Origin of the sequence: Aeromonas sp. 600886 (genome assembly GCF_049174935.1) — a bacterium.
Classification (GTDB): Bacteria; Pseudomonadota; Gammaproteobacteria; order Enterobacterales; family Aeromonadaceae; genus Aeromonas; species Aeromonas veronii_A.
The window spans coordinates 230687-272632 of sequence record NZ_JAAKUB010000002.1 but is presented as its reverse complement, the minus strand read 5'-3'; the positions used below and the strand labels follow the sequence as shown (position 1 = coordinate 272632).

At 59.6% G+C, this 41946-nt stretch carries 35 protein-coding genes, 1 tRNA gene and 2 rRNA genes (1 of these 38 running past the window's edge); 26 read left to right on the top strand and 12 right to left on the bottom strand.

Translation table 11 applies throughout. The features are described 5' to 3' along the window. The 4 genes from G5179_RS03115 to G5179_RS03100 all read left to right on the top strand — a co-directional run. Positions 1 to 142 (top strand): 23S ribosomal RNA (locus tag G5179_RS03115); the annotation flags it as partial. 81 nt (positions 143 to 223) lie between these two features. After that, a 5S ribosomal RNA gene (gene rrf / locus G5179_RS03110) occupies positions 224 to 338 on the top strand. Between the two features lie 97 nt (positions 339 to 435). Then, a tRNA-Asp gene (locus tag G5179_RS03105) sits at positions 436 to 512 on the top strand. A gap of 563 nt (positions 513 to 1075) precedes the next feature. After that, the gene (locus G5179_RS03100) at positions 1076 to 3028 is read left to right on the top strand and encodes a ligand-gated channel protein (RefSeq protein WP_216949988.1); all 1953 of its coding nucleotides are present in this window, start codon (positions 1076 to 1078) and stop codon (positions 3026 to 3028) included. Positions 3029 to 3095: 67 nt separating this feature from the next. Here the strand turns inward: G5179_RS03100 and G5179_RS03095 are convergent, their stop codons facing one another. The 3 genes from G5179_RS03095 to G5179_RS03085 all read right to left on the bottom strand — a co-directional run bounded on the left by G5179_RS03095 (position 3096) and on the right by G5179_RS03085 (position 6745). Further along, a complete protein-coding gene (locus G5179_RS03095; protein WP_421257847.1) occupies positions 3096 to 4484 on the bottom strand; it encodes a diguanylate cyclase domain-containing protein in 1389 nt (462 codons plus the stop codon). Positions 4485 to 4624: 140 nt separating this feature from the next. Beyond that, positions 4625 to 5989, bottom strand: coding sequence for an ATP-binding protein (locus G5179_RS03090; protein WP_371878966.1), 1365 nt, complete (start codon positions 5987 to 5989; stop codon positions 4625 to 4627). Between the two features lie 33 nt (positions 5990 to 6022). Then, on the bottom strand, positions 6023 to 6745 hold the full coding sequence (locus G5179_RS03085) for a response regulator (RefSeq protein ID WP_005342708.1): 723 nt from the start codon (positions 6743 to 6745) through the stop codon (positions 6023 to 6025). A 199-nt stretch (positions 6746 to 6944) separates the two neighbouring features. Between G5179_RS03085 and G5179_RS03080 the strand changes: the two genes are divergently transcribed. Further along, the gene (locus G5179_RS03080) at positions 6945 to 7292 is read left to right on the top strand and encodes a hypothetical protein (RefSeq protein WP_100652356.1); all 348 of its coding nucleotides are present in this window, start codon (positions 6945 to 6947) and stop codon (positions 7290 to 7292) included. A 167-nt stretch (positions 7293 to 7459) separates the two neighbouring features. Here the strand turns inward: G5179_RS03080 and G5179_RS03075 are convergent, their stop codons facing one another. Together G5179_RS03075 and G5179_RS03070 are read right to left on the bottom strand one after the other, a co-directional pair. After that, a complete protein-coding gene (locus tag G5179_RS03075; protein WP_421257846.1) occupies positions 7460 to 7879 on the bottom strand; it encodes a hypothetical protein in 420 nt (139 codons plus the stop codon). Positions 7880 to 7978: 99 nt separating this feature from the next. Then, positions 7979 to 8893 (bottom strand): LysR family transcriptional regulator, encoded by a 915-nt coding sequence (locus G5179_RS03070; protein ID WP_213390526.1) that lies wholly within the window; start codon positions 8891 to 8893, stop codon positions 7979 to 7981. A 258-nt stretch (positions 8894 to 9151) separates the two neighbouring features. Between G5179_RS03070 and G5179_RS03065 the strand changes: the two genes are divergently transcribed. The 8 genes from G5179_RS03065 (at position 9152) to G5179_RS03030 (ending at position 22047) form a co-directional block, all read left to right on the top strand. Beyond that, positions 9152 to 9484: a hypothetical protein gene (locus G5179_RS03065; protein WP_013723379.1), complete on the top strand. Its 333-nt coding sequence runs from the start codon at positions 9152 to 9154 to the stop codon at positions 9482 to 9484. A 30-nt stretch (positions 9485 to 9514) separates the two neighbouring features. Beyond that, positions 9515 to 10201, top strand: a complete 687-nt coding sequence (locus tag G5179_RS03060; RefSeq protein WP_216952676.1) for a pirin family protein — start codon at positions 9515 to 9517, stop codon at positions 10199 to 10201. A gap of 39 nt (positions 10202 to 10240) precedes the next feature. Then, positions 10241 to 10633, top strand: coding sequence for a DoxX family protein (locus G5179_RS03055; RefSeq protein ID WP_005342720.1), 393 nt, complete (start codon positions 10241 to 10243; stop codon positions 10631 to 10633). A 258-nt stretch (positions 10634 to 10891) separates the two neighbouring features. Next, positions 10892 to 14245: an exodeoxyribonuclease V subunit gamma gene (recC, locus tag G5179_RS03050; RefSeq protein WP_421257845.1), complete on the top strand. Its 3354-nt coding sequence runs from the start codon at positions 10892 to 10894 to the stop codon at positions 14243 to 14245. Further along, positions 14245 to 17853, top strand: coding sequence for an exodeoxyribonuclease V subunit beta (gene recB / locus G5179_RS03045; protein WP_421257844.1), 3609 nt, complete (start codon positions 14245 to 14247; stop codon positions 17851 to 17853). The genes recC and recB overlap by 1 nt, the downstream gene beginning before the upstream one ends. Then, positions 17850 to 19910 carry an exodeoxyribonuclease V subunit alpha gene (recD, locus tag G5179_RS03040; RefSeq protein WP_421257843.1) on the top strand — a complete coding sequence of 687 codons (2061 nt, stop codon included), beginning with the start codon at positions 17850 to 17852 and terminating at the stop codon, positions 19908 to 19910. Before recB ends, recD begins: the two co-directional genes overlap by 4 nt. A gap of 36 nt (positions 19911 to 19946) precedes the next feature. Beyond that, positions 19947 to 21425 carry a dGTPase gene (dgt, locus tag G5179_RS03035; protein ID WP_421257842.1) on the top strand — a complete coding sequence of 493 codons (1479 nt, stop codon included), beginning with the start codon at positions 19947 to 19949 and terminating at the stop codon, positions 21423 to 21425. Between the two features lies 1 nt (position 21426). Beyond that, positions 21427 to 22047 (top strand): hypothetical protein, encoded by a 621-nt coding sequence (locus G5179_RS03030; protein WP_421257841.1) that lies wholly within the window; start codon positions 21427 to 21429, stop codon positions 22045 to 22047. Between the two features lie 348 nt (positions 22048 to 22395). Here the strand turns inward: G5179_RS03030 and G5179_RS03025 are convergent, their stop codons facing one another. Continuing rightward, positions 22396 to 22794: a VOC family protein gene (locus tag G5179_RS03025; protein ID WP_227341566.1), complete on the bottom strand. Its 399-nt coding sequence runs from the start codon at positions 22792 to 22794 to the stop codon at positions 22396 to 22398. Between the two features lie 75 nt (positions 22795 to 22869). Here G5179_RS03025 and G5179_RS03020 point away from each other — a divergent pair, with 75 nt between their 5' ends. Next, positions 22870 to 23802 (top strand): AraC family transcriptional regulator, encoded by a 933-nt coding sequence (locus G5179_RS03020; RefSeq protein WP_421257840.1) that lies wholly within the window; start codon positions 22870 to 22872, stop codon positions 23800 to 23802. Between the two features lie 190 nt (positions 23803 to 23992). Continuing rightward, entirely contained in the window at positions 23993 to 24991 is a 999-nt protein-coding gene (locus G5179_RS03015) for a sensor domain-containing diguanylate cyclase (RefSeq protein WP_216979683.1), read from the top strand. 75 nt (positions 24992 to 25066) lie between these two features. Here the strand turns inward: G5179_RS03015 and G5179_RS03010 are convergent, their stop codons facing one another. Further along, a complete protein-coding gene (locus tag G5179_RS03010; RefSeq protein WP_421257839.1) occupies positions 25067 to 25693 on the bottom strand; it encodes a porin family protein in 627 nt (208 codons plus the stop codon). A 1276-nt stretch (positions 25694 to 26969) separates the two neighbouring features. Here G5179_RS03010 and G5179_RS03005 point away from each other — a divergent pair. Continuing rightward, entirely contained in the window at positions 26970 to 27734 is a 765-nt protein-coding gene (locus tag G5179_RS03005; protein ID WP_005336490.1) for a helix-turn-helix domain-containing protein, read from the top strand. A 150-nt stretch (positions 27735 to 27884) separates the two neighbouring features. Here G5179_RS03005 and G5179_RS03000 read toward each other — a convergent pair whose 3' ends face one another. After that, the gene (locus G5179_RS03000; RefSeq protein ID WP_088868366.1) at positions 27885 to 28649 is read right to left on the bottom strand and encodes a UTRA domain-containing protein; all 765 of its coding nucleotides are present in this window, start codon (positions 28647 to 28649) and stop codon (positions 27885 to 27887) included. Positions 28650 to 28913: 264 nt separating this feature from the next. Here G5179_RS03000 and G5179_RS02995 point away from each other — a divergent pair, with 264 nt between their 5' ends. The 6 genes from G5179_RS02995 to G5179_RS02970 are packed head-to-tail and all read left to right on the top strand — an operon-like array spanning position 28914 to position 34193. Beyond that, a complete protein-coding gene (locus tag G5179_RS02995) occupies positions 28914 to 29975 on the top strand; it encodes an ABC transporter substrate-binding protein (RefSeq protein ID WP_031227932.1) in 1062 nt (353 codons plus the stop codon). A 9-nt stretch (positions 29976 to 29984) separates the two neighbouring features. Further along, the gene (locus tag G5179_RS02990; protein WP_421257838.1) at positions 29985 to 30818 is read left to right on the top strand and encodes an alkaline phosphatase family protein; all 834 of its coding nucleotides are present in this window, start codon (positions 29985 to 29987) and stop codon (positions 30816 to 30818) included. Then, complete coding sequence (locus G5179_RS02985; RefSeq protein WP_421257837.1) at positions 30818 to 31717, top strand: ABC transporter permease; 900 nt, start codon at positions 30818 to 30820, stop codon at positions 31715 to 31717. Before G5179_RS02990 ends, G5179_RS02985 begins: the two co-directional genes overlap by 1 nt. Further along, positions 31710 to 32486, top strand: a complete 777-nt coding sequence (locus G5179_RS02980) for an ABC transporter permease (RefSeq protein ID WP_421257836.1) — start codon at positions 31710 to 31712, stop codon at positions 32484 to 32486. The genes G5179_RS02985 and G5179_RS02980 overlap by 8 nt, the downstream gene beginning before the upstream one ends. A gap of 6 nt (positions 32487 to 32492) precedes the next feature. After that, positions 32493 to 33500 (top strand): ABC transporter ATP-binding protein, encoded by a 1008-nt coding sequence (locus tag G5179_RS02975; RefSeq protein ID WP_421257835.1) that lies wholly within the window; start codon positions 32493 to 32495, stop codon positions 33498 to 33500. A gap of 39 nt (positions 33501 to 33539) precedes the next feature. Further along, complete coding sequence (locus G5179_RS02970; RefSeq protein ID WP_421257834.1) at positions 33540 to 34193, top strand: HAD family hydrolase; 654 nt, start codon at positions 33540 to 33542, stop codon at positions 34191 to 34193. 98 nt (positions 34194 to 34291) lie between these two features. Here G5179_RS02970 and G5179_RS02965 read toward each other — a convergent pair whose 3' ends face one another. Next, a complete protein-coding gene (locus G5179_RS02965; RefSeq protein ID WP_421254510.1) occupies positions 34292 to 35932 on the bottom strand; it encodes a sensor domain-containing diguanylate cyclase in 1641 nt (546 codons plus the stop codon). An 83-nt stretch (positions 35933 to 36015) separates the two neighbouring features. Here G5179_RS02965 and G5179_RS02960 point away from each other — a divergent pair, with 83 nt between their 5' ends. Beyond that, on the top strand, positions 36016 to 36456 hold the full coding sequence (locus G5179_RS02960) for a DUF2214 family protein (RefSeq protein ID WP_421257833.1): 441 nt from the start codon (positions 36016 to 36018) through the stop codon (positions 36454 to 36456). Between the two features lie 72 nt (positions 36457 to 36528). Then, positions 36529 to 37428: a DMT family transporter gene (locus G5179_RS02955; RefSeq protein WP_128816751.1), complete on the top strand. Its 900-nt coding sequence runs from the start codon at positions 36529 to 36531 to the stop codon at positions 37426 to 37428. A 66-nt stretch (positions 37429 to 37494) separates the two neighbouring features. Here the strand turns inward: G5179_RS02955 and G5179_RS02950 are convergent, their stop codons facing one another. The 3 genes from G5179_RS02950 to G5179_RS02940 form a co-directional block, all read right to left on the bottom strand. After that, positions 37495 to 38121, bottom strand: coding sequence for a glutathione S-transferase family protein (locus G5179_RS02950; protein WP_069554153.1), 627 nt, complete (start codon positions 38119 to 38121; stop codon positions 37495 to 37497). Positions 38122 to 38228: 107 nt separating this feature from the next. After that, positions 38229 to 39497: an O-acetylhomoserine aminocarboxypropyltransferase/cysteine synthase family protein gene (locus G5179_RS02945; protein ID WP_139463665.1), complete on the bottom strand. Its 1269-nt coding sequence runs from the start codon at positions 39495 to 39497 to the stop codon at positions 38229 to 38231. A 150-nt stretch (positions 39498 to 39647) separates the two neighbouring features. Next, a complete protein-coding gene (locus G5179_RS02940; protein WP_005336463.1) occupies positions 39648 to 39824 on the bottom strand; it encodes a hypothetical protein in 177 nt (58 codons plus the stop codon). 100 nt (positions 39825 to 39924) lie between these two features. On the opposite strand from G5179_RS02940, the gene sgrR reads away from it, so the two are divergent. Both sgrR and G5179_RS02930 read left to right on the top strand, forming a co-directional pair. After that, on the top strand, positions 39925 to 41643 hold the full coding sequence (gene sgrR, locus G5179_RS02935; RefSeq protein WP_421257832.1) for an HTH-type transcriptional regulator SgrR: 1719 nt from the start codon (positions 39925 to 39927) through the stop codon (positions 41641 to 41643). A gap of 48 nt (positions 41644 to 41691) precedes the next feature. Beyond that, positions 41692 to 41946, top strand: partial view of an acyl-CoA thioesterase gene (locus tag G5179_RS02930; RefSeq protein WP_005336457.1) — the 5' portion only. Its footprint extends 141 nt past the window's final position; only the first 255 of its 396 coding nucleotides appear in the window; it begins with the start codon at positions 41692 to 41694; the stop codon falls past the right edge of the window.

Genomic DNA, 41946 nt, shown 5'->3' with positions numbered 1-41946 from the left:
GAAGCGAGCCCTGAGATGAGTCATCCCTGACCCCTTGAGGGTCCTAAAGGGCCGTTGGAGACCACAACGTTGATAGGTGGGGTGTGTAAGCGCGGTGACGTGTTGAGCTAACCCATACTAATTACCCGTGAGGCTTAACCATACAACACCCAAGAAGTGTTCTAAGGCTTGTAGCAAATACGAACGAATTACTTATGTCAGCTTTCTCAGATTGAAGATTTTGCCTGGCGGCCATAGCGCCGTGGAACCACCTGATCCCATGCCGAACTCAGAAGTGAAACGCGGTAGCGCCGATGGTAGTGTGGCATTCGCCATGCGAGAGTAGGACACTGCCAGGCACCCAATTAAACGGTGATGTGAAGAATCACGTCACTGGCTGCGAGGATGACACCTCATAAGAAGCGGCAAATGATTTAGCGCAAGCTAACCGAATGCGGAGCGGTAGTTCAGTCGGTTAGAATACCGGCCTGTCACGCCGGGGGTCGCGGGTTCGAGTCCCGTCCGCTCCGCCACTAATTTGAAAGGCCTTCCCATCTGGGAAGGCCTTTTTGCTATGGGCGTTTTTGCCCAGTGATCCACAGTTTTGCACACCAGAACCAACACAAAGCCCAGTCTGACGACTGGGTTTTGATGTTTTAGCCTGCTGGTGAGCTGCCGACATCCCACCGCGATGGCAATACCTTCCCCCTGTTGGCGTTCTTGCTACTGTTTCCAGCTCTGTATCGCATCACACCCCACCTTGGCCATAGTGCATGACGATTAAATCAGGCCATCTTGCAACGGTACGTCATCGCTTCCACTTGTTTGTGTAATCCCTTTTTTGCTTATGGATTTATTCCATTAAAACAGTCTCTTATCAAGAATGAGCGATTCTGCTGCAGGAATACCACATGAATCAAATGATAATGATTATTGTTTGAATGATTCTGGCGAGGTCGTTACAATGCGGGCTGATTAATAAAGTGCTTTTCAAATGAGCCTTTTCTAATGCTGCGTCTGGCCGGATGCTATGGCGTTGTAATGAGTGAAGTAAGGGAATACGTCACCTTCCTACTAATAATGTTCAGGCTAAAACATGACAACAGTGAAACCGAACAAGCTTGCCTTGCTGATCTGCTCCCTTCTTGCGACCCAGGCCTATGCTGCCGAACAAGAGGTGATGGTCGTCACCGCTTCCGGCTTCCAGCAGAAGATTGAAGACTCAGCTGCCTCCATCTCCGTGATTACCCGTGAGCAGCTGGAGAAACGGGCATATCGCGATGTGACCGATGCCCTGAAGGATGTTCCCGGTGTTGTGGTGACCGGCGGTGGCAGCAGCAGTGATATCAGCATTCGTGGTATGGGTTCGAAATACACCCTGATGCTGGTTGATGGCAAGAAGGTGGATAGCCGTGGCACTCGCCCGAACAGCGATGGTCCGGGTATCGAGCAGGGCTGGCTGCCGCCACTGCAGGCGATTGAGCGCATTGAGGTCGTCCGTGGCCCTATGTCATCCCGTTATGGTTCCGATGCCATGGGGGGCGTGATTAACGTCATTACCCGCAAGACCACCGGTCTGGCTTGGCAGGGCTCGGTTCACGCTGATTCGACCTTCCAGGAGAACAAGGATGCCGGCAATAGCTTCCAGACCGATGCCTATACCGCAGGTTCACTGATCGATGGCGTGTTGGGGCTGCGTTTCCACGGTCAGCTTGCTCATCGTGGTGAAGACAAATTTACCCAGGGTTTTGCCGAGCAAGAGACTCGCAGTGGCACGGCGGTGCTCAGCTTCAAGCCTGATGACCATAACCGCTTCGATCTGGAAGCCAGTCGTAGTCTGCAGGATCGGGATCGCACGGCCGGCAATTCGCTGGCTGCCAAGGCGAAAGATAGCCTTAACCGATACGAGCGCACCAACTATGCGCTGACCCATGATGGTCAGTATGATTTCGGCTCTTCCAGCAGCTATCTGCAGCAGGAGACCAACACCAATCCCGGCCGCCAGATGGAGCTCACCAACACCATCGCCGATACCCACACCCAGTTCATTCTGGGGGATCACTACCTGAGCGTCGGTGGGCAGTATCGTTATGAGGATCTGCACGATCAGGGCAATACCCTGAAAGTGGCCAACCCTGCCGAGCAGCTGACCCGCTGGAGCTGGGCGATGTTTGTCGAGGATGAGTGGTCACTCACTGACAGCTTTGCCCTGACCGGTGGCGCCCGCATGGATCGGGACCAGAACTACGGTTCTCACTGGAGCCCGCGCCTCTACGGCGTTTGGCATCTGGATGATAGCTGGACCCTGAAAGGAGGCGTATCGACCGGTTACCGCTCTCCTGACTTGCGAATGTCGGCGGCCAACTGGGGTCAGGTCACCGGTGGTGGCAGCCTGGATGGTATGCTGGTCGGTAACCCGGACCTCAAACCCGAGACTAGCGTGAGTGAAGAGATCGGCCTGCTGTGGAACGGTCATCAGGGCTTCAACGCCGGGGTTACCCTGTTCAACACCGACTTCAAGAACAAGATCTCCGAAGTGCGTCGCTGCACCAGCAAGAGTGATCCCGCCTGTACCCTCAATGGTCACAGTTATGACTTCATCAGTGATCGGGTCAACGTCGACAAGGCGAACATGCGCGGTGTCGAGGGGATGATGGATTGGGCCATCAATGAGGATTGGTCGGTCAGCTCCAGCTACACCTTTACCCAGTCCGAGCAGAAGAGTGGTCCACTGGCGGGTCATGCCCTCAACCAGATGCCCCGTCACATGTTCAACGGCAGTGTTGACTGGCAAACCACCGAGGATCTCAGCCTCTGGTCACGGGTAAACTTCCGTGGCGAGACCTCCGAGTACCTGAGCCGGGTCAAGATGGCGGAGGGGACTCCTTCCTACACCTTCTTTGACATGGGCTTGGTCTACAAGGCCAACAAGCATCTGGATCTGACCGCCGGGGTCTATAACCTGTTCGACAAGACGGTGGATTACAGCAGCTATGGCACTGTACTGGATGGTCGCCGCTACAACCTGGGCGTGACCTACAACTTCTGATAGGGAACCTGTCATGCGGCCGCCATCTTCCGATGGTGGCCGTTTTTATTGCGCGTCCGTCAGGGGGCTATGCCTGATAGGAGGCGGCTTGCCAGGTATTGCGCCCCCGTCCCTTGGCCTGATACATGAGGGCATCAGCCTGCCGTAGTAGCTGGTCGGCATCAGCCTCTCTCTCTGCGGCTACCCAGACTGCCCCGGTGCTGATGGATAGTGTCACTGCACTATTGTCGGTGTACAGAGTTTGTTGATTGCACTCCTGACAGAGGCGTTTGGCCCACTGCTCTGTCTCTGCCAGCGTGGCCAGCGGCAGCAGCAGGCAAAACTCCTCGCCGCCGATGCGGGCCAGCAGAGCCTCTTCGGGCAACAGGTTGGTCACAGTCGTGGCCAGCTTTTCCAGCAACAGATCCCCGATGCCATGACCAAAGCGGTCATTGGTCTCCTTGAAGTGATCCACATCGAACAGCAGCAGAGCACAGGGCTCCCCGCTTGCCAGCTGTTGCTCCATGGCAGGTATGAATGCCCGTCGGTTGAGCAGGCCGGTCAGGGGGTCGGTACTGGCTTGTTTCTCCAGTCTGGCGTTGGCGCGGCTCAACTCGGTGGTGCGGCTGGCAACGGCGCGGCGCAATTGCACTATGTAGGCCACCATGATCAATGCCCCAGCAAGCAGTAGCCAGGGACCGAGATGGATGGGGTAGACGGTTTCGACATGCATCCACTTGCGGATGATCCGCTCCCGATCGCTCTCTTTGAGCTTGGCGAACCCCTCTTCCAGCCGGTTTAACAGGGCAAGGTCGCCCTTTCTCACTGCAAAGCGGATCTGGTCAGTATAGAGGTGGCGCACCGGAATAAAGCGGGTGGGATCGTCCGAGGTATAGATGTAGAAGTTGGCGACCTGCAGATCGGCGATAAAGGCCTTAATGTCGCCCCGAAAGGCCGCCGCCAGCAGGGTGTCATTGTCGTCGAAGGTCTGCAGTCTGGTGCCGGGGAAGTAGCGTCTGGCGTAATACTCCTCGTAGCCACCGGCTACCACACCGACCGTTTCATGGAGCAGGTAGTAGTGGACATCGGTGCCGCGCAGTTCGCTCGAGAAGAAGAGTTGGGAGTCGAGCTGGGCGAGAGGCCGGCCATAGTCGAACAGTTTGTCCCGCTCCGGTGACCAGAGCAGTCCGGCGTGAACATCCGCTTTCCCCTCATGGAGCAGGTCGAGAGAGCCTTGCCAGTCGACCAGCCTGAACTCGATCTTCTGGCCGGTGACCTTGGCATATTCACGCCACAAATCGATCAGCAGGCCATCCGGCTGGCCCGACTCATTGATATAGGAGAAGGGCTGCCAGGCTTTGGAGTTGGTAATGATGATCGGCTCTTCCGGGGCTTTGGCCCAGGCAGGCAGGGCAAGGGCGAGCAGCAGGAGCCCCCATCCGATACTGACTATGACTCCTGTCCTGGAAGAGGCCATCCTTGCTCCAATCCGTTGCCGTATACCGTCCCGTGGTCACCGATTATCACCACCTTTCTGATCGAAGAACAAGCGCTCAAATGATGAAGTTTGCATGATGTAAACGGCGCCATGACAAGGTCGGCGGATAGAGTGACTACTTACAGCGGCAGGCTGATCCGCGCCTCCAGTCCCCCCTGTGGCCGATTGAGCAGGGTCAGTTCGCCGCCGTGCTGATGCACCAGGGTACGGGCAATGGAGAGCCCCAACCCGACACTGCCGGACTCGGTATTGCGCGCTTCATCGAGCCGCACAAAGGGTTTGAATACATCCTCCAGCCGCGCAGGATCGATTCCCGGCCCGTTGTCACAGACCCGGATCAACAGCTCCTCCTTGCGTCGCTCCAGCGACACTTCGGCGCTGCCGGCATATTTGATGGCGTTGCCGATCAGGTTCTGCAGCACCCGGCGCAGGGTGTTGGCCCGGCAGGCGTAGACCTCTTTGCCCTCCGCCAGGCAGGTGACCGGCTGGCCGGTATCAGCGTAGTCATCGCACAGGCTGACCAACAGGCTGACCAGATCCAGCTCGCGGGTAGCCTCCTGCTGTCCCTCCTCGCGGGCAAAGCTGAGGGTCGCCGCCAGCATCTGCTCCATCTGTTGCAGGGTCTGCTGGATCCGCTCCTTGTCCTCGCTATCGGCCAGAAATTCGGTACGCAGCCGCAGGCTGGTGATGGGGGTGCGCAGATCGTGGGAGATGGCCGCCAGCATTCGGGTTCTGTCCTGCACGAAGCGGTCGAGCCGGGTGTGCATCCGGTTGAAGGCCTGAATCGATTCGCGGATCTCGGTCGGCCCCTCCTCTTTCAAGGGCTCGATATCCTCGCCCCGTCCGAGCCGATCTGCGTTGCCTGCCAGCTGCTTGAGCGGGCGAGTGGCACGGCGAAACAGCAGCACCATCAGCCCGATCACCAGACTGGCGACCAGCATAAGATTGAGGGTGGTTTGCCACGACCAGCTGCCCGCCTCCTTGTCGACCAGTGAGCTGAACTGCAGCCAACCTCCCTGCGGCAGTTCGATGGAGCCATAGAGCCGCATGTCGCGTGATGGGGGCGGTGGCCCCTTGCGATCCCGCATCATGCGGGCGTGATGCTCCCAGGCTTTGCTGCGCTGGGCATCCTCTTTCAGCTCGGCGCTGATCTCTATGGTGAGACCCTGCGGGTAGCCGAGCCGAGAGCGCACCAGCTGCTCGAAGCGGGGGCTGCGATTATCCGGTTGCAGTGGTTCGTCTGAGAGGCGCAGCAGCAGGGTTTCGCTGCGGCTCGCCTTGAGGATCTCGTCATAGAGAGATGGGGGTGATAGAGAGAGCAGCCTGACCACCGAGATGATCCGCTGCATGGCGTTGCGGCTGTTGACGAAGCCAAGCGCCTCCTCCCGATCCGAGCGGTAGATCTGGATGCTGAGCAGCTGGATCAGGATCAGCCCTGCCAGCGCCACCAGAATGATCTGGCCTGTCAGCCCCTTGGGCCATATTTTTGCCCACAGTCGTTTCAAAAAGGTCACCGCTTATGCCTGCGTCACGTCGGCGGAGAACATATAGCCGCCACCCCAGATGGTCTTGATCAGCTCCGGATTCTTGGGATCCCGCTCCAGCTTGCGGCGCAGTCGGCTCACCAGAGTATCGATGGCGCGATCGAAGGCTACCGCCTCGCGGCCACGGGCCAGATCTAGCAGTTGATCCCGGCTCAGCACTCGCTGCGGCCGTTCGAGAAACACCTTGAGCAGATCGAACTCGGCGGTGGAGAGGCTCAGGCCCACCCCATCCTCATCGACCAGCTCCCGGCGATTGACGTCGAGCAACCAGCGATCGAAGCGCAGATCCCGGGTCAGGGTTTCGGCGGCGGGTTGGGTCTCGGCCTGGGTGCGGCGCATCACCGCTTTGATGCGCGCCAGCAGCTCGCGCGGGTTGAAGGGCTTGGCCAGATAGTCATCGGCGCCCATCTCCAGCCCTATGATGCGGTCGGTCTCTTCCCCCATGGCAGTGAGCATGATGATGGGCAGGTTCGATTTGACCCGCAGCTCGCGGCAGAGGGTCAGACCATCTTCACCCGGCATCATCAGATCCAGCACCAGCAGGTCGAACTCCCGCTCCTCCAGCAGCCGTTTCATCTCCTTGCCATCTCGGGCGCAGCTGACTCGCAGGCCGTGCTGTTCGAGAAAGCGTTTCAACAGATCGCGGATCTCGCTGTGGTCGTCGACCACCAGAATGTGGGTGTTGCCCTGGTTCATGAATACCTCCCCTGCTTGGCGTTGGCACGAGTATACGAAAATACGCTGCACGGTTTGTGTCAAAGTGTGCCAGATCCGCACGATGCCACACTCTGCTACAAAAAAGGGCGATGCTGGCAAAGTTCAGACACCGACAGGGTGTTTACTTGAGGGCAAGGCAAGAGCGCCGAACCAGAATCATCCCTACAGGAGATAGACCATGAAAAAGCTGACCAAAACCCTGCTGACCGCCACCCTGATCCTTGGCCTGCCGCTGGGCGCCTATGCGGCCAGTGAAGCGGCCCCCACCGGCCAGCCCGGTGCCATGGTGGATTGCCCGATGGACGGCGGCATGATGGGTGGCAAACACCACGGTGGCCGCCACGACAAGATGGCCCGCATGCAGAACATGACCCCGGAGCAGATCCAGGCCAACCTGCAGCAACGTTATGATCGCATCGAGGATCCTGCCAAGAAGGCGGAGTTCATCAAGAAGCTCAACGAGCGTGCTGCCGGTATGACCAAGCACGCCGAAGCGATGAAGCAGTTCGCCGAAGCGAACCAGTAACAGCGCCAGCTGTTATCAACCCAAGGGTGGCCGAGGCCACCCTTTTTGCGCTTACTGCGTTGAGCAGCAGATTGGTTGAACGCTGGTGATTGTCAATAAAAGAGGGGAGCCTGATGCTCCCCCCTCTTGCTATCTGTGTCGGTGCGAGTGTGCACGGATGAGCGAACTTAGCCCTGAGCCTTGTCGGTCAGGTCTACTTTCTTGACGGTTTCGCCTTCGAACTTGATGACCACGTTTTTCTTGGCGGCGTCGGTATCTTTCAGCAGGTTTTTGGTGGTTTCTGCCAGCAGCGGAGAGGCCTTGTTCAGGGCATCCAGATCATAGGTCCACACTTCCAGACCGGATTCAGTCTTGGTGGTGGCAGGAGAGCCCAGCTTATCTTTGACTGCCTGCTTGTTGGAGCCGCCTTCCTTGATATCCAGTGCCTTTTTGATGGCTTCGTTGGATGCGCTGTCCATGGCACCGGATACGGCAGTGCTGGCCGCATCCTTGACGCTGCTGGTGACGCTGTCGGTCAGCGAGTCCATCAGGCCGGCATTGGCAAACAGGGGCAGGGTGGTGAGGGCAACCAGCAAACTCTTTTTCATTTTCTACAGCTTCCATGGGTTCAATGAGGCGGCTATGAAATCAGCAAAGATATTGGGCGTCAAGTGAGGCATGCAATTAACATTTCTGTTAACTGGATCTCATTTCTCACCAGTTGCAAATAGTTTTGGTATCTCCCGCACCAGCCAGCTTTTGGCCTTGCCCATGGTGTCTCGCCGCCAGGCCAGTACGACCTGCAGCTGATGGCGATATTCGGGGCTGATCACCTTGAGCCGTCCGGCTCGGATGTCCTCCTCAATCCAGCTCTGTGGCATGGTACCGACGCCGATCCCTGCCAGCAGGGCATCCCGTTTCTCCGTCATGGTGCTGACAGTGAGGCGCGGCTGCTTGTCGAGCAGGCGGTAGGTGAGCACCGGCTTGCGCAGGGCGGTATCGGCGACGGCGATGGCGCGGTAGCGGCGCAGGGTCTCGTCGGCCAAGGGTTCGGGCTCCTGATGTAGCGGGTGAGCGGGATGTGCGACGTAGAGCATCACCTCGTCCTTGATCACCTGATGCTTGATGCCGGTCATCATGATGTCGGGGTTGATGGAGGAGATAAGCAGGTCGGCGCGACCATCTTCCAGACACTCCCAGCTACCCGCCAGCACCTCGGCCCGCAGCCGCAGTCGGGTATCGGTCTGCTCGGCCAGCTTCTCCACCAAGGGGTAGAGGGCCTGCACCGGGACCAGTGCATCGACGGCGACTGTGATGTCGGTCTCCCAGCCACGGGCCAGCGCCCGGGTCTCTCCCACCAGATGCTCGGCTGCCTCCAGCAGTACCCGGCCGCGCTCCAGCAGCATGCGCCCCGCCGGTGTGAACTTGGTGCGGTGGCCGCTGCGGTCAAACAGCATGGCATCCAGTTCATCCTCCAGCTTCTGCACTGTGTAGCTCAATGCCGAGGGGACCTTGCCCAGCTCGTCGGCCGCCGCCGCAAAGCTGCCGCGGCGGTCGATGGCGTCCAGCACCCGGATTGCCTCCAGGGTCAGCGCCCGCTCCTTGTTCGATTCCTTGGCCATTCCTCACCTTCAATTTTTTTGAATATGTTTGCCAGTTTATCTCGCTAACAAGTTAGGTCATGTCACTTTAATATTCAATCAACGCTTAGGCAGGAACGTCGAGCGGCCAAATATGCGGGTAGTTCCGTACTGTGACACACCAAATAGGTCTGTCTGACGTCGGTGAAAGAACAACACACTATTTGAATGACCTCTTGCATGGATGCATTGATTCTGGCCGAAAAGGCCTTGGCAATGACATATAAAACAAGAGAGTGAATGAACATGAAAAACGTAATCAAGATGCTGGCCGTTGCAGGCCTGATGACCACTGGTTTCGCCCAGGCTTCCGTACCGGCTGACTTCAATGCCATGCCCGGCGTGCTGTTTGTGAACTGGAACGCCACTGCCGCAATGGATGGCAAAGCCAATCCTATGCTGGAAGTGCGTGACGAGTCTGGCGATCTGCTGGCATCAGTCCACGCCAACCTGACAGGCACCCAGCAGGTGCGGATCCCGAGCCGTACCCAGGGCAACCTGACCGTCAGCCTGGCTGACCAGAGCAGCGAATACCGTATTCCGTTCGGTATCGGTAGCGGCAAACAGCGTTAATCAACCGTCCCGGTAGATGAGGAGCACACCATGATGCAATTGAGAGCCGCAGAAGCGCGGGGCAAGGCCAACTTTGGCTGGCTGGACGCGCGCCACAGTTTCTCCTTCGGTCACTACTATGACCCGGAGTGGATGGGACACTCGGTACTGCGGGTGATCAATCAGGATCTGGTTGCGCCGGGTGGCGGATTCGCCACCCACCCTCACGCCAATATGGAGATCCTCACCTGCGTGCTGCAAGGCACCATAGAGCACAAGGACAGCCTCGGCCATGCCGAGCAGATCCCGGCAGGGGATTTCCAGCTGATGAGTGCAGGTAGCGGGATCCGCCACAGCGAGTACAACCCCTCGCAGACGGAACCCCTCTCCCTGTTGCAGATCTGGATCGAGCCGAACGAGTTCGGCACGCCACCCGGGTATCAGCAGAAGAAGATCGAGTCCAGACCGGGCATGACGCTGGTAGCGTCACCGGATGGCGAGGCGGGATCGCTGCGGATCCGCCAACAGGCCCGCGTATGGCGGCTGGAACTGGCCCCGGGCGAGACGCTCGAATGGGCACTGGCTGGCCGACACGGTTACCTGCAGATGATTTCAGGTACGCTTGCCGCCAACGGTCTGGCTGCCCGACCCGGCGACGGGGTACTCAGTCGTGATGAATACCGGTGGGAGCTGGTTGCGACCAGTGCCAGCCAAGCCCTGTTATTTGACCTACCCTGAAGCAGTCAGCGGTGATGTGACACAAACGAGGAATATGAAATGGACAAGATGAAAGATGTAGCGCTGCTGGCGGGTCGTGTACTGCTGGCGCTGATGTTCGTAATGGCGGGCTGGAGCAAGATCGGCGGCTATGCCGGTACTCAGGGCTATATGGAAGCGATGGGTGTGCCGGGCTTTATGTTGCCGCTGGTGATCCTGCTTGAGCTGGGTGGTGGCCTTGCCGTCGTGCTGGGTCTCTTTACCCGCAGCCTCTCCGTGCTGCTGGCCGGTTTCACCCTGATGGCTGCCTTTATTTTCCATTATCAGCCTGCAGAACAGATGCAGATGCTGATGTTTATGAAGAACGTCTCCGTTGCCGGTGGTTTCCTGGCGCTGGCGGCGGCCGGAGCAGGGGCTTTCAGTCTGGATGCCCGTCTCGGCAAAAACTGGTAATGCCCTGAAGAGTCAAGTTTTCCAATGCTTTTTGGCCGGTGCAACTGCACCGGCTTTTTTCTGTCTGCGTTTTCCGGATAGGTGAGGCGGCGCGTCAAATCTGCGGCGCCCCTCATGGTTCGGCGGTTTACCCGCCTGCTGGCCACAAGAGCCTTTTGCATCTTCCCCCTCGATCCCCGACAATTCTCACTCTTGTGAAGTGACGGAAATGGCTCGCCTTTTCCCTCGCCCCCTCTCATCCACAGGCGGGAATTGCTCATGTTTACCCTCTACCACTCCAATCAGCTGGATCTGCTCAAAGAACTGCTGGTGAGCCGCATCCGGCAGGCCCCTCTCTCTCACCCCTTCGATCGGGAGCAGATCCTGGTGCAGAGCCCGGGCATGGCCCAGTGGCTCAAGCTGGAGCTGGCCAAAGCGTTCGGCATCGCTGCCAATATCGACTTTCCGCTGCCCGCCAGCTTTATCTGGGAGATGTTCACCCGGGTGCTGGCGGATGTGCCGCGTCAGAGTCCCTACAACAAGGGTTCCATGAGCTGGCAGCTGATGACCATTCTGCCCGCCTTGCTGGAGCGCCCCGCCTTTGCCCCGCTCGCCGCCTATCTGGGCGGGGGAGATGAGGTGGATCCTGCCCAGGATCCCGAGCAGGTGCGGTTGTGGCAGCTCTGCCAGAAGGTGGCGGATCTGTTTGACCAGTATCTGGTCTACCGGCCGGACTGGATCGCCCGCTGGGAAGAGGGGGAAGGATTGAGTCAGGAGCTGGCCGGGGTGAGCGGTCAGGACTGGCAGCCGGAGCTGTGGCGCGAGCTGGTGGCTCGCACCCTGGCGCTCTCTCCGAGCGGTTACCACCGTGCCAACCTCTACGAGGAGTTTATCCACGAGCTGGCGCGTACCGCCGATCTGCCGGGCAAGCTGCCGCAGCGGGTCTTCGTGTTTGGCATCTCGGCTCTGCCGCCGCGCTATGTGGAGGCGCTGCTGGCCCTCGGTAGCCGACCGGAGGTGGAGGTACATCTGTTCGTCACCAACCCCTGCCGCTACTACTGGGGGGATCTGCTGGATCGCAAGACCTTGGCGCGCCTCGAAAACAAGCTCAAACCCGGCACCGATATCGAGACATTGCAGGGCCCCGCCAACCCGCTGCTCGCCTCCATGGGCAAGCTGGGGCGCGACTACCTGCACCAGCTGATGGAGCTGGAGGTGCCGCAAATCGAGGCCTTCGTCGATATCGACGAGGTGGATGGCAAAGGCAATGTCAGCCTGCTGCGCGCCATCCAGAAGGATGTGCTGGAGCTGGCCGAACGGGGCGCCGGTCAGTTCGATCTCGACAGCAGCCACCACAAGAGCCCGATCGATCCGGCGGATGGATCCTTGCAGATCCACGCCTGCCATGGCCCGATGCGCGAACTCGAGGTGCTGCACGACCGGCTGCTGGCGCTGTTCGAGCAGGACCCGACCCTCACCCCGAAAGATGTGGTGGTGATGATGCCGGATGTGAACAGCTACGGCCCTTATATTCAGGCGGTGTTTGGTGCTCGGGGCCAGATCCCGTTTGCGGTCTCGGATCGGGCGGCGAGTCAGGAGAGCCCCCTGCTGCAAAGCTTCCTCGCCCTGCTCAGGCTGCCCAATGCCCGCTTCGGGGCAGGGGAGCTGCTCGCCATTCTCGAGGTGCCCGCCGTGCTGCGCCGTTTCGAATTGGATGACGACGAGTTCAACCAGCTGCGGGTCTGGGTGCAGGAGACCGGCATCCGCTGGGGGTTGGATGACGGTTACCCAGTCCGTTTCGATCTGCCGCCCATGTCCGGCAACAGCTGGCTGTTCGGCCTGCGCCGCATGCTGCTCGGTTTTGCCATGGGCGACGGTGAGCCGGTGGCGGGCATTCTGCCTTACGCCGATATCGAGGGTCAGCAGGGGCTGGCACTTGGCAAGCTCGCCTGGTTTGTCGACTCGCTGGCCGAGTTTTTGCCCCGCCTGCAACAGGCGCAGCCGCTGGCCGAGTGGAACGCCTGCCTGCTGGCGCTGCTGGAGCGCTTCTATCTGGCCGACGAGGATGAAGAGCGTCAACTCCAGCTGATTCGCAGCCAGCTGGTCGAGTGGCAGACCCGGCTCGGCGAGGCCCGTTTCGAGCAGCCCATTACCGCCGACTTGTTGCAGGATTACCTCGGCAGCGTGCTGGGGGAGTCCCGCTCCAGCCAGCGCTTCCTCGCCGGTCAGGTCAACTTCTGCACCCTGATGCCGATGCGCTCCATCCCCTTCAAGCAGGTCTGTCTGCTCGGCATGAACGATGGCGTCTACCCGCGCACCCTGGCCCCCATGGGGTTCGACCTGATGGCGGTAGCGTCGCGGCGTGGGGATCGCTCCCGTCGCGATGATGACCGCTACCTCTTCCTCGAGGCGCTGCTCAGCGCCCAGCAGGGGCTCTATATCAGCTATCAGGGCTTCAGCGCGCAGGACAACAGCGACAAGGTGCCGTCGGTGCTGCTGGCGGAGCTGATCGACTATGTGCGGCAGGGCTTTGTGCTGGCGGGGGATGAGGATCTCGATGACGAAACCTCCGGCAAGCGGCTGCTCAACCACCTGATGGTGGCGCACCCGCTCACCCCCTACAGCCGCAACTACTTCTATCCGGAGCCTGGTTCACGCCTCTTTACCTATGCCGCCGACTGGTTGCCCGCCCTCAATCCGGTGCGCGGCGCGGCCAACTTCCAGAGCGGCGAGCTGCCTTTGCCCCCCGAATGGGGCAAGGAGCAGGGGCTGGAGCTGGCGGAGCTGCTGCGCTTCTATCGCCAGCCCACCAAATATTTCCTCAACCGTCGCCTCAAGGTGTGGTTTGAGCTGAACGAAGCCAACATCGAGGACAGCGAGCCGTTCGAGCTGGATAGCCTGCAACATTATCAGCTGAAAGATCTGCTGCTCGATGCCCATCTGGCGGAAGGTGAAAGTACCGAGCGTCGCGAACGGTTGCAGCTCACCGGCCTGTTGCCGCAAGGGTGGTTTGGCAGCCTGCTGCTGGACGATCTGGATGCCGAGATGGGCAAGCTGGCGGACCGGCTGCGCCCTTGGGTTGCGGCCAATGAGGCAGAGAAACAGGCGGTGGAGATCGATATCTCCCTCACTCAGGGTCAGCTGCAAGGGTGGATCGACACCCAGAAGGGGCGTTTGCTGGTGGTCAAAGCCGGCAGCTTCAACGGCAAGGATCTGCTGCTGGGCTGGATCCAGCACCTCTGCCTCTCATTGAGCGGCGCCCCCGGCGACACCCTGCTGTTCGATGCCAAACAGAGTCTGCGACTGCCTGTACTCGCTGCCGATGAGGCGCGCCCCAAGCTGGCGGCGCTGGTGGCGTGCTGGGCGCAGGGGATGAAGCGGCCGCTGCCGTTTTTCCCCAACACCGCCTGGGATTGGCTCAAGGCGATCGAGAAGGATCCCGACAAGCCGGAGGCGGCCGACAAGGCGGCTCTCACCCGTTTCAACGGCGGCTGGATGATCAACGGGGAGGGGCAAGACGTTTACGTCGCCCGCTGCTTCCCCGAACTCGATGACGAGGTGCTGGGGCAGTTGCAGGCGCTGGCCCGCGAACACCTGACCCCGCTGCTCAAGACCCTGGAGGAGCTGACATAATGGCTAACCCGCTCAATACCCTGCGTTTTCCCCTCCATGGTGAACGACTGATTGAAGCCTCTGCCGGTACCGGCAAGACCTACACCATCGCCGGCCTCTACCTGCGCCTGCTGCTGGGCCATGGCCCGCTCATTGAAGAGGGAGAAGACGCCGGTCAGCCGAGTGCACACGAGCGGCCGCTTTCAGTGACCGAAATTCTGGTGGTGACCTTTACCGAGGCGGCCACCGCCGAGCTGCGCGGGCGGATCCGCGGTCGCATTCACGAGGCGCGGCTCGCCTTTATGCGCGGTGAAAGCAAGGACGCCCTGCTGAGCCAGCTGCTGGCGGAGGTGGAGGATCACGAGCTGGCGGCCCGCCGCCTGCTGGCCGCCGAGCGCCAGATGGACGAGGCGGCGGTCTTCACCATCCACGGCTTCTGCCAGCGGATGCTGAAACAGAACGCCTTCGAGTCGGGTGCCCTCTTTGAAACCGAATTTCTCACCGATGACAGCCAGCTTCGGCTGCAGGCGGTGAGCGACTACTGGCGATCCGAGTTCTATCCGGTGGACAAGCCCCTCGCCAGCGCCGTGCGCGCGCTCTGGCCGAGCCCCGCCGCCCTGCTGCGGGAGATGGGCAGCTGGCTCGACAACAGCGAGCTGGAGATCCACCCCGCGCTGGGGGATGAGACCCTCGCCGCTCGCCATCAGGCGGCCATGAGTCGCATCGCTGCGGTGAAGCGCGAGTGGCTGGCGCAGACGGACGAGATCCGCCGCCAGACCGACGGCCAGATCAGCCGCTACACCGGCAAGAACTACGAAGGGTGGCTTGCCAAGATAGCCGACTGGGCGCAAGACGAGGCCAGTGGCTACGCCATTCCCAAGGAGCTGGAGCGCTTTGGCCAGACGGTGCTGGAGGAGAACCTCAAGAAGGGGGGCGCGGTGCCGACCCTGCCGCTGTTCAGTCAGATAGACCAGCTGCTGGCGAGCCGTCCCGGTATTCGGGATCTGATCCTGCAACGGGCGGCCAAAGTGGTGCGCAGCCGGATGCAGGCCAGCAAGCGCCAAGCCCATCAGCTCTCGTTCGATGACCTGCTCAAAGATCTCGACGGGGCGCTCGGCTCCAGCCTTGGCGAGCGGCTCTGCGAGCGCATTCGCGCCACCTATCGGGTGGCGATGATCGACGAATTTCAGGATACCGATCCCCAGCAGTACCGCATCTTCCATCGCCTCTACGGCGGCCACACAGACACGGCGCTGTTGATGATCGGTGACCCCAAGCAGGCCATCTACGGCTTTCGCGGCGCCGACATCTTTACCTACATTCAGGCGCGGCGAAATGTGAGCGCCCACTACACCCTCGGGCGCAACTGGCGCTCCAGCAGTGCGCTGGTGGGGGCGGTCAACGGCCTGTTCGAGCGGGCGAAAGATCCCTTTATCTACGAGGCGGATATCCCCTTCCTGCCGGTGGAGGCGCAGGGCAAGAGCAAGGCGCTGCTGCTCGATGGCACCACCGCGCCCGTGCTCCAGTGCTGGCAGTTGACCGGCCAGCCCACCTTCAACCGGGGGGATTACCAGAGCAAGATGGCCCGCGCCACCGCCGCCGAGATCCACCGCCTGCTGACCCTGGCTCGCGAGGGCAAGGCATTGATAGGTGACAAGGCGGTGAAGGCCGGGGATATCGCCGTGCTGGTGCGCACCGGCGCCGAGGGCAAGCTGGTGCAGCAGGAATTGGCGCGGCTCGCCATCGCCTCCGTCTATCTGTCGAACCGCGAGAGCGTGCTGGAGCAGAAGGAGGCGCGGGAGATCCTGCTGATTTTGCACGCCTGCCAGAACCCGAGCGAAGAGCGTAGCCTGCGGGCGGCGCTCGCCACCGGCCTGTTTGATCTCGATGCCAAGGCGCTCGATGGGCTGGCCAGCGACGAGCGGGCGTGGGAGAGCGCGGTGCAGGAGTTTATGGAGTACCGCAAGATCTGGCACCGCCGCGGCGTGCTGGCGATGCTGCGGGCCCTGCTGCACCGGCGCAATCTCGCCTCTTCGCTTTTGGCGAGCCCCTATGGCGAGCGGCGGCTGACCAACTTCCTCCATCTTGGCGAGCTGCTGCAACAGGTGAGCAGCGAGCTGGACGGGGAATATGCCCTGCTGCGCTGGCTGGGGGAGGCGGTGAGCCGCCCCAACGGGCAGGATGCGGAGCAGGTACTGCGCCTCGAATCCGAGCGGAAATTGGTGCAGATCGTCACCATCCACAAATCCAAGGGGCTGGAGTACCCGCTGGTATTCCTGCCCTTTATCTGCAGCCATAGAACCGCCGAGACCCCGCTCTATCACGAGGCGGACGAGGCGGGCAATCGCACCATTCTCGATCTGACCGGCGCCGACTCGTCGCTCGCCGAAGCGGACAGGGAACGGCTTGCCGAAGACCTGCGGCTGCTCTATGTGGCGCTGACCCGGGGCGTCTACGCCACCTGGCTGGGGCTGGCGCCGGTGCGGGCGGGAGCGGGCAAGTCGGAGAAGACCGACCTGCACCACACCGCCATCGGCTACCTGCTGCAAAAGGGCGAGGAGGGGGATGCCGAAACCCTGGCGACCGCGCTGACCGAGCTGGCACAGGCGCTGCCCGGGGTGGCTGTCGGTGAGCCCTCGCTCACCCGTCCGGCCCCGCTGCCGCCAGAGGAGGAGCAGTTGGGCGAGCCGCAGGTGCGCCACTTTAGCGGTTCCCTTGAGCGGGACTGGTGGATCAGCTCCTACTCCGGGCTGGCGGCGCAGGGTCACGGTCACAGTAAGGGCGTACTCGCCAATCCCGGCTTCGATGACGAGGTCGTCACCGAGGCGGCTGCATTGGCTTCCGAGCAACCGGACGAGGCACCCCAGCCCTCCATCTTCACCTTCCCGAAAGGGGCGCGCCCCGGCACCTTGCTGCACAGCCTGTTCGAGACCATCGATTTTCAGAGCGCTGCGGGTGAGCCGCTAGCAGAGCATATCGCCAGCTTGTTGCTGCAAGATGGTTTCGACGAAAGCTGGGCCCCGGTGCTGCAACAGCAGGTGGAGGCGGTGCTGGATACTCCGCTCGATACCGGCTTTGGTGATCCGGTACGGCTGCGGGATCTGGCCCCCGAGCGCAAACAGGTGGAGCTGGAGTTCTTCCTGCCCATGGGACGGGTGACGGCACCGGCGCTGACTGCGCTCTGCCAGCAGCACGACCCGCTGTCGCGGGGCAACAAGCCGCTGAGCTTTGCCACCGTGCAGGGGATGCTCAAGGGCTTTATCGACTTGGTGTTCGAGTGGCAGGGGCGCTGGTATCTGCTCGACTACAAATCGAATCACCTCGGCATGAGTCCTGCCGATTACAGCCGTCCGGCGCTGGAGCGGGCGATGGCCGAGCACCGCTACGACCTGCAATACCAGCTCTACTCGCTGGCGCTGCACCGGCTGCTCACCCTGCGCCTGCCGGGCTACGACTTCGAGCAGCACTTTGGCGGCGTTTTCTATCTTTTCCTGCGCGGCATGCCGCAGGGGGGTATTTTCCATACCCGCCCGAGCCGTGAACTGGTGCTGGGGCTGGATAAGTTGTTTCGCGAAGGCAGTGAGCTGCCAGCAGCGGGATCCCAAGCATTTAACGAGGTAGAGGCATGAGCGGCACCATGATCAGCACCGCAGCCAGCGTAATGATGGTTGAACGGTTGAAAACACTGGCGCTGGCTGGCCGCATCCGCCAGCTGGATCTGCAATTTGCCAGGCTGGTGGCCGACCTTGGCGGCAGCCCCGAGCTGGTGCTGGGGGCTGCGCTCGCCTGCTTCGAGCTGGGGCGCGGCCATGTTTGTCTGCCCCTTGAGATGTTGGCGAGTGGAGCTTTACGGCCGTTCGGGTTGGATCCCCAGCAGAGCCGGGATCTGCTGGGGGATCTGGCTGATCCTTCCCGCTGGCCCGCCCTGTTTGCGGCAAGCCCGCTCGTGGGTACGGAGCAGGATGAGGGGCCAGCCCCGCGCTGGCCGCTGCGGCTGTGGCACGGGCGGCTCTACCTCACCCGCTACCACGATTTTGAACTGGGGGTGGCCCGCCATCTGCGCGCCTTGAGTGAACGTGCCGAATGGCCGGAGATAGCCCCAGCCCTGTCGCGGCTGTTTGCCCGCGACTATGGGTTGGTGTTCGGTGCCCTGCTCAAGGCCCGCCTCGCCCCCGACTTCTCGGCCCGCCACTTTATCGAAAAGTATCTGGATCTTGTGTTCCCGAACGAAGTGAATTGGCCCGCCATCGAGGTGCTGCTGGCCAGCGCCCAGGCGGCGAGCGATTTGAGCAAGCTGGATGTGCTGGTGCCCGAGGCGCTCTGCTGCAACGGCCAGAAGCTGGCGGCGGCCACCGCGGCGGCGCGTCCCTTTGCGGTAATCTCCGGCGGCCCCGGCACCGGCAAGACCACCACGGTCGCCAAACTGCTCGCCATTCTGGTGGAGACCGGCCTGCAAGCAGGCAAGGCCCCGGCGATCCGGCTGGTGGCCCCCACCGGCAAGGCGGCGGCGCGCCTCACCGAGAGTATCGGTTCTGCCCTGCAGGCCCTCGATCTGCCCCCCGAGTGGGTCGAAGCGATCCCCACCGAGGCGGGCACCCTGCACCGGCTGCTCGGGGTCATTCCGGGGCGCAGCCAGTTCCGCCACCACGCGGGCAACCCGCTGCACCTCGACTTGCTGGTGGTGGATGAGGCCTCCATGGTCGATCTGCCGATGATGGCGCGGCTGCTCGATGCACTGCCGAGCCACGCCCGCCTGATCCTGCTCGGTGACAAGGATCAGCTCGCCTCGGTGGAGGCGGGGGCCGTGCTCGGCGATATCTGCAGCTTTATCGAACAGGGCATCAGCCCGGCGCAGGCGGACTGGCTATACCGCCAGACCGGCTACCGCCTGCAGGGCTCGCCCGCGGGGGCTCCGGTGCGTGACAGCCTCTGTTTGCTGGCCAAGAGCTGGCGTTTTGATCAGCACTCCGGCATCGGTCAGCTGGCGCGCGCCTGCAACAGCGGCGATGCCGCGGCGGTGGAATCGGTCTGGGGCGCAGGATTCGCCGATATCAGCCTGCACCCCTGGGCGGGGGAGGCCTACGACGCCCTGATTGCCCAGGGGGTCGCCGGTTATGGTGCCTATCTGAAGGCGGCCCACGCGGGGGAAGCGCCCGCCGCCGTGTTCAAGGCATTCAACAGCTTCCAGATCCTCTGCGCCTTGCGCGATGGCCCGTTCGGCGTGCTGGGGCTAAACGAGCGGCTCGAACTGGCCCTGTCACGGGCTGGCCTGATTGCCCGCGACGGCGACTGGTATGCCGGTCGCCCGGTGATGGTGGTGCGCAACGACCACGGGGTCGGCCTCTACAACGGTGATATGGGGCTCTGCCTGCCCGATGAAACTGGCCGCCTCAAGGTCTGGTTTGAGCAGCCGGACGGCACCCTGCGTGCTCTGCTGCCCAGCCGCTTGCCACCCCACGAGACGGTCTACGCCATGACCATCCACAAATCCCAGGGCTCGGAGTTTGCCCATACCGTGCTGGTGCTGCCCGACAGCCCCAGCCCGCTGCTGACCCGCGAGCTGGTCTATACCGGCATCACCCGCGCCAAGGCCCGCCTCGATCTCTACGGCGATCGCGCTCTGCTGGCCCAAGCTGTGCGGAAAAAGACCGAGCGTTATTCCGGATTGGCGGAGAGGTTGGATTAAATATTTATTATTGATAAGTAACATGGAGATTTGGATATGAAAGTATTATCAGAAATTAGGCTTAGGCCATCTGAGAAAAAATATGATGATTTTTCATCTATTTCATTAAGTGATCATGCTAGATATATTTATTCTGCATCATTTAGACGGCTGCAGATGAAAGCTCAAGTATTTTCTTTGGAAAATAATGCAGCTGTAAGGAGTCGGCTTACACATTCAATGGAAGTAGCTCATATAGGTGTGTTCTTAGTACAAAAAATAGTAGAATTGATAAGTGAGGAGATAAGCAAAGGAAATGCTATAAATCCACATCTAAAATTTATATTGGATGAGAATGTTGCGATAAGAAAAACTGTTGAAACAGCATGTTTAATTCATGATGTTGGCAATCCTCCCTTTGGTCATTTCGGGGAGTCTGCTATTTCAACATGGTTTGGAGAGAACAAGGAGAAACTGGAGAGTAAAAAGAATATAAATTTATCTGAACGTGATTATAACTATAATGATTTTATTCAGTTTGATGGTAATCCACAAGGGCTGAGAATTATATCAAAGCTTCAGGGAACTGATGCATTTGGCTTAAACTTGACGACATCTCAATTGGCTGCATGTATAAAATACGTGGCATCAAATGATACTGTTGGAAATGGCAATTTACATCATAAAAAAATGGGATATTTCTCAACGGAAGAGAATGTTGTCAACGCAATAAAGGCTGATCTTGGAATATCAGGTAGGCATATATTGGCATATCTCATGGAAGCTGCAGATGACATATCCTACTGTATTAGTGATATCGAAGATGGATTTGAAAAGGGGATCGTATCTTACGAACTATTCTTCAAATACATAAAGAAATCCATATGTGATTTATGTGAACGAGATCGTGATGTAGGGACTGTCTATTCTGAATTGCCAAAGTTGATGTCTTATATAAAGGATGCAGAGTTCATAATTAGGAAATACAACGAAAACTTTAATGACTGTACCGAAGAGCTTGAGTATAAGTTTCTACAATTCAAAACCACATTAACTAATTTGAGTGTGAAATTAGTAGCTTTTGATTTTTTCGTTAAATTTGATGATTATTTAAATGGGAGTGTGGATGCTCTAATTAGAGAACGAACACTGGTATATGATTTACAGGAAATTCTAAAGGACTTTACTAGAAAGTATATATTTACCTCCTCTGAGGCAGAAAGAATGGAGTTAGGTGGATACGCCATAATATATGGGCTGCTTGATAAATTCTCTCCTTTACTTGAATTAAGTAGAGATGATTTTTTCAAAATTGTGGAAAAAAGAGCCGGTAAAAAAATGGCTATTTGCACTCGCCTGTTTAATCTTTTATCTGATAAGCATGTTCGTGCATATGTTCGCTCCTTGAATGAAGGTGTGTGTGATAAGGTTGAATTTAATTTACGATGCCATTTGATTACTGACTATATAGCAGGAATGACAGACTCATTCTCTTTGGAGACCTATCAACTTTTGAATGGGATAAAGGTGGGCTAACGTGGCAGTTAATAAAATAAATGTTAATCGACATCCCGCATCTATATATATAGAGCATCTTCGTGACTATTGTCAGTCATTTTCATCTGACTTAACTCTTCTATCAATGAAGACATATACATATATACCTTCATCTTTGGCTGATCCACATAATGAATTTAGAGTTGTATTGTCTGAAGTTGATACGGATTGGTTAGATAATAAAATTAAATGCATGAGGCCATCAGAAGAGCTTGCTATAAATTCAAAAGTATATTTTGATCATAATGTATCACGTTATATACCTATGGTGGATTTGGGGATAAGTAAGTTTACAAGTGATATCTTTGGTGTGATTCATGACTTTATGATTCAATGGAATATGGATTTCTTTGTCTTTGATAGTGGCCGTTCTATGCATTTATATGGAAAGGAGCTTCTTGATAGTCATGATGACTGGGTAAAATTTATGGGGAGTTTACTTTTATTAAATCACCGAGGAGGAAGAAATATTATTGACACTCGTTGGGTTGGTCATCGTTTGCTTGGTGGACAATCATCGCTCAGGTGGTCTAATAATACTATGCAATACAAAAGGTACCCTGTATACATAGGTATGTTATCTGAACTTATTCATGTGTGATAATATTGTAGATTGATTATTGAACGTACCTTCTTCTGTTAAAGGAGAAGGTACGAAACATACAATCTATTATATTGGTTAATTTACAACGCGTTATTAAAAATATATTAATTATGTCTTGTATGCTGGGCTTCACTGGCTCAGCACTAACCTACCGATTGTGTAGGTTGTGGCTGAGCGTAGCGAAGCCCAACGTTTACCGCATAATCTCTTTTTCCTGCCCCTCATCCCCGACCCCTCTCCTCCTTTTTAATAAATGGGAGAAGGGAACAATGCCGTTACCGCTGTCCGATTACGCTTCGCTAATCGAACTTACGAGAGGGCCAGAGTGAGGGGAGCATTCAGGTATTAGATGGTCAGCTCCAGCCGGTTGCCTTCCGGGTCGAGGAAGGTGCTCTCGTAATAGCCGTCGCCGGTCCAGCGGGGGCCGTCCAGGTGTTTCACCTCGGCGCCCTTGAGCAGCTTGAGGCGGGCGGTCATCTTGTCCACTTCCTCCACGCTGCCGAGGGAGAAGGCGAGGTGGGCCAGCCCCTGCAACGGGTGTGGCAGAGTGAGATCTGCCGGAAACAGTATGGGGGTGTGCATCAGCTCCAGGCTGGCGCCCCCTTCGAAACGCACGAAGTAAGAGCTGAACTGTTTGCTCGGGTTGTGATAGCGCTCATTGGCCTGCCCGCCAAACAGGTTGCAGTAGAATGCCTTGAGTGCCTCCAGATCCTGCGCCCAGATGGCGACGTGATGGATATGCATGGCTGGTCTCCTGTGACTCGATGCCCTTAATGCTATGCTGGGGCCTGTCCCTTCGACATGGCTGAGCCCGTCCTGATGATGTCTGAAACTGCCAACACCGAGATTATCGATGTCTCCCCCGACTGCCGCGAGCAGATCTGTTGCGACAGTCTGCTGCCGGCCCTCGCACAGGAGCAGGTGTGGCTGGCGGGCTATTCCCGTCTCAAGACCCGCTACCGCATCGCGCGCCGCTTTGCCGATATGCACTGTTTTCTGCTGACCCTGGGCGGTGAGGGGGAGGTGCAGGTGGGGGAGCGCCGCGAGCGGTTGCAGGTCGGGGAGTGGGCGCTGATCCCGGCCGGGGAGCCGCTCTGCTATCAGTTGAGAGAGCAGCTTGGTGAGCAGTTGAGTGAGCAGCTTAATGAGCCGTTGAACCAGCAGGTGAATAAGGGGAGTGAGTGGGAGCTGGTGTGGCTGCTGCTGCACAAGGATTCCCCCTGGGATACCTTCGCCAGCCACCCCCGGCTCGGTTGTACCTCCCAGCAGGCCACCGTGCTGCGCACGATCGAGAACCTCTATGCGGAGCAGGAGCGCCATCAGGACCCGCTGCTCAGCGCCCTGCTGGTTGAGCAGCTCGGCTTTTACCTGCGCCGTCTGTTGCAAAAGGGAGAGGGGCAGCGGCGTGGCGAGCGGCTGGCGCTGCGCCTCGAATTGCTGCTCAAAGAGGCGCTGACCGAGCCGTGGGACATAGCGCGCATGGCCGGCGCCCTGCATCTCTCCGAGCGCCAGCTCTACCGGCTCTGCCAGCAGCACTTCGCGCTGGCGCCCATGGCGCTGCTGCAACGGCTGCGGCTGCAGCGGGCGGCGCTCTTGCTGGCCAGCCGGGCCGACCCGGTGAAGCTGCTGGCCGAGCAGTGCGGCTTCAAGAACGAGTACCATTTCTCCACCGCCTTCAAACGTCAGCATGGCCTGGCGCCCAGCCACTATCGCAACCTGCATCATCCTGCCTTTAAAACCGGACAAGGGTGAAATATTGAGCCACACTGGTTGCTAATGTTATTCAGACGAACCCGATGGCGGCCGATAACCAGAACAAGTAGTGGCGGTTTTCATCGATCAACGGATAGCGGACTGTGCAGCCGTCTGCCGCTATCATTTCTCAACATCAGGCTGGAATGCCCCGCGCCCCAGCGGGGCGGCAAGACAAGGATGGTCTCCCATGCTGCAGGACAGCGACACGATCAGGATCTCGGATGTCAGCGAAGCCGTGGTACATGGCATTCTCGAGGTGATCAGCGATGGTATCTGGGACTGGAATGCCAACACCGGTTTCGTCTATCGCAACCCGGGCTGGTACCGGATGCTGGGCTACGAGCCCCATACTCTAGGCAACAATGTCTTCACCTGGGAGAGTGTGATCCACCCCGACGACATGGATCGGGTGATGGCGAGCTTCGATGCCTATCTGAGCGGCGCCGCCCCCGACTACCGGGTCGAGTATCGCTGCCGCAGTCGCGGCGGAGACTATATCTGGATCGAGGATTGCGGCCGCATCATAGAGCGCAATCCCGATGGGTCTGTGGCGCGGATGATCGGCGCCCATCGCAATATCCACGCCAGCAAGTTGCTGCTGGAGCAGCTGGAGCTGCGCAATCAGTCGCTGGAGCAACTGGTGGCGGAGCGCACCGCCGAGCTGGTGCGAGTCAACGAGGCACTGCAACAGAGGGTGGAGGAGAATCGTCAGCTGGCGGAGACTGATGCCCTGACCGGTGCCGCCAGCCGCTATCGGCTGGAGCGGGCGTTGCAGCTGGAGTGCGAACGGGCGCGCCGCTTTCACTTGCCTTTTACCGTGATTGCCATGGATGTGGACAACTTCAAGCAGATCAATGACAGCTATGGCCACAATATCGGGGATCAGACCCTGATCAACATAGTGGCGCTGGTGCGCGACCATATCCGCGAGATTGATCTGCTGGCTCGTTGGGGTGGCGACGAGTTTATGGTGCTGCTGCCCAATACCGGCCGTGAAGATGCGTTGGTGGTGGCGAACAAGTTTCAGGCGTTGATGGTGACGCACCCCATCTGTCCCCGCGGGGCGACCACCATGAGCTTCGGAGTGGCGGAGTATCAGCAGGGTGAGCAGAAGGAGAGTCTGATGGTGCGTGCCGATCGGGCGCTCTATCAGGCCAAGCAGCAGGGCAAGAATCAGATCTGCTGATGGCACATCAGCCAATAGAAGGGCCGCAGGCGTGAAACCTGCGGCCCTTTTGCATTGTTACTGACGCGGCGCGACTTAGAAGTGGTAGCGCAGACCCAGCTTGAGGGTATCCAGAGAGTAGTGCTCATCACCCAGGCTCAGGGCGTTGAACTGGCGCTCGTAACCGATACCGGCAGAGAAGTGGTCGTTGAAGGCGTAGTCCAGACCCACTTCCAGATTGGGGTGTACCTTGCTCTTGGTTTCGCGGCCACTTACCTGACCGCTCATACCGAGGATGGTGGCGTTGCCGACAACTTCCAATTCGGTGCGGGTGTAGGCGATACCCGGTTTGGCATAGGCGCTGAAGCCCCAGGCCAGCGGCTGGCTCAGCTTGGCGGCCAGGCTGATGCTGCGGGTTTCGATGGTGGTGTCGGCAAAACCGGTTGCCCCCTGAGAGGTCACCCAGATCAGCTGCTCCATCTGTTGGGCGTGCAGGCCACCTTCAATGGCCAGCCAGGGTTTGAAGCTGTAACCGACGATCAGGCTGCCGCCGTCGAGCTGGTCGTCGATCACTTTGGCGTCATAGGCGCGCTGGAGGTCACCGTCGAGATCCATCTTGGAGGTGGTCAGATCCAGACCTGCATACCAGCCTTCGGCATGGGCGCCGCCATTCATGGCCAGAGCAAGCAGGGAGAAAGCGGCAATTTTATTAAACTTGTTCATGGATAAATAACCTTGTGTTGCGTGAACTGCGTGTAATTTATATTGCTCAATCCATGAAGCTTTTTATATTTCCGTCATCGCTCTGCTTTCACAGAGGGGCCGCAGTATAGTCAGCACATTTCTGAATAACAAGAGAGTGGTTTCCCCATCATTATAAATATGACTGGCTGCAAGCAGGGCCATTTTGTTTAATAAATGGTGTTATTAGAGTTTTAGCTTTATTGAGGTTTAAATAATTAACTGGTGAGGAAAATGACCGGCTGCGAGTTCTATTTTGATTCTATGTGATTGATTTTTATCAGCATTGAATTTTCATTCGAGCGTGGCCATGATGAGCCGTCTAAAAATTGGCATCTCAGATGTCACTGATTGGCATCAGGTTCTTTTCGATGATTTTTTGAACGCATCACAAGGTGAAACCGTGAGAAAAAAATTTCTCTCTTTGCCTGTTTTTTGCTCTTTTTGAGGTTTGGGATTGTTCCCATTGTAACTTTTGGTGGTCTTTTGAGGCTGTTTTTGCGTGGGCTATGCTACCCACCAGATACGCGAATGGGCGCTTGTGGGTGGCTTTTCTCTTCACCCGGTAGCAGTTGTTGGGGTGGGCATGGGGTGTGATAAGCAGATATGGGGCGTGCGGCCCGATTAATTTTGTTTGCTTATATATGCAAGCCATTTAAAAGATAAGTTTTTGATGTTTTAAATTACTTGATTATATTTGTTTTTATATTGAGTGAAGCTTTCCAAGTAAGCCATTTAAATATATTTAATGGCAATGAGACGGTATTAAGGATCGTTTAGGATACCTTGCCAGAGAGGTCGTAGTGGCTGGCGCATCAGTGGGCGGCGGGTGGCCTGTGACACTTCCCCTTGCCGGGGCCCTTGACCTGACCTGCGAATTCAGGGAAAAGAAAAGGGCGGTGCTATCAGCGCCGCCCAATGCCAGGAAAGAGAAAAAACCTTACGGTTTAAAAGATAAAAATTTGGAAGCAAACAATCGATTTCTCAACCAGGAAGGGTCTTGAATTCGATACGTTTCGATTATGCGCGATGTTCTATGCAGCACTAGCAAAATGTTTGCGGGTTGAAAGATATGCACTGTCTGGTGTCAGATTTTGCGACCTCATCGTTCAACTGGTCTGTCCTGATGGGCGTTGTAGGCGATTTTTTCTCTAGGCTGTTTTTTCGGTGTCAATATCTGAGCCTTGAAGGTAAAAACAGGTCAGAAGCTGACTCGGCATAACCATGCAATGAAAGTGCGATAACAAGGAAGAGTGGCATGACCTACAGCCAGACCCTGGCCAACAATATTCTCGACACCCTGAAGAAGACCCTGACCGACAAGGGGATCCGCTATCAGACCCTGGCAGAAGCCATGGGTGTCTCCATCGCGACCGTGAAACGGATGATGAACAAGCCCTCGCTGCCGTTTGATACTCTGCTGGAGATCTGCCATCTGGTGGGTCTCTCGTTCGAGGAGTTGCTGGATCGCACTCAGGACGCCCAGAGCCGCCGCGCCGTCTTTACCCAGGAGCAGGACGAGGCGTTTCACAATGAGCCGGGGCTCTACGCTTTTCTCGCCAATATCTTCTGGCGCGACAAGACGCTGATCGATCTCAAGCGGGAGTACGGCCTGACCGATGCCTCCTGCTACCTCTATCTGCGCAAGCTGGAGAAGCTCGGCATTTTGCAGCTTGGTATCGACAACAGCTACCACTTCCTCATCAGCGAGCGGATCAGCTTCGAGCAGCACAGCCGTTTCGCCCGCCAGCAGGCACGGCAGGCGATGTCGGTGCTGGGGGAGTATCTGGTGGAGAACATGCACAAGTCGAACAACTATATGGCGCTCTGCCAGTTGCACCTCAACGAGGGGGAGGCGATGGCGCTGATCGACCGGATGAAGGAGTACTGGCATCAGGAGATCAAGCTCAACCGCCCCGCCATCGGCCAGCAGGAGCACGCCAAGACCTACACCATGTCGCTGCAACTGGCCGACTGCGGCTACCAGAGCTTCGACGACATGATCCCCAATATCGACAACTGATCCCGGCGGATCCTGCGGGATCCGCCATGTTGGAGTCTGGTTATTCCGTGAGTTGAACGGTATGCGATCTGCTTGCGACCGGTTGCAGCACCCGGTTATCGAGGCAGATGCGGATCGCCACTGTGCTCGACAGTGCTCTGGATATTTTCCCTAATCGGCGACCCGGGTTTGTTGCAGCTTGCCTGCGAGCGGCTGCAACGCTCGCGTATCCAGACAGATACGGATCGCATCCGGCCGCCAGTGCTCGATATCGCAATCCACCAGACCGCCCCGCTCGTCGTAATTGACCCGCACCAGCCGCAGCACCGCGCTCCCCTCTGCCAGATTGAGGGCGCGGGCGATGGCGCCGCGCGCCGCCGAGGGGGTGATCTCGAGACTCGCCCCACCCTGGCCTATGCCATAGCGCTGCTGATAGAGCTCGGTGAGGGAGCTGGCCAGCGGCGCGCTGGCGATATCGGGAAAGCGGCTCGCCAGCAGGTGGTGGCTGACATGCAGCACCGGGCGGCCGTCGATCAGCCGCTGGCGGCGGATCTCATAAAGTGGAGTGAAGGGTTCCAACCCCATCCAGCGGCACAGCTCGCTGCTGGCAAGCTCGCTGCCGTGGGCCAGCACCCGGGTTTCGGCGGTGCGTTGCTGCTCGCCGATCCACTGGTGAAAGTGGGTGTGGATGGCGGGATCGTAGGTGAGGCGGGGTGGCGCCACAAACCAGCCGCGCCGCTCGGCCCGGTAGATAAGGCCGTCTGCTTCGAGGCTGGAGAGCGCCTCCTTGATGGTGATGCGGGTGGTGGCAAAGCGCTCGCTCAGGGCCCGCTCGGCGGGTAGCTGCTGCCCGGCCCCCAACTGGCCGCTGCCGATATAGCGGCGCAGAGTCTGGCAAATCTGTTCGCACTTGGAGGAGACGCGGCCATCGGCCATGCTCTGTTCGTTCACTCTCTGCTCGCTCAATCTCGGCTCGGTCACACTCTTGTCCCTGTTGCTTATTCAGAAGGCGGGTGGCTGGCCAATCCCTTACTGGAATAGTCCAGCCTCACTCGGGTTCAGAGTTGTAACTGCTGTGGATGACAGCGCCATGACAGGGTGATTGTCATCAAACTGCCATTAAAGCGCCCCGCCACCGTCACAATTCCCCTCTAGCATCCCTCTCGAACCTTAACTGACCTAGTCCAGAGGGATGGGATGATGAAAAGCGTGATCGCAAGTGCACTGGCCATGGTGGCCATCAGCCAACCGTTGTTTGCCACAAATAGCTATGCAGCCGAAAATATCGCGGATCTCGAAAAGGCCGCCCGTGGCGAAGGCCAGCTCCACAGCATCGGCATGCCCGACAGCTGGGCCAACTGGAAGGATACCTGGCAGCAACTGGGCAGCATCTACGGCATCAAGCATCAGGATACCGACATGAGCTCGGCGCAGGAGATCGCCAAGTTCGCCGCCGAGAAGGCCAATGCCACCGCCGATATCGGTGACGTGGGCGGCGCCTTCGGTCCGGTTGCGGTCAAGCAGGGTGTTACCCAACCCTACAAACCCTCCACCTGGGCCGATATTCCCAACTGGGCCAAGGACGCCGACGGTCACTGGATGCTGGCCTATACCGGCACCATCGCCTTCCTGATCAACAAGGATCTGGTCAAGGCCGCCCCCACCAGCTGGCAATCCCTGCTGGGTGGCGACTACAAGGTGACCCTGGGTGATGTGGGCGTTGCCTCCCAGGCCAACAACGGCGTGCTGGCGGCGGCCTATGCCACCGGCGGCAGCGAGAAGAATCTGAAACCTGCACTGGAGCTGTTCGGTCAGCTGGCCAAGCAGGGTCGTCTGTCGCTCAACGACCCGACCATCGCCAACATCGAGAAGGGCGAGGTGGAAGTGGGGGTGCTGTGGGACTTCAACGCGCTGAACTACCGCGACCAGATCGACCCCAAGAAGTTTGAGGTGGTGATCCCGAGCGACGGCTCCGTCATCGCCGGCTACACCACCATCATCAACAAGTGGGCCAAGAACCCCAACGCCGCCAAGCTGGCGCGGGAATACATCCTCTCCGACGCCGGCCAGATCAATCTGGCCCGTGGCTATGCCCGCCCCATTCGCAGCAACGTGACCCTGCCGGACGACGTCAAGGCCAAGCTGCTGCCGGCCGAGCAGTACGCCAATGCCAAGCCGGTGCAGGATCACGCCGCCTGGGAGCAGAGCTCCAAAGCCCTGCCGCGCCAGTGGCAAGAAACCGTCATGATCAACATGCAGTAAGGGAATCCAGTGCAACACAAGGTGATAGTGGTACTTGTGGATGGTCTGGCAGCCGAGGTAGCCCACACCATGGGCTACCTCGGTGGCATGGTGGAGGCGGGGCGGGGCCTGCATACGACCCTGAATGCTGCCCTGCCGTCTCTCTCCCGACCCCTCTACGAGTGCATCCTGACCGGCGTGCCGCCGGTGGTGAGCGGCATCACCCACAACGGGGTGAGTCGCCTCAGTCTGCATGACTCCATCTTCCATCTGGCCCGCGCTGCGGGTAAACGCACCGCAGCGGCGGCCTATTACTGGGTGAGCGAACTCTACAACCGCAGCCCCTGGCTGGCAGCCCGCGATCGCTTTACTCACGACGAGCAGTTGCCCATCCAGCACGGCAGCTTCTACTGGGATGACAACTATCCCGACAGCCATCTGCTGATGGATGGCGAGTGGCTGCGCAGCCAGTACGACCCCGATTTTCTGCTGATCCACCCGATGGGAGTGGACGATGCGGGTCACAAGTTTGGCCTCGATTCCCGCCAGTACCGCAATCAGGCGCGCCGGATGGACAGCCTGCTGGCCGATCTGCTGCCCCAGTGGCTGGCGGAGGGGTATCAGGTGGTGATCACCTCGGATCACGGCATGAACAACGACCTGAGCCACGGCGGCACCCTGCCGGAAGAGCGCACCGTGCCGCTCTGGCTGTTTGGCGATGCCTTTATCGAACGCTGGCCGGATGGGGTGGTGATCGCCCAGACCCAGCTCTGCGCCCTGATGGCCGACCTGCTGGGCATCCCCCACGACAAGCCGGCAGCGCCACCGCTGCTCAAGGCTGCCTTTATGCGCGAGGTGCACTGATGATGCCTGCCACCACCGAGATTCTCGTGGATCAACCCGTGGCAACCAAGCGCAAGGTGCGCCGCCACTGGCTGCCCGCGCTGGTATTGCTGCCCTTTATCCTGTTGATGATCCTGTTCCAGCTTGCCCCCATGGTGTGGGCGCTGGTGGGCAGTTTCCAGACCCCGGATGGCTGGGGCATCGACTACTACCGGGAGATTTTGAGCTCCCCCTTCTACCTGCAATCGTTCGGCAACTCGCTGCGCATCGCCGGTATCGCCAGTCTGGCGGGGCTTGCCATCGGCACCCTCGGGGCAGCGGCGCTGCGCCACAGTGGCGAGCGGGTAAAACGGCTGCTGCTGGCCTTTGTCACCATGACCGGCAACTTCAGCGGGGTGCCGCTGGCATTCGCCTTTATCATCATTCTCGGCATCAATGGTGCGGTGACCCTGCTGCTGAAATCCTGGGGATTGATCGACGGCTTCAACCTCTACTCGGGGTCGGGCCTTATTCTCATCTACACCTATTTCCAGATCCCGCTCGCCCTGCTGCTGCTCTACCCGGCCTTCGATGCGCTGCAGGATGAGTGGCCGCAAGCGGCCGCGCTGCTCGGCGCGAGCAAGGGGCAGTATGTGTGGCATGTGGCGCTGCCGGTGCTGACGCCTGCGCTGCTCGGCACCCTGATCATCCTGTTTGCCAACGCGGTGGGAGCCTATGCCTCTGCCTATGCCCTCACCACCGGCAACTTCAATCTGGTGACCATCCGGGTGGCCAGTCTGGTCTCCGGCGATATCTTCCTCGAACCGAATATGGCGGCGGCGCTGGCGGTGATCCTGATGGTGCTGCTGGGGGTGGTGACGGCCGCCAACCAGTGGCTGCTGAAAAAGAGCTATGTGAACAAGGGGCAATCCCATGCATGATTTGACGCCGCGCTGGCCCAAGTGGGTGCTGGGTGGGCTGGTCGCCACCCTGCTGCTGCCGCTGCTGGCCACGTTTCTCTACTCCATCTCCACCCGCTGGGGGGCGACCCTGCTGCCGGATGGCTTCACCCTCGACTGGTATCTCAAGCTGTGGGGCGATCCGCGCTTTCTGGCGGCGTTTGGCCGCAGCCTCCTGGTCTGCTTCGCCACTCTGCTGCTGGGGACCCTGGTGCTGGTACCGACCGTGCTGGTGGTGGCTTACTACTTCCCAAAGCTGGATCCCTGGATGAACCTGTTGATCCTGCTCCCCTTCGCGGTGCCACCTGTGGTCTCGTCAGTGGGGCTGCTGCAGATCTACGCCGATGGCGTTCTGCCCATCATCGGCACGCCGTGGATCCTGATCGGTACCTGGTTCACCGTGGTGCTCCCCTTTATGTACCGAGCGCAGGCCAATAGCCTGCAGGGGGTGCCGCTGAAAGATCTGATGGATGCTGCCCACCTGCTGGGGGCAAGCAGTCGGCGCGCCTTCCTGCTGGTGGTGATCCCTTGTCTGCGCAAGGGGCTGCTGGCGGCGCTGTTTCTCTCTCTCTCCTTCCTGCTCGGCGAGTTCGTGTTCGCCAACATGCTGGTGGGCACCCGTTACGAGACCCTGCAGGTCTACCTCTACAACATGCGCGCCACCTCGGGCCACTTCACCAGTGCGCTGGTGATGAGCTACTTCCTGCTGACCCTGCTGCTCACCTGGGCGGCCAACAGATTTCATCGGTGAATCAACATGTTTCATTTAGAAGTGAATCAACTGCACAAATCCTACGGCGATACGCCGGTGTTCGAGGGGATCGAATTCGGCATTCGCAAGGGGGAGCTGGTGACCCTGCTCGGCCCCTCCGGCTGCGGCAAATCGACCCTGCTGCGGGCGCTGGCCGGGCTCACCCCGGTGGATGGTGGTCAGGTGCGGGTGGCCGGTGAAGATATCACCTGGCAGGAGCCCCAGAAGCGGGGCATCGGCATGGTGTTCCAGAGCTATGCGCTGTTCCCCAACATGACGGTGTGGGACAACGTTGCCTTCGGCCTCAAGATGAAACCCCAGCCGGGACGGGATCTCGCCGCCAGCGTGCAGGAGGCGCTTGAGCTGGTGGAGTTGACCGGCTTCGAGCGCCGCTATCCGGCCGAGCTCTCCGGCGGCCAGCGCCAGCGGGTGGCGCTGGCCCGGGCTCTGGTGGTACAGCCGCGGATCCTGCTGCTGGATGAGCCGCTCTCGGCGCTGGATGCCCGCATCCGCCGCAGCCTGCGCCAGCAGATCCGCGAGATCCAGCAGCGCCTTGAGCTCACCACCATCTTCGTGACTCACGATCAGGAGGAGGCGTTGACCATGTCGGATCGGATCTTCCTGATGAACAAGGGATCCATCGTCCAGAGCGGCACGCCGGAGGAGATCTATACCCGCCCCGCCAGCGAGTTTGTGGCGAGCTTTATCGGCAACTACAACCTGCTTTGCGCCGAGCAGGGCAAGTCGCTGTTTGGCCCCCGTTTTCAGGGCAAGCTGGCGCTGCGGCCGGAGTCCATTACCCTGCTGCCCGCAGGGGCGAGCAGCAGCGAACCCAGCCTGCCCGGCATCGTTCGCCAGCAACAGCTGCTCGGCAACGTGATCCGCTATCAGGTGGAGTGCGAGGCGGGGCTGTTGACGGTGGATTGCCTCAACCGTTCGGCTGGCGATCTGCTGGCCACCGGCAGTGCTGTAACCCTGGCGGTGGCCCGGGATCAACTCTGTGAGGTAGCATGACGCCTCGTTTCATTTTCGTTGTTACCGCAAGGAGCCCTCATGGCACTGGCACTGTTTGATCTGGACGAGACCCTGATTGCGGGGGATTCCGCCAGCCTCTGGCTGGAGTACATGGTGGCCGAGGAGCTGGCGCCCACCAGCATGATCGCCGAGGAGCAGGCCATGATGTCCCTCTACCATCAAGGCAAGATGGATATGCACCAGTACATGGCCTTCACCCTGCAACCGCTGGCGGGCAAGACGCGCCAGTGGCTCGACTCGCTCTCTACCCGCTTTGCCGAGCAGGTGCTGCGCGAGCGCCTCTACCCCGAGGGGTTGGCACGTATCGAATGGCATCGGGAGCGGGGCGACGATCTGGTGCTCATCTCCGCCTCCGGCGAGCATCTGGTCGCCCCCATGGCGAAGATGCTGGGGATGGATCACTGCGTCGCCATCCTGCTCGATGAGGAGGAGGGGATGCTGACCGGCCAGACCCGCGGCACTCTCAGTTTTCGCGAAGGCAAGGTGGCCCGCATCAACCAGCTGTTTGCAGGCAGGGACCATCTCTGGCTGGGGAGCTTTGGTTATAGCGACTCTCACAACGATCTGCCCATGCTGCGGGCGGTGAGCCATCCTCATGCGGTCAATCCGGCCCCCGCGCTGCGCCAGCAAGCCGAGGAGCTGGGCTGGCCGGTGTGGGAGTGGCTGCGCTGAGTCGCGTGCTCAAACAGGCTTAAAGCACGGCAAGAATAGCGACATAAACAACTGAGAGAGGCAGTTGCCTCTCCCTTGTCTCTTTCCCCCGGTTGTGCTCACCCCCCCTCCTGCCGGGGGGGCCGCCGGGTAGAATCAAGGTTAGGGGAAGGATCCTCTTCCGTCACGTCGCAGGTGCGACGCTGGGGGAAGCAGATGCGATTTTTCCCCTCCCGCTTGGCCTGATAAACCCCGCTGTCGGCCAGTTCTATCAGCTCCTTGGTCGAGAGCCCGGAGTGGCTCAAGGCCACCCCGCCGCTGAGGGTAATGGTCAGTTCCGGCTCTCGCCACTCCAGTTGAGTGACCGCAAGTCTGAAGCTCTCCAGCAGCGAGGTGGCCTCACTCATTTGCATCTCCAGGCGCAAGATCAGCACCAGCTCCTCGCCACCGTAACGACAGAGCCAGCCCCACTGGTCAAACATTTTCATGCCCAGCTTGCTCACCCGTTTGAGCACTATATCCCCTGTTTGGTGGCCAAAGGTGTCGTTGACCTGTTTGAAGTTATCGAGATCGAACATCACTACTAGGAAGGGGGCACCGCTGCTGAGCTGTCTCTGCAGGCACTCGTCGAAGAAGCGGCGGTTGTAGAGACCGGTGAGTTTGTCCTGATTGGCTTGCTGGCGGATCTGGGCAAAGTCCTGACTGGCGGCATCCATCTCTTCATAGACCTTGGCCAGCTCCAGCATGCGGCTGCCATGATAGGCAGTCCCGCCAGAGCGGCTGGTGCGGATCAGCAGGGTAATCTCCCCCAGCATGCGGCGGAAGTAGCGGGCCCAAAGCAGGGCTAGCAGCAGATAGAAAAAGCAGGCAACGGCAATCATCAGCTGCACGTTGATGGAGACGCTGTCGATCACCTGCTGCATGCTGGCGGTGGGCTCGACACTGAGCAGGAACCAGCGCTGCTCGGGGACACGGTAGTAGGAGACCATCATGCCGCTGGCATTATCGAGGAAGAAACCTTGCGGCTGTTGCATGTGTGCCAGCCATTCAGGGTGGGTGAGCGGTTTGAATACCTGTTCGCGATCCGGGTGAGCCAGCACCAGCCCGTCATGGTTGATCAGGATCTGATAGCCCTTGCCCAGATGATGGCTCTGTTCATGCCGGTTGTTGAGCCAGTTGGCGAGCGGGGTGAGCTGGGTATCGAGGGAGAGCACCCCCACTCGCTTGCCGTCAGGGTCTTGAATTACCCGAGCCAGCGCCATTGTGAGGGTACCCAGAGTGTAGTCGTAATAGGGATCGGTCCAGACGATCCGGTTCGGGTGGCTGGCTGCCAGCAGATACCAGGGGCGAGTTCTGGGATCGAACTTCTCGTCCGCCTGCCAGGTGGGGTGGATCAGCATCTGGCGATGCTCGGTTCCTACATAGACGTAGTCGAGCTCCATCACCTCGTGATAGGCCTGCCACTGTTGCAGGTAGCGCTCGCCGTTAAGGATCTCTGGGCCGCTGAAATCCTGATAATTTACCTGCTGATAAATAAGCGTAAACTGGCGTTTGAGGGTCTCCAGATAGGGTTCGAGCAGGGTATGGAGATATTGGGTGTTGCGGGCAATCAGGTTTTGTTGCTGCTCGAGGCGCAGGGTACGTTCCATATGCAGGTAGTAGATGCTGCCGAGCAACACTACGGGAATAAAGAGCAGGAGGAGGCCCAGCCGCATGCGGGTGATTAAAGACCAAGTGTGCTTGGGCTTGGCGGGGGACATGCACAGATCCTTTTCAGCTCGGGTGTCACCAGCATATATGATGCCGTCCTGCCCGTCTAAAGGCAGAAAATGAGATCCGTTCAATGCTGAACCCCACGTTGCTCCTGATGGCTCACTACGGCGGCATCATGCTGTTGGTTCTGGCGCTCTGTGTCGAGTATCTGATCTTTCGTCGCGGCCTGAATATGTTGCGGGTACACCGTCTGCTACTGGCAGATGGGGTGGCGGCGCTGGCGCTCTTCTCCATCTTTGCCAGCGGTTGCCTGCTGGCCCTCGAACACGCCAGCTCGGTGGCGCAGCTCTTTGCTCATCCTGCCCACGGTCTCAAAGTGGGGTTGTTTCTGCTGATTGTCGGCTCCCTCGACTATCCCAGTCGCCTCTTCTATCGCTGGCGTCGTGCCCTGCGTCTGGGCAAGGCGCCGATGATCTCGATCCAGCAGTACTTCCGGGTGGTCTGGATCCTGCGGGGCAATCTGGTAATGGTCGCCCTGCTGGCCGTGCTGACAAAACAGCTATCGCTCTAAAGACAAGAGGGTAGGGAGGCAGGTATCTTGGATTGGATAACCCGTCACGCGCCGATTTAAGGAAGAATCGCCATGCGCTCCAATCTGATGTTGTTGATGGCTGCCACCATCTGGGGTATGGGCTTTGTCGCCCAGCGCCTCGGGATGGATCACATGGGGCCCTATACCTTCAATGGCCTGCGCTTTCTGCTTGGCGCCCTCTCCCTGCTGCCGCTGCTCTGGTGGCTCAAATCCCGACAACCTGTTGCCGTCGCGGGCGACCATCGCCAACTGCTGATCGGTGGTGTGCTGGCCGGGCTGGTGCTGTTCTGTGCTGCCTCCCTGCAGCAGGTGGGGCTGCTTTATACCACTGCCGCCAAGGCCGGTTTCATCACCGGGCTCTACATCATTCTGGTGCCGGTACTGGGGCTGCTGCTGCGCCACAAGAGTGGCCTCAATACCTGGATCGGCGCCATCATCGCGCTGGCCGGCCTCTATGTGTTGAGCGTCACCGACGAGTTCACCATCGGTTTTGGCGATCTGTTGCAGGTAGTTGGTGCCCTGTTCTGGGCTGTGCATCTGCTGCTGGTGGATCACTACTCCAACCGGGTTGCTCCTATCAAGCTGGCTGGAGTGCAGTTCGTAGTCTGCGGCCTGCTCAGTCTCGCCACCGCCTTTGTCATCGAAACCCCGACTGTGGCTGGTGCAGTAGCTGGCTGGCAGGCGCTGCTCTATGCCGGGCTGGTGTCGGTCGGGGTGGGTTATACCCTGCAGGTGGTAGGGCAGCGGGGTGCTCATCCGGCCCACGCTGCCATCATCCTCAGTCTGGAGACCGTGTTTGCCGCCGTGGGTGGCGTATTGTTGCTGGATGAAACGCTGGACGAGCGCGCCATCGCCGGTTGCGCCCTGATGCTGGCAGGGATGCTTATCTCTCAAATCCGGCTGCGCTGGTGGTGGAAGTCGCGCCGGGACAAGGTGCCCGCGACCAAGTAAACCGCGGCCCGCTGCATAACAAAAACGCCCCGACAGTCGGGGCGTTTTGCATGATGGCGATTCGGATCAGGGGCGCTGATCCAGCTCGCGCTCCAGCTCTACCGCCTTCTGACGGGCCGGATGGGTATTGAGGCGTTCCCAATAGGCTTGCAGATGCGGGAAGTGGGCCAGCTGGCCGCTTTGCGCCAGCAGATCCACCAGGAAGGAGTTCATGATGTCGGCGCCGGAGAGGCGATCCCCCACCAGATAGTGGCGATTCGCCAGTACCTCATTGAGGTAGCCCAGCACCTTGGCACACTCCGCCTTGGCATAGTCCGGCAGGAAGCGCATCGGGCTGCCATCCTTGCGCACGAACATGTCGAGCAGCAGCGGCAGGATACCGGAGCTCTCGGCAAAGTGGAGCCACTGCAGGTATTCGGGATACTCCGGGCTATCTGGTGCCGGTGCCAGCCGATCGGCAGCATAGCGGGCGATCAGGTACTCGGTGATGGCGCCTGATTCCGCCAGCACCCGGCCGTCGAACTCGATGACTGGCGACTTGCCGAGGGGGTGGATGGCTTTTAGCTCGGGCGGTGCCAGAAAGGTCGCGGCATCGCGCTGATACGCCTTGATCTCATAGGGCTGGCCCAGCTCTTCGAGCAGCCAGATGATGCGTTGGGAGCGGGATTTGTTCAGGTGGTGCAGGACTATCATGGAAACCTCGACGCAGTGACGGAAGGCGGTGATACGCAGCGGCACAGTGGCAGGTTCACCGCGGGCTAAAAAAGAGCGGGCTGATGCCCGCTCTCTCAACACCTGACTTATGCCTCCAGCGCCTGATCCAGATCCGCCAGAATGTCCTCGATCGCCTCGATCCCCACCGACAGCCGGATCATCTCGGGTTTCACCCCAGCCTTGGCCTGCTCCTCCTCGCTCAGCTGGCGATGGGTGGTGGAGGCGGGGTGGCAGGCCAGCGACTTGGCGTCGCCGATGTTGACCAGCCGCTTGAAGATCTTCAGCGCATCGTAGAAACGCACGCCCGCCTCGTAGCCATCCTTCAGACCGAACGAGAGGATGGCCGAGGGGCGACCGGCCATGTACTTCTCTGCCAGCAGATAGTGGGGATGACCCGGCAGACCGGCATAGCTGACCCAGGCCACCTTGGGGTGATGCTTGAGGTGATGGGCGACCCGCAGGGCGTTGTCGACGTGGCGCTCCATGCGCAGGCTGAGGGTCTCCAGCCCCTGCAGCAGCAGGAAGGCGTTCATCGGCGCCAGCGCCGCGCCGGTATTGCGCAGCGGCACGGTACGCACCCGACCGATAAAGGCGGCCGGGCCAAAGGCCTCGGTGTAGACCACCCCGTGGTAGGAGGGCTCGGGTTTGGTCAGCTGCGGGAAGCGCTCGGCGTGATCCGCCCAGGGGAACTTGCCCGAGTCGACCACCACGCCGCCCAGCGAGTTGCCGTGGCCGCCGACATATTTGGTCAGGCTGTGTACGACAATGTCGGCGCCGTGTTCGATGGGTTTGCAGAGCACTGGGGTAGCGACCGTGTTGTCGACGATGAGCGGCACGCCACGGGCGTGGGCGGCCTTGGCCAGCGCGGCCAGATCGACGATGTTGCCCGCCGGGTTGCCGATGCTCTCGCAGTAGACCGCCTTGGTCTTGTCGTCGATAAGGGCTGCGATGGCTTCGGCGCTGTCATCCTTGGCGAAGCGTACCTCGACCCCGAAACTCGGCAGCATGTGGGCGAACAGGGTGTAGGTGCCACCATAGAGCTGGGGTGTGGAGACAATATTGTCACCGGCGGCGGTCAGCGCCTGAATGGCGTAGGTGATGGCGGCGGAACCTGCCGAGACCACCAGCGCGGCGATGCCCCCTTCCAGCGCGGCCATCCGCTGTTCCAGCACATCGTTGGTGGGGTTCATGATGCGGGTGTAGATGTTGCCCGGCACCGCCAGATTGAACAGGTCCGCCCCATGCTGGGCGCTCTCGAACTCGTAGGCCACCGTTTGGTAGATGGGCACGGCGACGGCCTTGGTGGTGGGGTCGCTGGAAAAGCCGTGGTGCAGGGCCAGGGTCGCATCTTTCATCACACACTCCTTGTTGGATGTTGCTTATGGCATTTATAGATGGATAGACGTCCAATCTATCAGGCCCGTGGCCGATGTAAACAGCAAGATCCGGCAAAGCAATGTCGCCCGCAGGGGATGCGCGTCCCGAGTGGTTGGTATGGCCCGCACTCAGAGACGACGGCGATACTCCTTGTCATCGATCTGGTTCATATCCCACTGCATCAGGCGGTTGAGCTGCTGCATGGGATCTTCGATAAGTGGCAGCGGGCGCGGCAGGATCCGCTTGAAGTAACGGCGCAAGGTCTGCTGGATCCGGTTCGGTTTGAGGGGGTTGGCGTGGCTCATGATGGTGCTCCTCTACTGTGGTTCTCACGTTCATCAGCAGTATTGAGCTAAAATGCGGAAGTAAAAACTGATGACTTATAGCAACAGGATTTCCTCTTTTATGCCGACCGGTCGCCTTTACCAGCAATTTCAACGACTCGCCCAGCTGCTTGGCAGCGACGAGCGGGAGATCAGCCTCGCCGAGGTGGCGGATCTGCTCTGCTGCACCCCGCGCAACGCCCGCCTGCTGCTGCGGCGGATGCAGGATCAGGGCTGGCTCAGCTGGTCGGCGGAAGCGGGGCGGGGGCGGCGCTCCCGGCTCACCCTGCTCGATAGTCAGGAGAGCCTGACCCGGCGCCGCTTGCGAGATCTGCTCAGTCAGGGCCAGCTGGCACAGGCGGTGCGGCTGGCCGAGGATCGCCTCGATCTGCTCACTCCGCTGCTGATCGAACAGCTCGGTCAGGCCACCCGTGAGGGGCGCCAGATCCTGCGGGTGCCCTACTACCGGCCGCTGCCGCAGTTGCTGCCCACCGGCCCGATGCGCCGCTCCGAAATTCACCTGAGCCGCCAGATCTTCAACGGCCTCACCCGGCGAAATGAGGAAAATGGGGAAATCGAAGGGGATCTGGCCCACCACTGGGAGTGTCTGGGCCCCTGTCACTGGCGCTTCTATCTGCGCCCGGCGGTGCGCTTTCACCACGGCCGCGAGCTGGTGGTGGAGGATGTGATGGAGAGTCTGCGGGCCCTGCGGGATCGCCCGCTGTTCGCCCATCTGGATCGGCTGGAGAGCCCTTGGCCGCGCACGCTGGATCTCTATCTCGACAGCCCGGATCCCTGGCTGCCCCACCTGCTGGCGGAGCCGGTGGCGACCATTTTGCCACGGGAGCTCAAGGGGGAGGCGGGCTTTGCCCTGCAACCGGTGGGCACAGGCCCATACCGGGTGGCCGCCAACGATCCCCTGCATCTTTGCCTTGCGGCGTTTGACGACTACTTCGGCCTGCGCGCCCTGCTCGACGAGATCGATATCTGGATGCTGCCTGAGCTGGCGGAGCGACTGGAGACCCACCTGCAGCTGGGGCGCGACAGCCCTGAGCTCGGTACCATGCGCGGCGAATCGGAGCTGGAGTCGGGCTGCTACTTCCTGCTGCAGGACGATCGTTCCGGATCCTTGCAGGATCCCTCGCTGCGCCAGTGGCTCGGCCAGCTGCTCAATCCGGTAGCCCTGATGGGGCGGGTCGCCCCCGAGTTGCAACGGGGCTGGACCAGCGCCCTCGGCCTGCTGCCCCACTGGCGCGAAGCACTGCCCGCGCCCTTGCCCACACCGGCGCAGTTACCGACGACTCTAGTGCTCGCTTGTTTCAACCAGCATCTGGAGTTCAACGAGTGTGCCAACGCCATGAGCAGCCTGCTGGCCGAACAGGGGATCAGGCTGGAGGTGCGCACCCTGGATTACGGTCGCTGGGTGAGTGGCGAGGATGAAGACGTGGATCTCTGGCTCGGCACCCTCAACCTCGAACATGCCGGCCCCTTTGCCCCCTACGCCTGGCTGCAGGGCACCCCGTTGCTGCGCAAGGTGTGGGGCAGTCAGCATGGGTTGTGGCAGGGCTTGATGCAGTGGCGGGCCAGCGGTGCCGAGCCTGGTCCCCGCGCCCTGCTGGCAAGGGTGCAGCAGCAGAGCTGGTTTGTGCCGCTGTTTCACCACTGGCTGGAGCTGGAGAGCCGGGTCGGCGTGCACGGGGTGCGGATGACGGCGCTCGGCTGGTTCGATTTTCGCAGCGCCTGGTTGCGGCCGGAACTGGCTGTCAGCGCTTGGGATAAGACGGGGAGGCTTGAGTCCTGATGCGGGGCGCGTTAGCCTGAGCGCGGTTCAATGACAAGGAGTCAACCCATGCTGGAAATGCAGATCCAACCCCGCTTTCAGGAGACGGATGCCCTCGGCCATATCAACAATACGGTGCCGGCGGTCTGGTTCGAATCGGCGCGGGATCCCCTGTTCCGGATCTTCTCCCCCGATCTGGATGTGCATAACTGGCATCTGATCATCGCGGGCTACACGGTGCAGTTCAAACGGGAGCTGTTCTACGGCCAGCCGGTCACCATCAAGACCGGCGTGCGCCGCATCGGCACCAGCTCATTTACGGTC

Excerpts from the sequence above, each read along its gene's own strand:
- G5179_RS03100 (WP_216949988.1), top strand. The coding sequence starts at position 1,076 with ATGACAACAGTGAAACCGAACAAGCTTGCCTTGCTGATCTGCTCCCTT.
- G5179_RS03095 (WP_421257847.1), bottom strand. The coding sequence starts at position 4,484 with ATGGCCTCTTCCAGGACAGGAGTCATAGTCAGTATCGGATGGGGGCTC.
- G5179_RS03085 (WP_005342708.1), bottom strand. The coding sequence starts at position 6,745 with ATGAACCAGGGCAACACCCACATTCTGGTGGTCGACGACCACAGCGAG.
- G5179_RS03080 (WP_100652356.1), top strand. The coding sequence starts at position 6,945 with ATGAAAAAGCTGACCAAAACCCTGCTGACCGCCACCCTGATCCTTGGC.
- G5179_RS03075 (WP_421257846.1), bottom strand. The coding sequence starts at position 7,879 with ATGAAAAAGAGTTTGCTGGTTGCCCTCACCACCCTGCCCCTGTTTGCC.
- G5179_RS03070 (WP_213390526.1), bottom strand. The coding sequence starts at position 8,893 with ATGGCCAAGGAATCGAACAAGGAGCGGGCGCTGACCCTGGAGGCAATC.
- G5179_RS03065 (WP_013723379.1), top strand. The coding sequence starts at position 9,152 with ATGAACATGAAAAACGTAATCAAGATGCTGGCCGTTGCAGGCCTGATG.
- G5179_RS03060 (WP_216952676.1), top strand. The coding sequence starts at position 9,515 with ATGATGCAATTGAGAGCCGCAGAAGCGCGGGGCAAGGCCAACTTTGGC.
- G5179_RS03055 (WP_005342720.1), top strand. The coding sequence starts at position 10,241 with ATGGACAAGATGAAAGATGTAGCGCTGCTGGCGGGTCGTGTACTGCTG.
- recC (WP_421257845.1), top strand. The coding sequence starts at position 10,892 with ATGTTTACCCTCTACCACTCCAATCAGCTGGATCTGCTCAAAGAACTG.
- recB (WP_421257844.1), top strand. The coding sequence starts at position 14,245 with ATGGCTAACCCGCTCAATACCCTGCGTTTTCCCCTCCATGGTGAACGA.
- recD (WP_421257843.1), top strand. The coding sequence starts at position 17,850 with ATGAGCGGCACCATGATCAGCACCGCAGCCAGCGTAATGATGGTTGAA.
- dgt (WP_421257842.1), top strand. The coding sequence starts at position 19,947 with ATGAAAGTATTATCAGAAATTAGGCTTAGGCCATCTGAGAAAAAATAT.
- G5179_RS03025 (WP_227341566.1), bottom strand. The coding sequence starts at position 22,794 with ATGCATATCCATCACGTCGCCATCTGGGCGCAGGATCTGGAGGCACTC.
- G5179_RS03020 (WP_421257840.1), top strand. The coding sequence starts at position 22,870 with ATGATGTCTGAAACTGCCAACACCGAGATTATCGATGTCTCCCCCGAC.
- G5179_RS03015 (WP_216979683.1), top strand. The coding sequence starts at position 23,993 with ATGCTGCAGGACAGCGACACGATCAGGATCTCGGATGTCAGCGAAGCC.
- G5179_RS03010 (WP_421257839.1), bottom strand. The coding sequence starts at position 25,693 with ATGAACAAGTTTAATAAAATTGCCGCTTTCTCCCTGCTTGCTCTGGCC.
- G5179_RS03005 (WP_005336490.1), top strand. The coding sequence starts at position 26,970 with ATGACCTACAGCCAGACCCTGGCCAACAATATTCTCGACACCCTGAAG.
- G5179_RS03000 (WP_088868366.1), bottom strand. The coding sequence starts at position 28,649 with ATGGCCGATGGCCGCGTCTCCTCCAAGTGCGAACAGATTTGCCAGACT.
- G5179_RS02995 (WP_031227932.1), top strand. The coding sequence starts at position 28,914 with ATGAAAAGCGTGATCGCAAGTGCACTGGCCATGGTGGCCATCAGCCAA.
- G5179_RS02985 (WP_421257837.1), top strand. The coding sequence starts at position 30,818 with ATGATGCCTGCCACCACCGAGATTCTCGTGGATCAACCCGTGGCAACC.
- G5179_RS02980 (WP_421257836.1), top strand. The coding sequence starts at position 31,710 with ATGCATGATTTGACGCCGCGCTGGCCCAAGTGGGTGCTGGGTGGGCTG.
- G5179_RS02975 (WP_421257835.1), top strand. The coding sequence starts at position 32,493 with ATGTTTCATTTAGAAGTGAATCAACTGCACAAATCCTACGGCGATACG.
- G5179_RS02970 (WP_421257834.1), top strand. The coding sequence starts at position 33,540 with ATGGCACTGGCACTGTTTGATCTGGACGAGACCCTGATTGCGGGGGAT.
- G5179_RS02965 (WP_421254510.1), bottom strand. The coding sequence starts at position 35,932 with ATGTCCCCCGCCAAGCCCAAGCACACTTGGTCTTTAATCACCCGCATG.
- G5179_RS02960 (WP_421257833.1), top strand. The coding sequence starts at position 36,016 with ATGCTGAACCCCACGTTGCTCCTGATGGCTCACTACGGCGGCATCATG.
- G5179_RS02955 (WP_128816751.1), top strand. The coding sequence starts at position 36,529 with ATGCGCTCCAATCTGATGTTGTTGATGGCTGCCACCATCTGGGGTATG.
- G5179_RS02950 (WP_069554153.1), bottom strand. The coding sequence starts at position 38,121 with ATGATAGTCCTGCACCACCTGAACAAATCCCGCTCCCAACGCATCATC.
- G5179_RS02945 (WP_139463665.1), bottom strand. The coding sequence starts at position 39,497 with ATGAAAGATGCGACCCTGGCCCTGCACCACGGCTTTTCCAGCGACCCC.
- G5179_RS02940 (WP_005336463.1), bottom strand. The coding sequence starts at position 39,824 with ATGAGCCACGCCAACCCCCTCAAACCGAACCGGATCCAGCAGACCTTG.
- sgrR (WP_421257832.1), top strand. The coding sequence starts at position 39,925 with ATGCCGACCGGTCGCCTTTACCAGCAATTTCAACGACTCGCCCAGCTG.